Below are 55,747 nucleotides of genomic sequence, written 5' to 3'. Positions count from 1 at the left end.
CATTGCGGCGGCCGAGTGCGAGCCGATGGCGCTGGTGCCGACGCACCCGGTCGAACTGCCGTTGGCCAGCGCGGACGCGCTCGATCGCGCCGCCCGCATGATCTTGGAGGCCAAGCGTCCGCTGCTGATGTTCGGCGCGGCGGCGTCGCGTCCGCGTGTGACCCCAGATGTCGCCCAGTTCGTGCTGCGCACGCAAATACCCTATTTCACCACGCAGATGGGCAAGGGCACGGTGCCCGGCGGCACCGAACTCTACATGGGAACGGCGGCACTGTCGGAGCGCGACTATGTGCACGAGGCCATCGAACAGGCCGATCTGATCATCACCATCGGCCACGACACGGTGGAGAAACCGCCCTTCATCATGGGCGCCAACGGGCCGAAGGTCATCCATGTCGGCTATCACTCGGCCGATGTCGAGCAGGTCTATTTCCCGCAGGCCGAGATCGTTGGCGATCTTGGCCCGTCGCTGGCGCTGCTAGCGGACCGCATCGAGGGCAAGATCCCCAACGCGCAGGCCTTGCTGCCGCTCAGGGAAGGCATTCTGAGCCGCATCGCCGCGCGCGCCGCCGAAGACCGCTTCACGCCGCAGCGCATCGTGCATGATGTGCGCGCCGTGATGCCGGCGGACGGGATCCTCGCCCTCGACAACGGCATGTACAAGATCTGGTTCGCACGCAACTACCGCACGCGCATGGCAAACACGCTGCTGCTCGACAATGCGCTGGCCACGATGGGCGCCGGCCTGCCGTCGGCGATGATGGCATCACTGCTTTATCCCAGGCGCCGTGTCATGGCCATTTGCGGCGATGGCGGCTTCATGATGAACAGCCAGGAACTGGAGACCGCCGTCAGGCTGAAGCTCAGCCTGGTCATCCTGCTGCTGGAGGACCATGCCTATGGCATGATCCGCTGGAAGCAGGCGGTCGACGAATTCCCGGATTTCGGCATGACCTTCGGCAATCCCGATTTCGTCAAATACGCCGAGGCCTATGGCGCCAAGGGAACCAGGGTTACGGAGATCGCCGATTTGCGGCCGGCGCTGGAACGGGCCTTCACCGGCGGCGGCGTGCATCTCGTCGTCGTGCCCATCGACTATTCCGAAAACACCAGGGTGCTGGTCGACGAATTGCGCGAGCGGCTGCCGGCGCCGCGGACGCCCTGACGGCAGCGGTAAAGCCGCCGTCAGGGCCGCTTGAGTGTAAGATCCTACACCTTGCAGTAAGGCGTGACCGGCGTGATGGTGCCGAAATCCTTGGCGATCTCGTAGCCGATGCCGTCCGCCGCCGCCTTGCCGACATAGGAATGGCAGAGCGTGTGGTTGTTCGAGGCATCGACGCGGATCTTGCCTTGCGGGGCGTCGAACTCGATGGTCGGCAATGCCTTGAGCACATCGTCATCCCTGAGTGACCCGGCCTTCTCGGCGGCCAGCGCATAGAGATGCAGGCCGTTATAGCCGGCCTCGCCGATGCCGTTCACCATCTTCTCCTGGCCGAACTTTTCGCGGAAGCTTGCGATGAACTTCTTGTTGACCGGATTGTCGAGTGCCATCCAGTAAGGCTGCGGCGCATAGGTGCCGGCGGCGACGCCTGGCGGCAGCGCGTCCTTGTTGAAAACCTCGTCGAGCGGCGCGATCAGCGGCTGCTTGATGTCGAAAGAACGATACTGCTTGAGCTGCGTGACGGCATCGTTGCCAACCACCATCGACCAGACGACATCGGGCTTCAGCGACTTGATCTTCTGGAAGGCCGGGCCGAAATCCGTGGTGCCGAACGGATAGTAGTCGGCGCCGATGATCTTGCCGCCGGTCTTCTCGTAAGCTGCCGTGATCGCCTCCGTCATCTTCTGCGGCCAGGCATAGTCGGAAGCCATGATGTAGATCGTCTTGCCGAGATTCTCGGCCACCCATGGCATCATCGGGTCGACCTGCTGCATCGGGATCGGCCCGGTGGCGACGAAGTAGCGATTGCATTCGCCACCCTCGAAATTGGTCGGGTAGAAGAACAGCTTCTTGGCTTTGGAGGTCACCGACAGCGTCGCGCTGCGCTCGGGCGAGATGATCGTGCCCATGACGACATCCACCTTGTCCTCGTTGATGAGCTTGCGCGCCTTGTCGATCGAGCCCTTGGTCGTGGTCTGGTTGTCCTCGATGAACAGTTCGATCTGGCGGCCGCCAATGCCGTTGGCGGCGTTGAGTTCGGCGGCGGCGAGCTTGTAGCAATTGAGCAGCGTCTCGCCGAGGATCGCCTGCAGCCCGGTGATCGGGATCGACAGGCCGACCTTGACGGTGTCGGCGGCGCGCAGGATCGACGGCGCGCCGACCATGGCGAAGGCGGCGGCAGCGCCGCCGGATTTCAGGATCGTTCTTCTGCTTATCATTGTTATGTTCCCTTCCAGTCCGGGCGCGCCCCATGCACGCCTTACAAAGTCAGCAGGTCCAGGTGCGCTTCAGGCGCGCCTCATAGGGCCAGCAGGTCCTTCAGCAGGCTCTCGTCGGCGAACGCCGCCGGCGTGCCCTCGTGCACGATCCTGCCCTTTTCCATCACCAGGCAGCGGTCCGCCGCCTTGAGAACGAGATCGAGGTTCTGCTCGACCAGAACGATCGCGATGCCGCGCTCGCGGGCGATGCGCGGCACCAGTTCGGCGATCGACTGCACGATGTTCGGCTGAATGCCTTCCGAGGGCTCGTCGAGCAGCAGCACCGAAGGCAGGCCGCACAACGCGCGGCCGATCGCCAGCATCTGCTGTTGGCCACCCGACAGCGTGCCGGCGATTTGCGCCTCGCGTTCGCGCAGGATCGGAAAATAGCCGAAGATGTCGTCAGGAATGCCGCCGTCGCCACGGTCCCTGGCTGCGCGCGTGCCGACCTCCAAATTCTGCCGCACGGTCAGCTGGTTGAAGATGCCGCGGCCCTGCGGCACATGCGCTATGCCCGCCCACGCCCGGCGGAAGGCCGCCGCGTTGGTAAGGTCCTGATCGCCGAGAACCACGGCGCCGCCGCTCGCCTTCAGGCTGCCGGCGATGACGCGCAGCAGCGTCGTCTTGCCGGCGCCATTGCGGCCAAGCAGGCCGACGACTTCACCCGGTGCCACGCTGAGATCGATGCCGTTCAGCACAGGCAGCAGGCCGTAGCCGGCCGAGACCGCGAGTGTCCGCAGCATGGTCAGCGCCTCCCCAGATAGACATCGCGGACCATTTCGTCGGTCTCGATGTCGTGGAAAGGACCGCTGCGCAGCCGGCGTCCCTGGTGCAGCACCAGCGTCTCGCAATTCAGCGCCCGCACGAAGCGGATGTCGTGCTCGACCGCGACGATCGAGAACTCGCCCTTGAGCCGCAGCAGCATCTCGGCGGTAGCCAGCGTTTCCTGCGGCGTCATGCCGGCGGTCGGCTCGTCGAGCAGCAGCAGCCTTGGTTCGGTCGCCAGCGCCATGCCGATCTCCAGCCATTGCTTCTGGCCGTGCGCCAGTTCGCCGGCCAGCGTGGCCGCGCGGTTACCAAGCGCGACCAGGTCCAGCAGTTCACCGACTGGACGCACCGGTGACGAGGCGCCCCACCGTGCGACCTTGAGATTGTCCTCGACCGAGAGGCTCGGAAAGACCGACGGGATCTGGAATTTTCGGGCGATCCCGAGCCGGGCGATCCGGTGCAGCGGCAGGCCGGCGATGTCATGGCCGAGAAAGCGCACGCTGCCACTGGTCGGGCGAAGCGTGCCGGTCAAAAGGTTGAGGAAGGTGCTTTTGCCGGCGCCGTTCGGCCCGATGATGCAGCACAGCTCTCTGTCGCGCACCGTCAGGTTCAACGCTTCCAGCGCCTGCAGCCCGCCAAAGCGGATGCCGACATTCTCGGCCTGAAGCAGCACGTCGCTCATCGCGCCGGCCTCCGGCCGTTGAACAGGCTCTTCAGCCGCGCATAGATCGACAGGATGCCGTCCGGCAGCACGAAGACGATGACGACGAAGACGCAGCCGAGAAGCAGCGGCCACAGGCTCGGGTTGAAGCTGCTGATCGTCTGCTGCGCGCGCTGGATGGCGATGGCGCCCAGCACCGGACCAAGCAGCGTGCCGCGCCCGCCAACCGCCACCCAGACGATGACTTCCGTCGACAGCAGCAGCCCGGACAAATCGGGCGCCACCAGCCCGGCCATGCAGACATAGAGCGCGCCGGCAAGCCCGGCGATCGCAGCGGACAGGACGAAGGTGGCGAGCAGCCTCAGCGGCGCGTTGTGGCCAAGGGCGGCTGCCCGGACTTCATTGTCCTGGATGGCGGTGAGCACCATGCCCCAGCGGCCACGGCTGATCGACCACAGCGCCAGTACAACCACCGCGACGATCGCCGCAACGAAGATGTAGGAGGGCAGGTCCTGGCTGAGATCGACATGCAGCCCGCCGAGATCGAACGCGATCGGCGGGATGCCGATCAGCCCGCTGTCACCGCCGGTGACCGAGCTCCAGGAGACCGCGGCCTGCTGGCAGATGACGCCCATGGCGAGCGTCACGATGGTGAAGTAGCTGCCGCGGATGCCGCCGAAGAACAGGAAGTAGCCGATAATGGCGGCGACGAAGGCAGCACCCGCAATCGCGCCCAGGATGCCGAGCACGCTGCCCAAGGGGATGGCGTCGTTGAGGGTGGTGAGCGCCATGATGTAGCCGCCAATGCCGAAGAAGGCGGCATGGCCGAAACACAGAATGCCCGTGCGGCCCCAGAAGAAGTCGAGGCTCGCCGCGAACAGGCCGAAGATCAGCGCGTCGCGGATCACCGTCAGCTGGTAGCCGTCGGCGAAGAAAGGATAGACAATCGCGAGCGTCACGCAGACGGCGAAGATCACCAGCCAGTTGCGGTCGCGCGCGATCATCGCGACGCTCCGTTGAACAGGCCGTTGGGCCGCAGCCGCACGGCGACGATGGCCGCCAGCAGCACGATCGCCTGTGCCAGCGATGGCGAGATCTGGTAGTTGAGCACACTCGTCAGCCCGCCGACGAAAACACTTCCGGCAACGAGACCGCCGATCGAGCCGACGCCACCGACAATCACGACGAAGAAGGCGTTGGCGAGATAGTTCACTCCCATCTGCGGCAGCACGATCGCCAGCGGCGCGACCAGCCCGCCGGCGAGCCCGGCGATCGCCGCGCCGAAGGTGAAGGCGATGGCGTAGGTACGCCGCGTGTTGATGCCGACGCCTTCGGCCATTTCGCGGTTCTGGATGACGGTGCGGATGTCGAGGCCGAACGACGTCCGGCTGATGAGCAGCACGACACCGAGCAAGGTCAGCATGGCTATGGCGATCAGGATTAGCCGATAGGCGGGATAGACGGTGAAGAACAGGTCGAGCGTGCCCTCGATCGGCGGCGTAACCGGCTTGGCGCCGAGACCGAAGGTCAGTTCCAGCGCCTGCTGCAGGATCAGGCTGACGCCCCAGGTGGCGAGCACGGTCGAGACCGGCCGCGAATAGAGATGGCGGATGATGGCGAACTCCAGGATGCAGCCGACCACCGCGCCGGCGATCGGGGCAGCAAGCAGCCCCAGCCAGAACGAGCCGCCGACGCTCTGGACAAAATAGACCGCGAAGGCGCCGACGGTGACGAATTCGCCATGCGCCAGATTGGTCACGTTCATCAGGCCGAAGCTGATCGCCAGCCCGAGCCCGACCAGCATCAGGATGCTGATCAGCGTCAGTGCGTTGAGGAGCGTGGTGACGACAAAATCCATCGTGTCAGGCAGCACTTGCGAGGCGTTGGCGCAGCCCGGCGAGCAGGCCTTCGGCCGCATCGATCACCGCGGCCTGATGCGGCTGCAAGTCCTGCCCGGCCCATTCGTCGATATGGTCCGACAGCGGATCGACCACTTCGGTGCGGTGATTGGCGAGCGTTTCGATGACGGCATGGCCGCAGAACGGCACATAGCCCTCGGAATAGCCGCCTTCATGGGTCATCATCAGCCGTCCGTTGGAAGTCTCGGCCGCCAGCGCCACCATGCGCGCGGCGAGGCGCCGGAAGCACTCGCTGTTGAGCATCATGCGGCCGAGCGGATCGAAGCCCGACGCATCGAAGCCGGAGGCAACAATGACGAGATCCGGCTTGTAGGCGCGCAGCGCCGGAGCGACGACGCGGTCGAAGGTGGCTTCGTAGGCGCCGGTGCCGCTGCCGGCCGGCAGCGGTATGTTGATGTTGTAGCCTTCGCCTTCGCCCTTGCCATTGTCGGCCAGCGCGCCGCGCCCGGTCGGATAGAGATTGTCCTGGTGCAGGGAAATGGTCAGCACCGACGGATCGGAATAAAACACCGTCTCGGTGCCGTTGCCGTGATGCACGTCCCAGTCGACTATCGCCGCGCGGCTGAGCAGGCCTTCATGCTGCAACCGGCGCACGGCAACGCCGATGTTGGAGAACAGGCAGTTGCCCATTGCCTGGTCGGGCTCGGCATGATGCCCCGGCGGCCGCGCCAGCGCATAGGCGTTGTCGACACGGCCGGTCAGCACCGCGCGCATCGCGGCATAGGTGGTGCCGGCGGAGAGCAGGGCGATGTCGAAACTGTTGAGGCCGATCGGCGCCTGCGGGCCGGCGAAGCCGGAACCGCGTTCGCTGAGCATCCTGATGTCGTCGACATGGCGCTGCGTGTGCACGCGCAGCAGATCCTCGACCGTCACCGGCTCGGCAAGGATCGGCACTAGATGGCGCGCCAGGCCGCTGACCTGGATGAGGTTGTTCAGCCGACGCTTCGACCCCGGCGATTCCAGGTGCCGGCCGGGTTCCACGAAACGGCCGGGAGGCATCATGTCGGCGCTGGGGCCGGTGTCATGCCACATCAGCTGTTCGTGAAAAACGTAACCTGTCGCCATAAGCAGCGTCCTTTAAAGTCTGGACGACGCTAGCAGGCTAACGATGCCATGGCCCGACCCGAAAGAGGGGTTGTGCCTGGTATCTATGCCCCTCCTTTCGGAGGGGGACGGAGGTTTGCGGCCGCCAGCGCAGCACGCACGGCCTGGACGCGGTTCGAGACCGAGAGTTTGCCGAAAATGTTCTTCAAATGCCATTTCACCGTCGTTTCGCTGACCGACAGCGCGACCGCGATATCGCGGTTGGACATGCCTTCCGACAGGCAACGCAGCAGCTCGGATTCGCGCTGGGTGAGCTGTTCGTTCTCAGCCGCAGGTGCGGCCAACTTTCGTGTCGCCACGGGCATGGCCTGCGCGGCGTCAATGATGCGCGTCGCATAGGCCGACACCGACGGGTCGGTCTTTGCTTGCGCCGCCCGCAGCCGCATCAACGCTTCGACCACAGGCCTGCCTTCGTCGACGAAGGAGCGGATGAAGCCGGAAGGCTGGGCAAGGCGCAGCGCTTCGAGAAGATAACGGTCGGCCTCGCGCTGGTCATGGCCGGCGCTCTTGGCACGCAGGATCAACGCCAGTATGTGGCGGCGCATGCGCCCACTGCTTTTCGTCCGCTCCAGCAGCGCGTCGAAAAGCGCCGCGGCCGCCGCGTAGGATTTTTCTGCCGTCAGCAGCCTGCCTTCGGCGAAGAACTCGAATTCGTTGGCGACGGTGGGGGCGGCTTCCGCGCTTTCGCGGCGATGCTCGTCGAGCAGGGTGCGTGCCTCGGCGATGCGATTCTGGTCAATCAGCAGCCGGATGCGATCATGCACCAGCACCGAAGCGAGGCGGCGGTAGACGGAGCCACGCACGCGCTGGTAGACGCGTTCCAGCATGTCGAGTGCCGCGTCGCCGCGACCGGTCAACTGCAGGACGCGGGCATAGGTCGGCACGCTGGCCAGGGGATAGACGATGACCGCCGCACCCTCGATCAGCGGCCCGAGATTCTCGACCAGCGTCAGTGCCTCGCCGGATGCGTTGGTCTCGTAGGCGAGTTCGGCCAGCAGCGTTCCGGCCAGCGCCTCGGCATAGGAATTCGCGCCAATGCGCGTCCTGGCCTCGATGATCGTGTTGCGCAGCAATTTTTCGGCGGCGGGCAGACAGCCAGCCGAGCGTTCGATGACCGCCATGTAGCAATTTGCGATGGTGACGCCGAGCAGGCTGCCGCTTCGCTCATGCGCCTTGCGCGCCGCGTCCACCGCCGCCCGCGCCCCCTCGAGGTCGCCCAATGCGTAGAGATTGTAGCCGATGACATTGGCCGTCGCCCCTTCCATGAACCAGGCATCGGGCGCGATGATGCGCAGGGCGGCCAATGCGGTGTCGCGCGCGGCTTCGAACCGCTCCAGCGTGCTGTGGACGGCGGCATCGAGGACGGCGATTTCGGCCTCGATCGTGGTGCCGGTCAGCGTACCCGGATCCTTGCTGTCGGCCGGCCCGGTCTCAACCAGCTTGCGCGCATTGGCGAGCGTCTGCTGGGCGATCTCGGGCTGGCTGCTGTGCACCGCCAGCCACAGCACCACGAGCTGCAGGCGGATGCGCTGGTCGACCAGTTTCCTCGGCAGCAGCGCCAGCAATTGGCGCACGTAAAGCAACTGGCACTGGGCGATGAGCTCGAGCGCGTTGTTCTCGACGAACACCGCCGCGCGCGCGTGGTCGCCGGCGGCGAGCGCATGCCCGATCGCCTCGGTCAGCATCTTGCGTTCGCCGAACCATTCGGCGGCGGCCAGGTGCAGCGGTGCGATCATCTCCGGTTCGCGCCTCTCCATTTCGCGGCTGAGGAAGTCATGGAACAGATGATGATAGCGGAACCAGCGCCGCTCCTCATCGAGCGGCACCAGGAAAAGATTGCGGGTCTCGATCTCGGTGATATCGGCCTCGGCATCCGCCGCCCGCAGGACCGCCCGGCACGCTTCGGCGCTGAAGCGCTCGAAGATCGAACTGTGGAGCAGGAACTTCGCCAGGGCCGGCGGTAGCCCCAGGAAGACTTCGCCCATCAGGAAATCGGCGACGTTGCGGTTGGCGCCGGTGAAATTGCCGATGACGGTTTCCGGTGCATGCGCGGCGCTGAGCGACAGCGAGGCAAGTTGCAGGCCGGCGGCCCAACCCTCGGTCCGCGAGCACAGGGTCTCGACCGTGCCGCTGCTGACGCTGAGACCCAATTTGTCGTTGAAGAAGGCTTCGGCTTCGGACGAAGCAAAACGCAGGTCGTCCGGGCCGATTTCGAAAACGTCGCCAAGCACCCTGAGCTTGCCGAGCTGCAGGTCGGGCAGGTTGCGCGAACCGATGATGAAGGCGACGTTGGTGGGCGCCTGCCGCGTCAGGCGTTCCATGAACCGTTTGACCGCTGGCGCTTCGACGACATGGTAGTCGTCGAAGAACAGGGTGATTTCGGCGTCGCGCGCCGCAAAACCCGCCACCAGCGCCGCGAGCACCACATCGAGTTGCGGAATCGGGCTCGACTGGAAGGCGAGGTCGAGCTCGGCAGGATTCTGGACCAGGTGGCGCAGCGCCCCCACCAGATGCGACAGGAAGGCGCCTTCGTCATTGTCCGTCGCCTCGCAGGACAACCATGCCGTCAACCGGCCGTGGCGCGCGACCTCAGCCGCCCATTGCGCCATCGTCGTCGACTTGCCGAAGCCGGCGGGCGCGGCGAACAGCACGATGCGCGTGTCGACATGCCGCTCCAGCCTCGACAGGATGCTCTCGCGCCGCACCCACCGGCGATGGTGAGACGATGACAGGCCGGCGGGTTGCGAAGACGGTCTCATCTGGCGCCGGGCACCCATTCCGTTTCGATCAACGGGATTTGCGGGGCGGCATCGCGCGGCAAGGTTCCCTTGATCCGGGGATCGTCGGTGATTTCGAAGCCGGCCGCATAGGGCTCAAACCCGCAAGCCCGGTAGAAACCGATGACGCTGTGATGGTCGATGCTGCTGGTGTGCAGCCAGATGCGGCCGGGGCCGAGGCGCCATGCCTGGTCGAGCGCGCCGGCCATCAGCCGTTTGCCAAGGCCGCGGCCGGTCAAGCCGGGGAACAGGCCGAAATAGGTGATCTCGATCTCGTTGCCGTCGGCCATGCGGAATTCGACCATGCCGACATGGCCGCCGCTGTCATCATGGCCATAGTAGAGATGCTGGCGCGGATCGGCGAAATGCGCTGATATTTCGGCATCCGACATTTCGGCGGCGCGATCCCACAGCCAGGGAGCGCCGATCACGAGGAAGATCGCGCGGTAGGCGGCGCTGTCGGGCTTGGAGATCCGGGTCATGGCCAGGGGCTGGGCGAGACCTGGTACCGGCGCCCGCGCTTCCATCCATGTCACCGCATTGACGATCTTGCCGGCCGGCACGCGCCGGTAGCCTGACGTGAGATCGGTGATTTCATCCGGCAATGCGCCTTCGGTGACCTGCATCTGTCCTCGATCTTCGCCATGCAGCTTTACTGGCATGCAAGAAGGTGATGCCAACTCTGCGCCCGCCTGCCAAGAGATTCCCGGGTTGGGCCATAGTTTTGGCCCGACCTGTCTCCTTGCCTTTCCAGGAAATGGCATATGAGATATGATACACCATTCACGAGAAAGCGGAATATCATGCCTGAGCGAATTGCCGACGAAGCCATTTTGCGCGCGGTCGACGACGGCTTCGCGCGGCAAGTCGCGTTCCTGTCGGAACTCGTGCGCTTTCCCTCCCAGCGCGGCGAGGAGCACGCGGCGCAATCCTTCATGGCGGCCGCCTATGAGGCAGATGGCTATGCCGTCGACATGTGGCGTGTCGATGTCGACGCGATCCGCGACCTTCCGGGGTTTTCGCCGGTTGCGGTCTCCTATGACGATGCCTTCAATGTCGTCGCCACCCACACGCCGAGAAACGTCACCGGCCGTTCGCTGATCCTCAACGGCCATATCGATGTGGTGCCGACGGGGCCGCTCGACCGCTGGGTGCGCGACCCCTACGATCCGGCGATCGAGGATGGCTGGATGCATGGCCGCGGCGCCGGCGACATGAAGGCCGGCCTGTCGGCCTGTCTCTACGCGCTCGCCGCCTTGCGCAGCCTCGGCTGCCAGCCGGCCGCCAATGTTTACCTCCAGTCTGTGGTCGAGGAGGAGTGCACCGGCAATGGCGCCCTCGCCTGCCTGCAACGCGGCTACCGCGCTGACGCCGCCTTCATTCCCGAGCCCTTGGAACCGCGCTTGATGCGGGCGCAGGTCGGGCCGATCTGGTTCAGGGTCGAGGTCGATGGCGATCCGCAGCACGCTTCCGGCGCTTTCTCGGCCGGCGCCAATGCCATCGAGAAGGCCTTTCTCATCATCCAGGCGCTGAAGCAGCTCGAAATCGTCTGGAATGCGCGCAAGGTCGATGACAAGCATTTCTGCGATCACCCGCATCCGATCCGCTTCAACCTCGGGAAGATCGAAGGCGGCGAATGGACATCTAGCGTGCCGGCGCGCTGTGTATTCGAGATGCGGGTCGCCACCTATCCCGGCCAGAAGCTCGAGGACGCCAGGGCCGAGCTCGAAGCCTGCATCGCCGATGCGGCCCGTGCCGATCCCTTCCTGGCCAATCGCCCGCCCAAGATGAGCTACAATGGCTTCATGGCCGATGGCTATGTGCTGGAAGGTGCCGACGAGATGGAAGCCGTGCTGCGCCGCAGCCATACAGCCGTCTGGGGCGAGCCGCTGCAGGAGCACGTCACTTCGGCGACGACGGATGCGCGCTTCTTCGGCCTCTATGCCGACACGCCGGCGATCGTCTACGGCCCGATCTGCCGCATGCCGCATGGCTATGACGAGGCCGTTGATCTGGATTCGGTGCGCAAGGTCACCCAGACCATTGCGCTGTTCATCGCCGACTGGTGCGGTCTCGAGCCGATCGATCCGGAGGTAAGCTCATGAATGCGGCCGTGCCAGACGGCTTTGGCGAAACGCTGGCCGAGGATGCGCCTGACGTTTCGATTGCCGACGCGCTTGCCATCTTGCGCCGGCACTACGGCCTCGCCGGCAGTGCGCGTCCGTTGCCCGGCGAGCGCGACCACAATTTCCACATCCATACCGACGGCGAGGGCGAGTTCGTCCTCAAGATTTCCCATCCGGCGGAGGAGGCCGGCTTCACCGATTTCCAGAACAAGGCTCTCGACCACATCCTGGGGGTCGACCCGACCTTGCCGGTCCCTTCGGTGCGCAAGAGCCTCGAGGGCGAAGCGCAGTTCACGGTCAGCGTCGGCGGGTCGGCGCCGCGCATCATCCGGCTGGTCACCTATCTGCCCGGCCAGTTGCTGTCGCGCTGCCCCGCGTCGGCGGCGCAGGATCGCAATCTCGGCATTTTCCTCGCCCGGCTTGGCCGGGCTCTGCGCGGCTTCTTCCATCGGGCCGCCGGCAGCGACCTGCTCTGGGACATCCGCAAGGTCGCCAAGACGCGGCCGATGCTGGCGTTTATCGCCGACGCCGGCCACCGCGCCATGGTCGAGCGCGTCATCGATGCCTTCGAGGCGCGTGCGGCGCCGGTCATTCCGAGCCTGCGCGCCCAGATCGTCCACAACGACATGAACTCCTACAATGTGGTGATGGATGCCTCGCGGCCGGAGGTGGTGAGCGGCATCCTCGATTTCGGCGACATGATCCACTCGCCGCTGATCTGCGATCTCGCCATCGGCGCCGTCTACCGCTGGCCGGCTGAAGGTCATCCGCTGGCGCCGGCCGCGCGCTTCGTCGCCGGCTATCAATCCGTGCAGCCGCTCGAGGCTGAAGAAATCGGCATCCTTTTCGATCTGGTCCGTGCCCGCCTTGCGCTCATTGCCAACATCGCCAGTTGGCAGGCGGAACGGTTTCCGGCCAAGCGCGCCTATGTGCTGCGCCTCATCGCCGAGGTCTGGACCTCGCTCGAACGGCTCGATGGGCTGTCATCGGATGAGGCCCGCCGTTATTTTCTCGACCATTCCAATCCGGAGTAGATGCCCGTGTCCCAGTCCTCACCCACGAACGTCCTTGACGACGCCGACGCTTCGGCAGGCGATCGCGCTCTGCTCGAACGCCGCGCCAGGCTGCTTGGGCCGACCTATCGCGCCTTCTACCGCAACCCGATCCATCTGGTGCGCGGCAGCGGCGTCTGGCTCTACGATGCGAGAGGCCGCAAATTCCTCGACGCCTACAACAATGTCGCCTCGGTCGGGCACTGCCATCCCCGCGTCGTCGAGGCACTGTCGGACAGGCCGCCACGCTCAACACCCATACCCGCTACTTGAGCGAGATCATCCTCGATTACGCGGAAAAACTGCTCGGCACGGTTCCGGCCCATCTGGGCCATGCCATGTTCACCTGCACCGGCAGCGAGGCCAACGACCTCGCCATCCGCATCGCGCAGCATTCGAGCGGTGGCACCGGCGTCATCATCACCGATTTCGCCTATCACGGCGCCACGATCGCCACCGCGCAGCTGTCGCCGGCGGCGGTCGGCGCGAAGGGCGTGCCCCTGCACCACCGGACCGTGGCGGCGCCGGACACGTTCCGCGACCACGGCCGCGCCGCGAAGGACTTCGCCAAGAATGTCGCGGCCGCCATCGATGACATGCGTGCGCAGAATATCCGTCCGGCGGCGCTGCTGCTCGACTCGGCCTTTTCCAGCGACGGCATTTTCTTCCCCGACGCGGCGGTCATGCGCGAGGCGGCGGATCACGTCAGGAAGGCCGGCGGCATCGTCATCGCCGATGAGGTCCAGTCCGGTTTCGGCCGCCTTGGCCAGGGCATGTGGGGTTTTGCCAATTATGGCCTCGAGCCCGACATCGTCACCATGGGCAAGCCGATCGGCGACGGCCATCCGATGGGCGCGATGCTGGTGCGGCCGCGGCTTGTCTCATCCTTCGGCTCCAATACCGGTTATTTCAACACCTTCGGCGGCAATCCAGTCGCGGCCGCCGTCGGCCTCGCGGTTCTGGACGTGATCGAAGGCGAGGGACTGATCGAGAACGCGCGCAATGTCGGGGCCTATACGGCTGACCTGCTGCGCGCTCTGCAGGGCCGTCACGGCATGGTCGGTGACGTCAGGCACAACGGTCTCTATTTCGGCGTCGAGCTGACGGCGGATGGCGACGCGGCGCTGGCCGCCAGCAAGACATCTTCTGTCGTCGAAGCCATGCGCGAGGATGGCGTGCTGATCTCGTCCTGCGGTCCGCGCGGCAATGTGCTGAAGATCAGGCCGCCTCTGCCCTTTGCCAGGGACAATGCCGAGCAGCTGGCCGAGACGCTCGACCGCGCTTTGTCGAATTGGTGATCTGGACCGCGCATGCTGAAGCTCGAACATCAAACCCTCAACGACCGCGCCTATGGCGCGCTCAAGCAGGAATTGATTTCAGGCGGTTTCAGCCCGGGCCAGACGCTGGTCATCCGCAAGCTTGCCGAGACCTTCGGCATCTCGACGACGCCGATCCGCGAGGCGCTGCAAAGACTGGTCGCCGAGCGGCTGCTCGAAATGCAGAACAACCGCTCTGTTATCGTGCCCTTGCTGTCGGCCCCGGCCTTCGAGGAATTGACCCATATCCGCATCGCCGTCGAGGGGTTGGCGGGTGAGATGGCCGCCACGCGGATGAGCGATAGCGGGCTGGTCGAGATACAGGCGACGCTCGCCGGCATGCAGCGCGCCATCGAGGCCGGCGACGCCAGCGCCTATCTCGCGCTGAACGAGGCGTTTCACTTCGCCATCTACCAGCATGCCGGCGCGCCGATCCTGTTGAACATGATCCGCGACCTCTGGGGCCGGGTCGGGCCTTATCTCAAGCTTCTGATGCAGGCCGAGCGATATATTCCGCAGTCGAACGACGCGCATCTCAGGATTGTTGCTGCGTTGGAGCAGCGCGATGGCCCTGCTGTCCGGGTCTCCCTTGAACAGGACATCGCCCTGGCGGCCGCGGTTCTCTCTGAAAATCTTCGCACGACGGCCTGATCGGACGGCGGCTGGAGCGGCCTACGCTGTCTCGTCCAGCCGGTCGCGCAGCATGCTCCAGCCGAGCAGCGCGTTGGGCGCGTGCCGCAGCAGCGCGTGGAAGGGGATCGGCGCCGGCGGCGCGAATGGCAGAGGCAAGTCGCGCGCTTCGGTCCCGGCGGCCCAGTCGGCCAGCGCCTTGCCCATCGCCGTCGTCATGGCGATACCGCGACCGTTGCAGGCGCGGCCGGCGATCAGCCCTGGCCCTAGGTCCAGGAGGTGCGGCAGGAAATCCGGTTCGACGGCAGCCATTCCCGACCAGCCACAAGCAAGCGGCGGCAGGTCCGGCAGGTCGAGATGCCTGGCCAGCCGCCGCCAGATTGTCCGCGGCACACGTGTGTCGGCGCCGGCGCTCAGAATATGCATGCCGCCGCTGATCAGCCGGTTGTCGGCATCGAAGCGGAAGGTGAAGAGATTGCGCCTGGTGTCGCCGACGCCTTGCCCGCCAGGAAGCAGACGCGTCCGCACCTTGCGCGGCAAAGGCTCGGTCGCGATCTGGAAAATCTTCAGCGGAAAATAGCTACGTTGCAGCAGCGGATTGAGCGACCCGCCATAGGCGTTGGTGGCGATCAGCACCTTGCCGGCACGCACCGAGCCCGATGGCGTTTTCAGCGACCAGCTATCGGCCATGCGATCGACCGAGGTGACCGGCGTGTGCTCGAAGATCTTGGCGCCAACCTTCTGCGCCGCATTGGCCAGTCCGTTCGCATAGGCGACCGGATTGAGCACGCCACCCGAACGGTCCATCCAGCCGCCGACATAGCCGCGCGCGCCCGTCAGGGCCTCGACGTCCTGACGATCCAATGTGACCGCAGGCCGGTCGCGCCGTGCCCATTGCCCGGCGCGCGATTTGACCTTCTCGAACGCTGCAGGCGAATGTGCCGGCTGGATCCATCCGTTCTGCACCGCGTCGCAGTCAAAACCGTGTCGTTTGATCAGGCTGAAGACCAGGTCCGAACTGCCGGCGGCAAAGTCGATCAGGCGTTCACCGCGCTCGGGGCCGAGATGCGCAAGGATGCTGTCCGGGTCCATCTTGGCGAAGTTCGGCACGACAAAACCGGCATTCCGGCCGGTCGCGCCCCAGGCGATGATTTCGGCTTCGAGGACGGCGACCGAGATGCCTTTTTCGGCGGCGTGCAGCGCGGCCGACAGGCCGGAAAATCCACCGCCGACTATGGCCAGATCGACATCCAGCCCGCCTTGCAGCGCCGGCAGTTCCCGGCGACTGGGGCTGACGGCGTGCCACAGTGAAACGTCATGCGCTTCCTGCCCGATCGCAGCGGTCATGAGCCGAAACTGCTCTTGATCGCCGCCGCTTTTGCTCGCTTCCCGAAGCGCGGGCGACGCGGCCTGTCGCCGAACAGCCCGTTCGGCCGGATCAGCAGGATGACGCAGAGCATGACGCCGATGGCGACGATCTGCAGTGAGGCCGCACGCGCCTGCTGCTCGGGCGCAAACAGCGCACTGGTCAATGTACCCGACCCCGCCCATATCCCCCAGACCAGAATGCTGCCAATGACAGCGCCGAGATTGCTGCCGGAACCGCCGACGATCAGCATCACCCAGACCTGGAAGGTCAGGATCGGCAAATAATTGTCCGGCGCGATGAAGCCGGTGAAATGCGCCTGCAAAGCGCCGGCAAGGGCCATGATCGCGCCGCCGACGGCAAAGGCCTGGACGCGGTAGAAGCGCGCGCTCTTGCCCAGCGAGATCGCCGCCCGCTCATCCTCACGCAAGGCCTTCAGCACGCGTCCCCAGGGGCTGCGCGACAGATGCTCCAGGGCGAGATAGGCGATGAGCGTGACCGCGCAGACGACGGCGAGGTTGGACAGGTTGAACAGCAGCGGCGTCTCGGCGAGGCTGCCGAACGGGCGCGGGATGAAGCCGATGCCGAACGGCCCGCCCGTCAGCTTCTGCGCATTGAGCGCGACCAGTTGCACGACGACGGCGACGCCGAAAGTGGTGATCGCCAGATAGTCGGACCTGAGCCGCAGTGTCGCCATGCCGGTCAGGGCAGCGGCAATGCCGCCGACGACCATGGCGCCAAGCCAGCCGACAAGGATCGGCAGGCCGAAGCCGCCCAACCGCGCGGCATCATCCGGTGTGGTCAGCAAAGCCGAGGTGTAGGCGCCGATGGCGACGAAACCGGCGAGGCCGACATTGAACAGGCCGGTCAACCCCCACTGCAGATTGAGCCCCAGCGTGACCAGCGAAAAGATCAGCGCGGTGGTCAGGAAGAAGGCGCCGTAACCGATGATATCGATCATCTTTCCCGAACTCCGAAAAGGCCGATCGGCCGCACGAACAAGACAGCCATCAGGATGATGAAGGACACGGCGGCGCGCCATTCGGCACCGATCAGCTGCACTGCGGCGGCCTCGGCGAGCCCGATGATCAGCCCGCCGAGCACCGCGCCCGGAATGCTGCCGATGCCGCCGAGGATTGCGGCGGCGAACATCGGCAGCAGCATGTCGAAGCCCATGAACGGACGGATCTGCACCAGAATGCCGATCATCACGCCGGCGACGCAGGCAAGCGCTCCGCCGATGACCCAGGTGACGCGCACGACGCTGGCGACGTCGATGCCGACGATGCGGGCCAGCGCCGCGTTCTGGCTCAGTGCCTGCATGGCGCGGCCGGTCTGCGTGCGCGTCATCAAAAGATGCACACCGAGCACCAGCACGGCGGTCAGCAGCAGAAGCGCGATCTGGTCGGGGGTTATGCGTATGCCGAAGCCGACCGGCATGGCGATCTGGATCGCCCGGCTGAAATAGGTCGGCCGCGAGGTGAAGGTGAATTCGAGCAGGCTCCTCAGCGCCATCGAGGCGCCGAAGCTCGCCATCACCACGATGATGGCCTGGCCCTGCGAGCGCAGCCGCGAAAACAGCACCTTGTCGAGCAGCAGCGCCAGCAAGGCGGTAAAGGCCATGCCGACGACCAGGGCAACCAGGAGCGGCCAGCCGAAGGACAGCGGCGCGATGGGTGCCATCTTGCCAAAGGTGGCGCCAATGGCGCTGACGACGGCGAGCGTCGCATAGGTGCCCCAGGCCATGAAGTCGCCATGGGCAAAATTGGAGAAGCGCAGGATCGAATAGGTCAGCGTCACGCCGATGGCGCCGAGCCCGATCATCGAGCCGGTCAGCAATCCGTCGACGACAAATTGCAGGCTCATGCCGCGCCTCCCTTGCCGGCACGAGCAGGGCGCTGGCCGAGATAGAGTTCGGCGACGACCGGGTCGTTCCACAGCTCGGAAGCGACGCCCTCGTGCCGGTCCTTGCCCTCGACCAGCACATAGGCGCGGTCGCCGATGGCCAGTGCTGCCTTGGCATTTTGTTCGACCAGCAGGATGGTGACGCCGGATTTGCGGATGCCGGCCAGCATCTCGAACACCATCGACACGAATTTCGGCGACAGGCCGGCCGACGGCTCGTCGAGAACCAGCACCTTGGGATGCACGATCAGGGCGCGGGCGACCGCAAGCATTTGACGCTGTCCGCCCGACAGATTGCCCGCGGCGGTGCGGCGCTGGCGCACGAGATCCGGGAAGGCGGCATACATCTCGTCGATACGCGCAGGGATTTCACGTCGCTCGAGGATGCCGCAGGCGACTTTCAGATTGTCCTCGACCGACATCAGCGGAAAGATATTCTCGGTCTGCGGCACGAAGGCCAGGCCAAGCCGCACCATGGTATGGGCGGGCGCGGCCGTGATGTCCTTGCCGTCCAAAAACACCGTGCCGGCGGTGATCGGGACGAGGCCGGCGATCGCCTTGATGAAGCTGGATTTGCCGGCGCCGTTGGGGCCGAGGACGACGACGATCTCGCCCTTTCCGACAGTGATCGAGGCGCCGCGCACGATCGGCAAGCCAGGCTCATAGCCGGCTTCGAGATCGTGGACATCGAGGACGGTCTCGCTCATGCCGTGCCTCCGAGATAGGCTTCGATGACACGCGGGTCGCGGGCGACCTGTTCCGCGGGGCCTTCGCTCAGCAACTGGCCGCTCGCCATGACCAGCACGCGGTGGCAGAGCCGCGTCACCATGTCGATGTTGTGTTCGATCAAAAGGAAGGTGATGCCGCGCGCATTGATGTCGCGGATGCGGTCGATGATGACTTCCAGCAGCGTCGCGTTGACGCCGGCTGCCGGCTCGTCGAGCAGGATGATCGCCGGGTCGGCCATCATGACACGAGCAAGTTCGAGCAGCTTGCGCTGGCCGCCGGACAGCACGCGCGCCGGCTCATGCGCCAGATGGGTGAGGGTCACCAGCTCCAACAGGTCGAGCGCCTTTGCCCTGGCCACCTTTTCCTGTGCCGCCACCCGCCATGGCGTGACGAAGTTTGCGAGTAATTTCTCGCCGGCCTGACCTTGTGCCGCCAGCATGATGTTTTCGATCAGCGTCAGATTGGGCAGCGGGCGGGGGATCTGGAAGGTGCGGCCAAGGCCACGGCCGATGCGCAGATGCGCGGCTTCGCCCGAGACGCTCGCGCCGTTGATAAGGATGTCGCCGCTGGAAGGCAGGATACTGCCGGCCAGCAGGTCGAACATGGTCGTCTTGCCGGCGCCGTTCGGCCCGATCAGGCCAAGGATTTCGCCTGCCTTGACCTCAAACGAGACGTCGTTGACGGCGACGAGGCCGCCGAACCGCCTGACGACATGCCTTGCCGTCAGAACCGGCGCACGGGTGTCCTTCCCCTGCCGTTCGCTTGCCTCGCTCATCAAACCCTCTGGCCGAAGACGATCATCGCCGTCTCCTGATTTTTGATTTGTGATCACACTTGCTTTGATCACGCTATTCGGCTTTAATTTCATCCGCAAGCCGAAAAACGGGGCAAAAGCCGGGATGCAGAAGGCTGCCATCGAGCGAACCAACGAAACAATCGCAGCCCAGCTTACGCCGGTCGGCCGCGAGACCGTGCAGGATCGCGTCTATTCCGAATTGCGCCGCGCTTTGATCGGCGGCCTGTTCGAGCCGAACCAAGTACTGACCATCCGCGGCCTTGCCGATGCGCTGGTCACCTCGACCATGCCGGTGCGCGAAGCGCTCGGCCGGCTGATCACGGAAAAGGCGCTGGAGGCGCTGCCCAACCGCTCGGTGCGCGTGCCGCCGATCACGCTGGAGCGTATCGACGACCTTTTGCGCGCCCGTTCACTTATCGAAGGCGAGGCGATCGCGCTTGCCGCCACGCGCATGAACCCGCGCCAGATCGCTTCGATTGAAGCCATGCTCGGCGAGTGGGACGAGATGCGGGCCCTGAAGCACAAGAAGGATATCGACCGCGAAGCGACGCTCAACCAGAGCTTCCATTTCGAGATCTACCGCTGCTGCGGCTCGGCCGTGCTGATCCCGATGATCGAAAGCCTGTGGCTGCAATCGGGCCCCTGCATCCGCGTCGCCATCTATGCCTTTTCCGACGCCGGTGAGGTCGACACCGCGCACTATCACCGCCGCATCGTCGCGGCGCTCGCCAAGCAGGATGCGCAAGCGGCGCGCGAGGCGCTGGTGGCCGATATCAGCCGGCCCTTTGCCTTCCTGCGCGACAAGCTTCAATCCGCCGCCGCGAGAGGCCAGACATGAACAAGCCGGCCATCAGGATCACCGAACCGCGCTCGCAGCTTTCCGTGACGGCGCTGCTGCGGCCCGAAAAGGCGCCGGAAAACGCCGCCTTTCTCCAGGCGTACCTCGCCACGCCACGTGTCGTCCCCGGCATCCATGCGATGTGGACGGGACCGGAAATCTCCTGCCCGATTCCATCAGATGATCTCGATGGCCAGCCCTATGCCAGGCCCTTGCCGGCGGAGAACGCGACGCTGACGCCGCAGCCCGGAGACATCGTGCTGTCCTACGTGCCGCCGCGCATGTGGGGCGGCAACCCCAATGCCATTTTCGACATCGGCCTCTACTACGGACAGGGCGCGCGGCTTCTGTTCCCGATCGGCTGGCTGGCCGGCAGCGTGGTGGCGCAGCTACGCGCCGAAGAGCGCGACCAATTCGCCGCCTCATGTGGCGTCATCCGCCGCAACGGCGCCTGCGACGTCACCTTCAGCCTGGTGGAGGCCTGACATGGCCGACGACAGTTTCGAGCTCTTCGACCTTCGCGTCGAGGCGGTCATCCCGCAGGGCAAGCCGATCTATTGCGGCGCCAAGGCGGGTGATTATTTTGAACTCAAGGGCGAAATGCTGTCGATGCCGGCAGGGCAGGGTTTCTCGATCTATTCGCTCGCCGCCGTGCTGCCGCTGCTGGCGGCAAAGCAGCGCCCGACCGATGCCAAAGACTGGATGACATCGGACGCCGAGATCGCCTGTCCCGATCCCAATTGCGCCAGCCGGCTACGAATCATCAGGACCGGCAAACGGCGGTTCAGCCATGCCGAGACGACGGCCGTGCCGCTGCCGAAGGAGAATGACAAGGGATGACCGCCAAGACTTTCGAACTCGGCCCCGGCTACACCATCTCGCGTGTCATTCGCGGCGGCTGGCAGCTTGCCGGCGGCCATGGCGCCATCGACCGACAACAGGCGGTGACCGACCTGATCGCCACCTTCGATGCTGGCATTTGGACCTATGATTGCGCCGATATCTACACCGGCGTCGAGGAACTGATCGGCGCCGCGCGCCTGCGGCTGGCCAGCGAGCGCGGCCTCGACGTTGCCGCAAGAATGAAGGTGCATACCAAGCTGGTGCCCGACCTGGAACGGCTGGCAACGATCAGCCGCGACTATATCAGGGGCATCGTCGAGCAGTCGCTGCGCAGGCTGAAGACCGAGCGGCTCGATCTCGTCCAGTTTCACTGGTGGGACTATGACCAGCCTCGCTATGTCGAGGCGATGGGCTGGCTCGACGAGCTTCGGCGCGAGGGCAAGGTGCGCAATCTCGGCACCACCAATTTCGACACGCCTCGGCTGGCCGAAATCCTCGCCGCCGGCATTCCGCTGGTCAGCCAGCAACTGCAATATTCGGTGCTCGATCAGCGGCCTGCGCACAATCTCGCAGCGCTTGCGAAGACAAACGGCGTCAGCTTCCTCTGCTATGGTTCGGTAGCCGGCGGCTTCCTCAGTGACAAATGGCTTGGGGTCGCCGAACCCAGCACGCCGCTCGAAAACCGCTCGCTGGTCAAATACAAGCTGATCATCGACGATTTCGGCGGCTGGGACCTGTTCCAGCAGCTGCTCCAGGCATTGAAGGCCGTCGGCGACCGGCACGGCGTCGACATCGCCACCATCGCCAGCGCCTGGGTGCTGGATCAGCCGCGAGTCGCCGCCGTCATCGTCGGCGCCCGCAATCAGGCGCATGCGCTCGCCAATGCTGGCATCATGGACGTCCCGCTCGACGCCGATGACCGGGCGAAGATCGCGGCTGTGATCGCGCAGGGCCAAGGTCCCCTTGGCGATGTCTACGCGCTGGAGCGCGACCGTCACGGCCGCCACGGCTCGATCATGCACTACAATTTGAACGCAGGCCGCACATGAGCGCCAGCAACTCGACGCTGTTTTCGCGGGCCAGCGCCGAGGTCGTCGGCCTGCATCGCTTCTTCGTTGAATGGTTCGTCGCCGCGCGTGCGAACACGGTGGATTTCTCGCGCTTCGAAGACGTCATGGGCGAAGGCCTGACCATGATCGCACCGAGCGGCGAGATCCTCGACCGTGACGCTGTGATTGATCATGTCCGCTCAAGCCGCGCCACGTGCGACGACGGGTTTGCCATTTCGATCGAGGATATCAGGCCCGGTTGGCAAACCGAGGACTCCATCGTCGTCCTTTACGTCGAGGCGCAGTTGCGCGGCGGCAAGCACAGCCGCCGCCAGTCGAGCGCTGTCTTCACCCCCAGTTCATCGGCGCCCAACGGCGTCGAATGGCGACACCTGCATGAAACCTGGCTGCAGGTGCCGGAAAGCTGAACAGGCTCCAGAGATCAATTAGTGTCGAGTAACGAAAGGGGAACAACAATGAGAAAGACGATACTCCAACTCACCACCGCGCTTGCTCTCGTCACGATGGCGGGCGCAGCGCAGGCCGCCGATTGCAAGATCACCGTCGGCCTCGTCATGGAACTGACCGGTCCGGCCGGCGAATACGGCCAGGCCGGCGCCAAGTCGGTCGAAATGGCTTTTCGCGACATCAACGAAGCCGGCGGCGTGCGCGGCTGCGATCTGGTGACCGATACGCGCGACAGCCAGAGCCAGGGCAACATCGCCGTCGACGCCGCGACCCAGCTGGTCCAGGTCAAGAAGGTGCCAGTCATCATCGGCGGCATCATCTCGTCGGTGTCGATCCCGATCCTGACCTCTGTCACAGCACCTGCCAAGATCGTCCAGGTCTCGCCGGCGTCCTCCTCGCCGACGCTGACCGCGCTTGGCCGCGACGGCAAGACCAACGGCATCTTCTTCCGCACCATCACGTCCGATGCGCTGCAAGGTGTGGCTGCCGCCAAATACGCCATAGACAAGGGCTTCAAGAAGCTTTCGATCATCCACGTCAACAACGATTTCGGCGTCAACATGGTGGCCGAATTCTCGCGCGCCTACAAAGCGCTCGGCGGCACCATCGTCTCCGACACGCCCTACAACGAGAAGCAGTCGAGCTATGCCTCGGAAGTCACGGCAGCGATGGCCGGCGAGCCGGACGGCCTCTATCTGGTCAGCACGCCGGTCGACGGCGCCACCGTTGCCCGCACCTGGATTTCGCAAGGCGGCGTGCAGAAATTCCTGCTCAATGACGGCATGAACAGCCCTGATTTCATTGAATCGGTTGGCGCCGATTATCTGAAGGACGCCTACGGCACGTCGTCGGGAACCAGCCCGACCGCATCGACCGAGTACTTCACCAAGAACTACAAGGCATTCTCCGGCATCGAACCCTCCAACCCGGCGGCCGATCGTTCCTATGATGCCGGGGCCATTGTCGGGCTGGCTATCGCCATTGCCGGCTCGGAGGATCCGGCCAAGATCAAGGATGCCATGTACAAGGCGGTCGATCCGGCCGGCACGCCGATCTTCGCCGGCAAGGAGGAGTTCGCCAAGGCGCTCGGCCTGATCAAGGACGGCAAGCCGATCCGCTACGAAGGCGTCATCGGTCCGGTCGCCTTCGACAAATTCGGCGACATCACCGGCCCGTTCCGGCTGTGGAAGATCATCGACGGCAAGGTGACCACCGACGGCGAAATGACCACCGACGACGTCAACGCGCTGCAGGCCAAGCTTCAGTAAGCAGACATAGTGCTGCCGGCATCGATCGCGTCTTACGGTGATTGATGCCGGCGTCGCTCAGGGCAGGCGATATCGCTTGCACGGCAGGCGATCCCGAATAGGATCGGCCGGCTGCAGTTGAAGGATGGCAAGCGTGTCGGACGGAAATACTCATCGGCCCATCCGGTCGCGGGACGCAGACGACGCGCTTCGCCACGCCGGCGCCTGAGTCCGATGTCACCTGAAACGCAACGGCTTCTCTCCGCCCTTGGCGATCGGCTGGGCGCGGGCGGCGTGCTTGCCGGCGCCGATGTCGACCAGCGCTATCGCGACGATCCCGACGGCAAGCTTGGCGTGCTGCCCGAAGTCGTGCTGCGTCCGCGCGATACCGTCGGTGTCGCGGCAGCGCTCGCTGGCTGCAACGCTCTCGGCCAGCCGGTCGTCGTCCAGGGCGGGCGCACCGGGCTGGCTGGCGGCACCCGCGTCCAGCCCGGCGAGATCGTGCTGTCGCTGGAACGCATGAGTGGCCTCGCCGCGCCGGACGCTCAAGCCGCCAGCATCGTCGCCGAAGCGGGCGCGACGCTGCAGGCGGTGCAGGAGGCGGCCGACGGCGCCGGGCTGATGTTCGGCGTCGATATCGGCGCGCGCGGCTCGGCGACGGTCGGCGGCAACATCGCCACCAATGCCGGCGGCATCCGCGTGCTGCGTTATGGCATGTACCGGGCGCAGGTGCTCGGGCTGGAGGCCGTGCTGGCCGATGGCAGCGTGCTGTCCTCGCTCAAGGGCCTGCCCAAGGACAATTCCGGCTATGACCTCGGCCAGTTCTTCATCGGCGCGGAAGGGACGCTCGGTGTCGTCACCCGCGCCGCGCTCCGGCTGCACCCCAAGCCGGCCTCCGAGGTGAACGCCTTCTGCGCGCTCGCTTCGCTCGATGCGGCGATCGCCTTGCTCGGGCTGCTGCGGCAAAGGCTCGGCCCGTTATTGTCTGCCTATGAGGTGAATTTCGCACCGCTCTATGACGTCATGGCTGCCAGCATGGCCATGCCGGCGCCGTTGCCTGTGGGCTCCCCGGTCTATGTGTTGGCCGAAATCCAGGGCAGCGAGCCCGAGCGCGACGGCGAGCGCTTCGCCGAGGTCCTGATGCAGGCGGTCGAGGACGGCGTGGTCGACGATGTCGTCGTCTCGCAGTCGCCGCGCGAATTCCGGGCGCTCTGGGACGTGCGGGAGGACGCCAATCGCGTGCTGTTTTCGATCAAAGGCCTGATCGGCGTCGACATCAGCATGCCGCTGGCGCGCATGGGCGCGTTCCTGCAAGAAGCCGACGCGGCCATCCATGCCGTCGATCCCAGCGCCGACATCTATGTCTTCGGTCATCTCGGCGACGGCAATCTGCATTACCAGGTGCTGACGGCGGATCCGGCGGCCGCCTACGGCATCGTCTATCGCGGTGTGGCGGCGGCGGGAGGTGGCGTTTCGGCCGAACATGGCATCGGCCTCGACAAGAAACAGTGGCTGCATCTGGTGCGCAGCGACGCCGAAATCGCCACGATGCGGCGGCTGAAGACGGCGCTCGACCCGAAGAACATCCTCAATCGGGGGCGTGTCTTCGACCTCGATCCAACTGCCGTTCCCCGATGACAAGCATCGCCCTGTAAGCCAGCGCTCAGCTCCGTTCCGTCGCCATCTGCCTGGGGATCAGGAAACGGGCGGCGAGCACGCAGAGCAGCACGGTGAACATCAGGATCAGCGCCACCAGTGCATTGATGTCGGGTGAGAAGCCAAGCCGCATCATCGCCCACAGCCTGACCGGCAACGTGCTCTGCGTGCCGGTGACCAGGATGGTGATCATGGTTTCGTCGAACGACAGCGCGAAGGCCAGGATGGCGCCGCCGACCATGGCGCTCGACAGGTTCGGCAGGATGATGCGCCAGAAGGTCTGCCAGCCGGTGGCGCCGAGATCGTAGGACGCTTCGACCAGCGTGCGGCTCATCGACTGCAGCCGCATCAGCACGGTGCGATAGACGATCGCCAGCACGAAGACCGTATGGCCGATGACGACCGTCAGCAGCGAACGTTCGAGGCCGATCTCGCGGAAGAAGATCAGCAGCGCCAGGCCGCTGATGATCGGCGGCATCAGGAACGGCAGGAAGATGATGAACTGCAGGATCGCGCGCCCCGAGCGACGGCCGTGATAATAGAGTGCCAGCAACGTTCCGCTGACCACCGCGAGCACGACGGTGCACAGGCCGACGATCAGCGTGGTGCGCAAGGCAGCCAGGATGTCGTGATTCCCGGCCAGAGCCCGGTAGGTCGAGAGGGTGGGTGACGACCAGTCGACATCGCCGTGCGAGATGGCGAAGAACGACGACACGATCGGCACCAATAGCGGGCTGTAGAGCAGCATCGCGACCAGCGTTGTGATCGCGGCCAAGAAGATGGTGGAGGGGCGGGGCAGGGCGTTCATACCGACGTCCCCCGTCTGCGCCCGAACCGTTCGCCGATGAGGATTGCGCAGATCACCACGATCGCCAGCGCTACCGACAGTGCGGCGCCGAACGGCCAGTTATAGGCCGTGCCGAACTGGCTGTAGAGGATGCGGCCGAAAGTGAAGCCGCTGATCCCGCCGACCATCTGCGGCGTCAGGAAATCGCCGATCGCCAGCACGAAGACGAAGCTCGCCGCCGAGGCGACGCCGGGCAGGCTGAGCGGCAGGGTGATGCGCAGGAACGTCTGCAAGCTGCTCGCGCCAAGATCGTCGGAAGCACGCAGCAAGGTCTGCGGTATCCGCTCCAGCGACAGGAAGATAGGCAAGATTGCGAAGGGGATCAAAAGCAGGCTCAGCGTCAACAGGATGGCGTTCATGTTGAACACGAAAAGCGTCGACGGCTGCTGCAGGATGCCGATTGCCACCAGCGCCTTGTTGAGGAAGCCGTTGAGGCCGAGGATGCTGCGGATCGCGTAGATCTTGATGACGTAGCTCATCAGCAGCGGCACCAGAAGCAGCATCAGCAGGGCATAGCGCCACCGCCCACTCAGCGTCGTCAGGAAATAGGCAGCGGGATAGGCGAGCAGGATGCAGATGACGGCCACCGACACGCACAGCACGATGGTGTTCCAGAACACCGGCAGGAAGATCGGGTCGGTAAAGAACCTGACATAGTTGCCGAGCGTCGGCGCGTAGACGATCGTGCCCTGGTCGACGCTGAAGAAACTGTAGACCAGGAAGATCGCCAGCGGCACCAGGACGAAGATCACCGGCAGAGCGAAAGCCAGCACGGTCACCAGCAGCGACAAACGCCTTTCCTCGGGCTGTGTCGTGACGGCCGCGCTCATGCCAGCACCAGATGGCCTTCATGCGGCGCAAACGAAAGCGAAACCGTCTCGCCGGATCTCAGCGCGCTGCCGTCGATCCGGCTTGGGGTTCGCAGCCGCAGCCGCTGCGCGGCAGTGTCCGCGCCCGCTGTGATCGTGGCGACGGTGGACGATCCGGCAAAGGCCAGATCGGCGATGGTGCCGGAAAAGCGGTTGTCGGCGTCCGTGGCGTCGGCGAGATGCAAGGCCTCGGGTCGGAACGCCGCGAAGGCGCTCGCGCCGTCTGGTGCGGCCTTCAGATGCGGCTGGTCGCTGATCGAACAGATCAGCCACCCAAGTGCGGTCTCGATCGGCCGCTGCTCGCCCTGGACGGGGCCGAGCTTTCCGGCCACCAGATTGTTCTCGCCGAAGAAGCGCGCCACGAACTCGCAATTCGGCTTGTAGTAAAGCTCGTGCGGCGTGCCGAGCTGGCGGATATGGCCGGCCTGCATGACGCAGATCCGGTCGGCCATGCCGATCGCTTCTTCCTGGTCATGCGTGACGAAAAGGAAGGTGGTCTTGATCTCGCGCTGGATGGATTTCAGGAACTCCTGCATCTGCCGGCGCAGTTCGAGGTCGAGCGCGGCGAGCGGCTCGTCAAGCAGGATCAGGCGCGGCTGGCAGATCAGCGCTCGGGCGAGCGCGACGCGCTGGCGCTGGCCGCCGGAAAGCTGTGCCGGAAAGCGGTCGGCGAAACGTCCGAGTTGCACGAGATCGAGGGCTTCCGCGACACGGCGTGCAATCTCCTTGCGCTGGAGATGGCGCACCGAGAGACCATAGCCCACATTGCCAGAAACGGTCATATGCGGAAACAGCGCATAGTCCTGGAACACGGTGTTGAACGGTCGCTTGTTGATCGGCATGCGGCTGATGTCCTGGCCGTCGAGGCGGATCTCGCCCGCGGTCAGCGGCTCCAGCCCGCCGATCAGCCGCAGGACCGTGGTCTTGCCCGAGCCCGACGGTCCAAGAACGGTCAGGAACTCGCCATCCCGGATAGACAGGTCGATGTCGTGCAGCACGGGAACCGTGCCGTAGGATTTCGAGACGGACCGCAGCGTCAGCAGGTCGGTGTTCTGGTTCATGGTACAGTCTCGCATACGCTGCGGCGGTCCGGAACGTCCGGACCGCCGGGTCATTCTGGATCGGGCCGCGGAAAGGATCAGGGCGTCGCCTTGATCTCGTTCCACATGTCCGACCGCTTCAGAGGGTCCTCGACATTGTTCAGCCAGACCAGCTTGTCGTTGCTGCCGGCGCTGCTTGACTCGACCACGGTGTTGCCGAAACCGGTGCGCTCGGAAAGCTCGCCGCTGACCTTCTTCGTCAGCATGAAGTCGATCCACTTCTCGGCCGCCGCATTGTCGCGCACACCCTTGGAGATCACCCAATTGTCGAGCCAGGCCAGAGCGCCTTCACTCGGATTGACGTAGGCGACATGGGCGCCGATCTTCTGCAGCGCCTTGACCTGCTGCTGGCCGTAATTGGCCCAGATCAGGGCAACGTCATTGTTCTGGTAGATCTGCTGCGCCTCGTCGGCGGTGGTGTAGAAACTCAGCACATTGCGCTTGAGCTCGACCAGCTTGGCCTTGACCGCCGCCATCTGCTCCGCGTCGAGGTTGAACGGATCCTTGTAACCGAACGTCAGCGCGGTGAACGAGAAATTGTGCTCGCCATTGTCGTAGGCCAGGACCTTGCCCTTGTAGGCCGGATCCCACAGCACCGACATCGAGGTCGGTGCCGGCTTGACCTTGTCGGTGTCGTAGATCAGCCCGATGGAATCGAAGCAGAACGGGATGCCGAACACCTTGCCGTCCTTGGTGTCGCCGCTGACCTGGGACAGATCGCGAAAGCGCGGCAGCACCTCCTTCTGGTTGGGCAGCTTGGTGATGTCGATCGGAGACACCAGCTCCGCCTTGATGTAGCGCTGCAGCTGGGCGGTGTTGACGGCAAAGACGTCGAAATCCTGGCCTTCGCTGCCCTTGATCTTGGCCCAGATCTCGTCATCGCTGCCGATGAAGACGACGTCGACGCCGATGCCGGTTGCCGCGGTGAAATCCTTCACCCAGTCCGGGTCGGCATAGCCGTCCCAGGCCAACACCCGAAGGTTCGCGGCCAAGGCCGCCGATGTCATCAGGCCGATGCCGAGCCCGATTGTCGCTAGTTTTAGAAACGCTTTCTTCAGTCCCATTTTTAATCTCCCATTGTCGTTCTGGTGGACCGTAATTTCCGGGCCTCTGCCGTCACAGCTGGGTGACGGTGACCAGTCCCTCGTCCGGCACCGACACCATCCGGTTGCGCAGTGGCTTGCCGAATGCCTGTGCCTGGATTTCATACTCGTCGCCGGAAGCCGTCTTAATGCCGGAGGCGTAGCTCATCACCGCCGCGCCGAAGAAATAGGCGTGCAGGTCGCCGGCCCTTCGGTGCATCGGGTAGCGGAAATGGAAGTGCTCGAGATTGGCGATCGAGTGCGACATGTGCGCCTCGCCCGACAGGAACTCCTGTTCCCAGATGACAGTGCCGTCGCGCAGGATGCGGGAATGGCCCCGGACTTCTTCGGGCAGGTCGCCGATCAGCAGCTCGGGCCCGATCGAACAGGAGCGAAGCTTCGAATGCGCGAGGTACAGGTAGTTCTCGCCCTCCGTCACGTGGTCGGAATATTCGTTTCCGAGCGCATAGCCGATGCGATAGGGATGGCCGTCCGGCCCATTGAGATAAAGCCCGACGATCTCGGCTTCCTCCGCGCCGGCTTTCGCGAATGCCGGCATCGGCAGCGGCGCGCCGGGCGGCACAACGCAGGTGCCGACGCCCTTGAAGAACCACTCGGGCTGGATGCCGATCTTGCCGGCGCCAGGCTTGCCGCCCTCCAGCCCCATGCGGAAGATTTTCAAGGAATCGGATTCCTCGGCACCGTCGCCATGGGTCAGAACATGCATCTGGTTGCGCGCGGCGGCACTACCGGTATGAGTCAGGCCGGTTCCGGTTACCAGGAAGCGCGCCGGTTCCGGATGATCGACGGGAGCCAGCACGCGGCCATCGCGCAACAGCTCGTCGTAGTCGATCGTTGCAGCGCTCGTGCGCTTCTCGACCAGCGACGCGACGGACATGTCCTCGGCGATCGCCGCTTCGGCAAGCTCCAGCACGCTGCCGGTCTTGTCGAGCGGGTGCAGGTGATTGCCGTCTTCGGAGACGCGGCCGACCCGCCTGCTGCCATCCGGCATTCTGTACTGAACAAGACGCATGAAATACCCTTCTTCCCTTGGAGCCGTGTCGGTCACACCCAGCCCGCATCGACGATGAACTGCTGGCTCGTGCACATGCGGCTGTCGTCGGCGGCGAGGAACAGCGCCATGCGCGCGATGTCGGCGGGCTGCAGCCGGTCGGGCAGGCACTGCCTTTCGGCGATCTGGCGTTCACCGGCCGGATTGAGCCACAGGCGCATCTGGCGCTCGGTCATCACCCAGCCCGGCACCATGCAGTTGACGCGGATGCGCTCGGGGCCGAGTTCGCGGGCCAGCGCCCGCGTCATGCCGTAGACGGCGGCTTTCGCGGTGACATAGGCCGGACAATCGGGATCGCCGACCATCCAGGTGATGGAGCCGAAATTGATGATCGAGCCACCCCCCTGCGCGCTCATCTGCGGTCGCACCGCCTGCGCGGCGAAGAACTGGTGGCGCAGGTTGACCGCCATGCGGTCGTCCCAATAGGCCACCGTCACGTCCTTGGTCTGATGGCGGTCATCGTTGCCGGCATTGTTGCACAGCGCCTGGATCGGGCCATTGTGCCGCATCGCCTGCGCGGTTGCCGCCTGCAACTGCTCGACATCGCGCAGATCGCACGGAATAAACAGCGGCGCTGGGTGTCCTTCGGCCGCGACCGCCTCGACCAGATGCCTGGAAGGCTCCTCCGCCAGATCGACGAAGGCGACGCGGCTGCCTTGCGCGCAGAAATGGCGCACCAGGCTTTCGCCGATGCCGCTGCCGCCGCCGGTTATGAAGACGCTGCGGCCCTTGAGGCTTGGGTAGATGGCGTAGCCGATTTCATCCGTCATGGCGCGCCTCTCTAATGGGAATGCCGGGGGATGCCGGCATCGCGCCGGCCGACGAGAAAGTCGAAGTCGCAGCCCTTGTCGGCCTGCAGCACGCGCTCGACATAGAGGCTCTGATAGCCGCCTTCAGGCGGCTCCGGCGGCTTCCAGTCGCGGCGGCGGATCGCTAGCTCCTCGTCCGATACCAGCAGTTCAAGCCGGCGGCCGGCGACATCGAGCTCGATGAGATCGCCGTCGCGCACCAAGGCCAGCGCGCCACCGGCCGCGGCCTCCGGCGCGACATGCAGCACCACCGTGCCGTAGGCCGTGCCGCTCATGCGTGCATCCGAGATGCGCACCATGTCGGAGACGCCCTGCCTGAGCAGCTTCGCCGGCAGCGGCATGTTGGCGACCTCGGCCATGCCGGGATAGCCGCGCGGCCCGCAATTCTTCAGCACCATCACCGAGGAGGCGTCGATATCCAGCTCCGGATCGTCGATGCGGGCGTAGTAATGCTCGATGTTCTCGAACACGACCGCCTTGCCGCGATGCTGCATCAGTTCCGGCGTTGCCGCCGACGGCTTGATGACCGCGCCATTGGGCGCCAGATTGCCGCGCAGGATCGAGATGCCGCCTTGCTCGGTCAACGGTTCGCTCAGCGGCCGGATAACCTCGCGGTTGTAGTTGGGCGCGCCGTCGATCAACGCGCCGATCGTCTTGTCGCTGACGGTCATGACGTCGCGATGAAGAAGCCCCACTTCATCAAGCGACGCCATGACCGCAGCCAGCCCCCCGGCATAGTAGAAATCTTCCATAAGGAACCGGCCCGACGGCATCAGGTCGACAATGGTTGGAACGTCGCGGCCAAGGCGGTCCCAGTCTTCGAGGCTGAGATCGACACCGATCCGGTTGGCGATGGCGATCAGATGCAGCACCGCATTGGTCGAGCCGCCGATCGCGCCATTGACGCGAATGGCGTTCTCGAACGCTTGCTTCGTGAGAATGTCCGAAATCTTCACGTCCCTGCGGACCAGATCGACGATCTGGCGTCCGGCCATCTGCGCGAGCACGCCACGGCGCGAATCCACGGCCGGGATCGCGGCGTTGTCCGGCATGCCGATGCCGAGTGCTTCCACCATGCTGGCCATGGTCGAGGCCGTGCCCATGGTCATGCAACTGCCGGCCGACCGGCTCTGGCCCTGTTCTGCGGCGAGGAAGTCGGCGACCGGCATGCGGCCGGCCTTCACTTCCTCGGCGAATTTCCAGACATGGGTACCCGAGCCGATATCCTGCCCACGGAACTTGCCGTTGAGCATCGGCCCGCCGGAAACGGTGATGGTCGGCAGATTGCACGAGGCGGCCCCCATCAAGAGCGCCGGGGTGGTCTTGTCGCAGCCCACCAGCAGGATGACGCCGTCGATGGGGTTACCGCGAATGGATTCCTCGACATCCATGCTGACCAGATTGCGAAACAGCATGGCTGTGGGACGCATGTTGCTTTCGCCCAGCGACATGACAGGGAACTCGAGCGGCAGACCGCCGGCCTCGTAGACGCCGCGTTTGACGTGATCGGCCAGCGCCCGCAGATGCGCATTGCACGGCGTCAGCTCCGACCATGTGTTGCAGATGCCGATCACCGGGCGGCCGTCGAAGGCGTCGGCCGGGATGCCCTGATTCTTCATCCAGCTGCGGTGCATGAAGGCGTTCTTGCCTTCACCGCCGAACCAGGCTTCGGACCGCAGTTTGCGTTTGGTGTCGGTCACGATTGCTGGCCCCGATCCTGGCGGCGTCTGTTGCGGTTCTCGACGCTGCGGCGCACGTCGTCCTCGGCATTGTCGATGAGAACCAGCAGTGCCTTCTGCGCGCCGGCGGCGTCGCCGGCGGCGATCTTCTCGGCCACCTCGCGATGCAGCGGCAAGGAATGGCGTTGGCCTTCCGGATTGTCATTGGAGAGGCGAAAGCTCATCACCAGCGCGGTTTCGACCAGTGCCGCCAGCGAGCCGATCAGCTCATTGCCGGTCATGCGCAGGATGGTCTGGTGGAACACCAGATCGGGCTTGGCGAAGCGGTCGCCATCGTCGCTCGCCGCTTCCATTTCGGCGAGTGCCGCCTGGATCTCGGCGATCTGTGCCGGCGTGGCGCGCTGGGCGGCAAGTGCTGCCGACATCGGTTCGATGGCGCGGCGCAGTTCGAACAGCGCCCGCACATCGTCGGCGCTGACACCGCCGGTGTAGCGCCATGACAGCACGTCCGGATCAAGGAAATTCCAGTCGGAGCGTGGGCGCACTCGCGTGCCGGTCTTCGGCCGCGATTCGACCAGCCCCTTGCCCGCCAGAACCTTGATCGCCTCGCGCAGCACCGTGCGGCTGACCCCCAGCATCTCGCTGGAATCGTCGGCATTGGGCAGCGCCTCGCCGGGCAGGAAGTCGCCCTGCACGATGCGCAGGCCGATCTGCTCGACGACGGTCGCGTGCAATGCGGTGGAGCCGCTGGAAACCGCCATGGCAACCCGCGACGTCCGTGCCGTGCTAAAAGATTTCTTATTCTTCATACTATTCATATGATATGTCTTATCGCCATGGCGATTGGAGTCAAGGGACGGGGGAGCGCCGATGACAAAGAATTTCGCTGCGGTTGCCCCGCAGCGCACGGAACTGGTCTCGATCAGCGATGGCATCGCGACGGTCGACATTGCTCCGGCCGCCGGCGGTGCGCTGGCGTCGTATCGATGGTGGCAAGATGGCGCCGCTGTGGATTGGCTGCGCCCGGCCGATCCAGCGGCGATCAGTAGTCGCGATGCCGGCGCCATGGCCTGCTTCCCGCTCGTTCCCAATTCCAATCGCATAAGGGGCGGCCGGTTCGAGTTCGCGGGACGCACCATCCGGCTTCCGACGACCGCCGACGATCCTCATCGTGAGCATGGTCATGGCTGGCGCCGGCCCTGGGTGGTCGTCAGGCATGAAGCCGGCACGATCGTCCTGCGCTATCGCCACGCCGCCGATTCCTGGCCGTGGAGCCATGAAGCCGAGCAAGAGATAACGCTGGCTGACGGCAGGCTTTGCGTGACCATCAAGGTACGCAACCTGTCGGACGCACCGATGCCGTTTGGCTTCGGCCTCCATCCCTATTTCCCGTCGACGCCGTGGGCGCATGTCCAGGCGCCGGTGTCAGGCATGTGGGAGACGGACACGGAGGTCCTGCCCGTCCGGCATGTCCTGCCGCCGGCAGGAGCCGACCCGTCCATCGGTTTCGACGTATCGGAAGTGGACTTCGACACGGTTTTCACCGGATGGGCGCGCCGCGCCCGGATCTCCTGGCCCGAACACGGACGGCGACTGGACATCGAGGCCGAGGCGCCGCTCGATTTCCTTGTTCTCTACACGCCGCCCGGCGAGCCGTTCTTTTGCGCCGAGCCGGTCAGCAACATCACCGATGCCTTCAACCGCACGGGCGGCGGCATCGACACTGGCTGCATCGTACTGGCGCCCGGTCTGATGCGATCCGCCAGCGTTCGCCTCACGCCGTCCCTGGCCGTTTGGTCCGTATTGCCGACAGCGAGACGAGGCCGGCTCAGAACGGATAGTGCTGGCCGGGGTCCTCGATCGTCACCCAGCGCAAATCGGTGAATTCGGCGATCGAGGCCTTGCCGCCGAAGCGGCCATAGCCCGAGCCCTTGACGCCGCCGAACGGCATCTGCGCCTCGTCGCCGACGGTCGGCCCGTTAATGTGGCAGATGCCCGCCTCGATGCGCGCGGCGACCGCCATGGCACGCTTGATGTCGCGGCTGAACACCGCCGACGACAGGCCGTATTCCGTGTCGTTGGCGACATGCACCGCCTCGTCCTCGCCCTTCACCCGGATCACCGGCTTGACCGGCCCGAAGGACTCTTCGGCATAGACGCGCATGGCAGGCGTCACATGGTCGAGCAGCGTTGCCTCGACAACGGTACCAGCACGCTTGCCGCCGGCGGCAAGCTTGGCGCCCTTGGCGACGGCATCGGCGACAAGCTCCTCCATCTTGTCGGCCGCCTGGCTGCTGATCAGCGAGCCCAGCACGACATGGCCACGCGGATCGCCGGCCGGCAGGCTCGACGCGCGGGCGGCCAGCTTGGAAACGAATTCGTCGGCGATCCTCTCATCGACGATCAGCCGCTCGGTCGACATGCAGATCTGGCCCTGATGCATGAAGGCGCCGAAGGTCGCCGCATTGACCGCTGCGTCGATGTCGGCGTCGTCAAGAACCAGCAGCGGCGCCTTGCCGCCGAGTTCGAGCAGCGCCGGCTTCAGATGCCGCCCGGCAAGCTCGGCGATGATGCGCCCGACCTTGGTCGAGCCGGTGAAGTTGACGCGCTTGACCGAGGGATGCGCGACCAGCGCCTCGACGATCGCAGCGGCATCCTTGGGGTCGTTGGTGACGATATTGATGACGCCCTTGGGCAGGCCGGCCTCGACCAGCACCTGACCGATCAACCGGTGTGTGCCGGGGCACATTTCGGAGGCCTTCAGCACCACCGTGTTGCCGCAGGCGATCGGCATGGCGATGGCGCGGGTACCGAGGATGACCGGCGCATTCCACGGCGCGATGCCGAGGCACACGCCGGCGGGTTGGCGGATCGCCATGGCGATCGTGTCCGGCTTGTCGGAAGGGATGACCTCGCCCGAAATCTGCGTCGTCATCGCCGCCGCCTCGCGCAGCATGTTGGCCGCCAGCATCACGTTGAAACCGGCCCAGGGGCCGGTAGCGCCGGTCTCTTCCATCATCAATTTGGTGAATTCGCCGACCTTGGAGGCCATGACGTCGGCCGCCTTGGACAGCAAGGCGCGGCGCTCGCCCGGCCCGGTCTTCGACCACGTCGTAAAGGCAGCGGCCGCGGCTTCCACGGCAGCATTGGCGTCGGCAACGCTGGCAGCGGCAGCGCGCGTTGCCAGTTTGCCGGTGAACGGGTCCATGCGCTCGTAGGCGGCCGCGCCGGACGCATCCCTTTTGTCGCCGTCGATCAGAAGTCCGATATCCATGATTGTCTCCCTCGCTCCGTCTGGAGCTTCGCGGTTAGAAGCCGAGCACTTCGGCGTTGATCGATGCTTCGAGGCCGCCGTCGACCGGCACGTTGGCGCCGTTGACCCAGCGCGCGCCGTCCGAGCATAGGAACAGCACGACAGGCGCAATATCGCCCGATGTGCCGGCCCGTCCGACCCTGGCAATGTCGCTGTCGACGCGGGCATCGCCAAGCACGGTGCGGAACTGTTTCAGGATCGGCGTCTCGACCGGTCCCGGGCTCACTGCATTGACGCGGATGCCACGGCGTTTGAACAGATCCTGGTGCGCCGCGCGAAAGGTCCACAGCAGGAGCAGTTCCTTCGAGACGGGATAGCCTTCCTCGTTCCTGACCGCATGATCGGCGACCACCTTGGCGACATCCGGGAAACCCTCGATGCCGACCATCGAGGCCGCTCGGTTGAGATTGGCGCGCCAGCCGTAGCCGGCGATCGAGGCGACATTGACGATGGCGCCGCCTTCGCGAAGTCTGGGCGCGAGCCCTTCCGAAAGCGCCCGCAGCCCGAAGAAGTTGACGGCCAGCGTCGACACCGCGCCGGTGTTGCCGGAGAGGCCGGCGACATTGCAGAGCGCATCGATGCGCTGTGGCAGGCGCGCGACCAGCTCATCGACGCCGGCCTTCGACGAGATATCGGCCTTGACGAAACTGCCCACCGCTGCCGCCGGCTCGCGTACATCGACGCCGATCACGTCCGCGCCAAGCTGGCCGGCGAGTTCCGCCGTGCGAGCGCCGATGCCGGAGGCAACGCCGGTGATGAGGATCGTCTTGCCGAAAAGCATGGTCATGCCTTCTCCTGATCAAGTGTGGTTCGCTCCGGCGAGGGGGCGCTGCCGTCATCGGCCGGAGCATTTCCCGGAAGCCTGACGCGGTAGCCGACCGGGAGCAGGCGCAAGCCGAAGCGCCCCTCGATCGTCCCCCACAGGCCGCGCGGCAAGAACAGCGAGAACAGCACGGCGGTGGCGCCGAGGCCGACGAGGTACCAGACCCCGGTGCCGCCGAACCAGGTCTCGATGAGGAAGAACACCAGCGCGCCAAGGATGGCGCCCTCGAACGTTCCGATGCCGCCGACCAGCACCATGAAGATCATGTAGGCGGTCCATTGGACGTTGAAGTAGGTTTTCGGCTGGAAGGTGATGGAGGTCGCCAGCCACAGCGCACCGGCAACGCCGATGCCGAAGGCGGCAAGCACGAACAAAAGCCGCTTGGTGCCGGTGACGCGCACGCCGACCGAGGCGGCGGCATCCTCATTGTCGCGGATGGCGCGGATGGCGGCACCCGTGCTGCCGCGCAGCAGGCCGAACAGGATGCCGAGCAGGGCGGTCATCGAGGCCAGCGCCAGCCAGTAGATCGCCACCCGTCTGGTGCCGGCATCGTAGACGTTGAGCGAGATCAGCGACGTACCGGTTTCGCCTTGCACCAGCCGGTCGAGATTGACCAGGAGATGCGTCAGCGCCGCGATCACCCACATACCGATGGCGAACTCGCCATTCCTCAGCCGCAGCATGAACAACGACAGCGGCCAGGAGACAACGCCGACAACGATCGCCGATACGAAAAGCGAGGCGAAAGGGTTGAGGCCGGCATCGGCCAGCCGGATGGCGAAATAGGCGCCGAGCCCGAAGAACACCTGCTGGCCGACGGAAACCAGGCCGCCGAATCCGGCCAGTGCGTTCCACATCGCCGCCAGGATCACATAGATGAACAATGCCGTCATGCGGTCGACCGCGCCCGCCGAGAGGAACTGCGGCGCGATGGCGAGCAGCGCGATGATGACAGCGACCGCAATCGCCGCGATCCGCGACGTCGTCGTGCCGCGCTCGATGATCGGCGAGGACGAAACGGCGCTCATGACGCGCTCCGCGAAGGCAGGCGCAGCAGGCCGCGCAGGCCAAGGCCCGACGTGGACAGCCGCACGAACAGCACGACGAGGAACACGGCATGGCCGCCGATCAGAAAGCCTTGCGGATGCACTTGCGCGCCGACTGTCTGCGCAAGCGCCAGCACGATGCCGCCGACCAGCGTTCCCCACAGCGAACCGGCGCCGCCGATCACAGCGGCTTCGAAAGCGAACAGCAGTTGCGGCGCGCCGGCATAGGGATCGAAGGTGGCGCGCATGCCCAGAAAGGCGCCGGCAAGGCCGACCGTGACCATGGCGATGGAAGCGGCGATGGCATTGGCGCGACGCGCATCGACGCCGACCAGGCCTGCCGTATCGGGGTCTTCCGAGGTGGCGCGGATCGAGCGGCCAAGCCGGGTGCGGGTGAGGAACAGCTGCAGCCCGCCCAGCAGGATCACGGCGGTGGCGAACATGATTACGGCGAGCTTGCCGACATAGATGTTGCCTGGCCATTCCCAGGAATCATAGGACAGGCTGCCGATATAGGGCGCCAGCGAACGCGTGTCGGCGCCAAACTGCTCGAACAGCATGTTGTCGATGACGATCGCCAGCCCAAACGTGGTCAGGATCGGCAGCAGCGCACCGCCACGCGCGCTGCGTTCGAGCAGGAAACGCTGCAGCGCCCAGCCGATCGCCGCCATCAGCGGCAGCACGATCAGCAGGCCGACAAAGGGCGGGATATGGAACCGCGAGGCGAGCCACCACAGCGCAAAGGCCGCGAACACGGCAAGGCTGCCATGGGCGAGGTTGATGATGCGCATCACCGAGAACATGAAGGACAGGCCACAGGCGATCAGCGCGTAGTAGCCGCCGAGCAGGATGCCCTGGATGATCTGGTTGCTCATGCCGGAACGCTCCCGGGACTTTTCCGGTGCAGGCCGAAATAGGCTTTCGTCACCTCGTCGCGCGACACCGCCTTGCTCGGCCCTTCGAGCGCCACGCGCCCTTCGAGCATGCAGATCACCCTGTCGGAGACCGACAGCGCGCGGCTGAGGTCCTGCTCGACCAGGATGATCGTCGTGCCGGAAGCCATCAGCCCCTGAAGGGCCGCGTAGACACGGTCGACGATCAGCGGCGACAGGCCGAGCGAAACCTCGTCGAGCAAAAGCACTTCCGGGTTGCTCATCAGCGCCCGGCCGATCGCCGTCGCCTGCTGCTCGCCGCCTGAGAGATGGCCCGTCTTGGCATGGCGGCGCGGCTTCAGATTGGGAAACATGTCGAGCACCCTGTCGACGCTCCACTCGCCCGGCCGGCTGGCGGTTCTGCCGAGCAGAAGGTTCTCCTCGACCGTCATCTGCACGAAGAGTTTTCGCCCTTCCGGCACCAGCGCGATGCCCATGCCGACGCGCTTGTGCGACGGCACGTTGGTAAGATCGGCGCCGTCCAGCAGCACGCGGCCGGCCGCCGGCTGGTGCGCGCCGGCAATTGCCCTGAGCAGCGTCGTCTTGCCGGCGCCGTTGGCACCGACCAGCGCCAGCGTCTCGCCGCGTTCGATGCGGAAGCTGACGCCGCGCACCGCCTGCAGCAGGCCGTGGCGGACAACGAGATCCTCAACCGACAGCAGGCTCATTTCGGGCCTCCGCCGAGATAGGCGCGCACGACCTCCGGGTCGGCCATGACGGCTTGCGGCTCGCCGTCGGCGATGATCTTTCCTGCATCCATGCAGATCAGCCGTTCGGCCACTTGCAGCAGGATGTGGACGATGTGCTCGATCCAGACGATGCCGATCTTGCGGCGGCGCAATTCCTTGATCGTGCCGACGAGCTCACCGGCTTCGCCGTCGGTCAGGCCGCCGCCGATCTCGTCGAGCAGCAGCAGCGTCGGCCTTGCCGCCAGCGCGCGCGCCAGTTCCAGCCGCTTGCGGTCGAGCAGTCCGAGCGTCTCGGCGCGGCGGTTGGCAACACCGAGCATGCCGCACAGCTTCAGCGAGCCGAGCGCCTCCTCATAGGCTTCGTCCCGCCCGAGCCCGGCGCCGTGCGAGGCCGCGACGAAGACATTCTCGAAGGTGGTCATGCCGCTGAATGGTTTGGGCACCTGATGCGTGCGCACCAGCCCGAGCCGGCAACGCTGCGTCGCCGGACAGGACGTCACGTCATCGCCTTTGAACCTGACCGTGCCCGCACTCGGCGGAAAGGCGCCGGAAAGCACGCTGAGCAGCGTCGTCTTGCCGGCGCCGTTCGGGCCGACAATGCCGACCGCTTCGTCGGCCGCCATGGCGAAATCGACCGCATCCAGCACCACAAGCGCGCCGAAGCGCTTGTGGATGCCGGCAGCAGCGAGAACAGCCTGTTGTTGCGGATGGGTCACCACCTCGTCTGCGGTCCATCAGCCGTTGTAAGGCTGGAGCTTGGCTTCGACCGGCACTTTCGGATCGGTGGCGTTCTCGGTCACGACATAATCGAGCGGGAATTTGCTGCCTTCCTTGGCGGCCACCCACTGCGTGCCGATGATCGGGCCGGGCGAGACATTGGCGACAGGGCCGCTGGTGAAATCGACCTTGCCGATCATGGTCTCGGTCTTCAGCGTGCTCAGCGCCTTGGCCACCGCCGCCTTGTCCTTGGCGTCGGTGCTGGCCTTCAGCGCTTCGAAGCCGGCGTCCAGCAGCGACATCGAGGCGCCGAGCTGCTGCGTCCACTGCTTGCCGCTCGCTGCCTCGTAGCCGTCGGCGAGCTCGGTGCCCGAAACGCCGGTCAGCGGCGACTTGTAGGGGAAGGCCTTGTGCCAATAGGCGGCGCTCGAAATCTTCATGCCGAGGTCGCCGAGCGCCTCGATGTCGGACGGGAACAGGCCGGTCTTGGCGACCTGGGCGATCTTGATCTGCTTGATCAGCCCCTGCTGTGCCGCCTGGCGCCAGAAGGCGGCGAAGTCAGGCGGGATCGGGAAGGAGTTGAAGATCTCGACGCCTTCCTGCTTGAACAGCGCGATCTGCGAGGAATAGTCGGTGGTGCCGGTCTCGTAGGCGCCGGGGTCGACGATCGTAAAACCTTGCTTGGCCAGGAGCGGCGCCAGATTGGCGCGGATGGCGTTGCCGTCGGCGTCGTTGGGATACATGACGCCGACCTTCTTGTTGGTCTCGATCAGGTCCCATTGCGAGATGTAGGTCTTGAAGAACTCGCCGACGCCGAAGCCGAAATGATAGGTCCATTTGAACGGCGAGGGCGCGCCGGGCTTCGCGCCACGGCCGAAATACCAGGCCTCCCACGGCATGACGGTCGACAGGCAGGGTACCCCTGCGGCCTCGCAGGCATCGGCCACCGGGTTGATCACCTCGGGCGTCGACACCGCCAGCATCAGGTCGATGGCCTGGTTGTTGATCAGGTCCTTGGCGAGCTGGCCGGCGCGGGAGGGATCGGACTGCGTGTCCTGGTCGAGGATTTCAACGCTGTACTTCTTGCCGCCGATCTCAAGGCCGCCGGCCAGCGCCTTGCGGGCAAGGTCGAGCACATAGCCGTCCGTCTGGCCGAAGCCGGCCAGCGGCCCGGTGCGCGGGCTGACGAAGCCGACCTTGAGCGTTTCGCCCGCCTGGGCGAAAGCGCTCTTGCCGCCGAGCGCGAGCGCGGCGCCGCCGGCGATCGAGGTGGCGATGAACTGGCGTCGCGAAATGTCGCTAATGCTGGATTTGCTGCCGATAGAATGGGTCATGCGTTCCTCCCTCTGTGGCTCCTCCATCGGCACAGTGCACCAGCGTTTTGGTTCGGTAAAATGATATTTTGCGGTGTTTCATTAACCTCTGGGTTAGGAGATTTCCGGCAAAGACGGAGCGGTCCAAATGATCCGACGCCTCACTTGCCCGGCCTTGCCGCCTCGCGAATGGTCTGCAGCAGGATGGTGAAGGCCGGCGATGGCGCCGTATCGGTGCGCATCGTCAGGCCGACCGGTCCCTTGGTTTCCTCGGTGTCGACCGGCAGGGCGACGAAGGCGCCGCTGGTGATCTCGTTCGCAACCACGCCGGCCGAAATGATCCACACCGCATTGCTCTGCCGCATGAAGGAGCGGCCAAACGAATCCGAGACGGTTTCGATCTCGGTCGCCGGCGCGGTCATGCCGTTGGTGATGAACAGGCGATCGACGAAGGGGCGGATGACGGATTCCCGGGTCGGCATCAGCACCGGGAATTCATCGAGCCTGGCGAAGATATCCGCTCCCGGTTCGAGCAGCGGATGTCCGGCCCGCACCACGAACAGCACCTGTTCGGAATAGAGATGCTCGAAGAAGAAGCCGGTCATGTTTTCGGGCGCTGCCAGCCGACCGACGACAAGATCGAGCGCGCCGGTGCGCAATTGCTCAAGAAGCACCGCGTTTTCGCCGGTGACGATCTTGATCGCCGCGCCGGTATTTTCCCCAAGGAACAGGCTCATGGCCTTGGGCATGACCTTCGCCGACACGGTCGGCAGCGCGCCGATGCGGATCGGATGCCGGTTGATGGCGTCGTCCTGGCGAACCGAATCGACGCCGCGTTTCAACGCCGTGATCGCCGAACCGGCATGGCTGAGGAAGATCTCGCCAAGCCTTGTGACCCGGATACCGCGCCCGTCACGCTCGACAACGGCGACACCGAGCGCCTCTTCCAGCTCACGCAACGTCTTGGTCACCGCCGGGGCGCTGACATGCAGGAAATCGGCGGCGCGGGCAACGCTGCCCTGCCGCGCGACCTCCAGGAAGGCCTGCAGATGACGAAAGCGGATGCGGCTCTCGGCCATGGATTTGATAACCCCCGAGTTAATGAAATGGCGCAAAATATCATTTTACCGAACCAAATGCCTTGTGCAATGTGGAGGTGGAGGATCGAAATCGTGTCATTCGTCACCATCGGCGGCATCACGCTGCACCATCGCCACCTCAAGGCCACCGACAATGCGCGCGCGATCATATTCATCAATTCGCTCGGCACCGACTTCCGCATCTGGGACGATATTGTCTCGGCGCTCGATGGGGAAATGTCCTTGCTGGTCTATGACAAGCGCGGCCACGGGCTGTCCGACATCGGCGAGATCAAGTCGATCGACGATCATGTCGACGATCTCTCGGGGCTCATCGATCATTTCGGCTTGAAGAAGGTCGTGCTGTGCGGCCTTTCGGTCGGCGGCATGATCGCACAAGGGCTCTACGCCAGGCGCCCAGGCATCGTCGAGGCCATGATCCTGTGCGACACGGCCCACAAGATCGGCACCAATGAGAGCTGGAACACCCGCATCGCGGTCGTCGAACGCAAGGGCATCCAGGCCATTGCCGATGGCGTGCTCAAACTATGGTTCACTCCCGCCTTCCACACCGCGCGGGTGGCCGAACTGGACGGCTATTGGAACATGATGACCCGGCAGGCTGTCGCCGGTTACGTTGGGACTTGCGCAGCCATCCGCGCCGCCGATTTTACCGATGCAGCACGCCGCATCGCGGTACCGACGCTCTGCGTCGTCGGTGACCAGGACGGCTCGACGCCGCCCGCTCTCGTCCGGTCGCTGGCCGCTCTGATCCCCGGTTCGCGTTTCGAGATCATCCGCGACGCTGGACATATTCCCTGCGTCGAACAGCCTGAGGCGCTCACCGCGCTGATCCGCGATTTTGTCGCATCGTTTGCCCCTGGAGCAGAAAACCATGGATGAAGTCCCCGGCAACGCAGCCAGATATCGCACTGGCCTCGCGGTGCGGCGCGCGGTGCTCGGCGATCGGCATGTCGATCGGGCCGAGGTCGCCGCCACCGATTTCGATCAACCCTTCCAGGAACTGATCACCGAGGCAGCCTGGGGGACTGTGTGGGCCCGGCCGGGCCTCAGCAAACGCGAGCGCTCGATCGTCACGCTGGCGCTGCTGGCGGCACTCGGCCATGATGAGGAGGTCGCCCTGCATGTGCGCGCCACCGCCAACACCGGTGCGACGCGCGACGATATCTGCGAGGCGTTCCTGCATGTCGCCATCTATGCCGGTGTGCCGGCCGCCAACCGTGCCTTCAGAATAGCCAAGGACGTGTTTTCGGAAATGGACGGAGCCGACAATGCCCGCTGAGTCCGGCTCGAACCGGAAGCCCGAGACCGGCGCCTTCTTCCAGCGCGACCGGACATGGCATCCTCCGGCGCTGACGCCGGGCTATAAGAGTTCGGTGCTGCGCTCGCCGCAAAAGGCGCTTTTGTCCTTCGACAACACGCTGTCGGAAATAGCCGGACCGGTCTTCGGCCACGCCATGCTGGGTGAGCTCGACAACGACCTGATCCATAATTTCGCCAGGCCGGGCGAGAGCGCCATCGGCGAACGCATCATCGTCCATGGGCGTGTGCTCGATGAGCGAGGTGTTGGCGTTCCCGACGTGCTGATCGAATTCTGGCAGGCCAATGCCGGCGGCCGCTACCGCCACAAGAAGGACGGCTATCTGGCGCCGCTCGACCCGAATTTCGGTGGCTGCGGCCGCACCATTACAGCCGAGGATGGTGGCTATGCCTTCCGCACCGTCAAGCCCGGGCCCTATCCCTGGCCGAATGGTCCCAATGACTGGCGCCCGGCGCACATCCATTTCTCGGTTTTCGGCCACGGCTTCGCGCAGCGGCTGATCACGCAGATGTATTTCCAGGGTGACCCGCTGATCTGGAAGTGCCCGATCGTGCGCGGCATCGCCGACAAGGCGGCCATCGAGGCGCTCACGGCGATCCTCGACACGCAGGCGACCATTCCGATGGATGCGCTCGCCTACAAGTTCGACATCGTGCTGCGCGGCCGCCGCTCGTCGTTGTTCGAAAACCGGCTGGAGGGCAATTGATGGCCCAGTCGCTCGACCGGCTGAAGGAGAGCGCTTCGCAGACAGCCGGGCCTTACGTCCATATCGGGCTGACGCCGAACTTCTGCGGCATCAGTGGCGTCTATGCGACCGATCTTGGCTCGACCATGGTCAACGACAAGACCAAGGGCGAGCGCATCGGTCTCAAAATCCGGGTGCTCGACGGCACCGGCACGCCGCTCAAGGACGCCCTGATCGAGATCTGGCAGGCGGATGCGGACGGACTCTACAATTCGCCGACCGAGATGCGCGGCGCGGCCGATCCGAACTTCTTCGGCTGGGGCCGCTGCCCGACCGACATGGAAACCGGCATCTGTGCATTCGAGACGATCAAGCCCGGCCGCGTGCCGTTCCGGGATGGAAGGCTGATGGCGCCGCACGTCACACTGTGGATCGTCGCGCGCGGCATCAATCTCGGCCTGCACACACGGCTCTATTTTTCCGACGAGGAAAAGGCCAATGGCGAGGATCCGATCCTGGCGCGCATCGAGCACCGCGTCCGCGTGCCGACTTTGATCGCCGGGCGCCAGGGCGACATTTACGTCTTCGATGTCCATCTCCAGGGGGAGAAGGAAACGGTCTTCTTCGACAGTTGATGGTCAGGAGAAGCAAGACATGACCGTATCGCCCTTTGACCATCCGCTGCTCTCGGCTCTCCTCGGTGATGAGGAAGCATCGCGGCATTTTTCCGTGGAGGCGGAAATCGAGGCAGCGCTGGCGTTCGAGCGTGCGCTGGCGGAAGCGGAGGCCCGAAACGGGATCATCGGCAGGGATGCCGCGGCAGCGATTGTGACGGCGCTTGGCACGTTCCGGCCGGACACCGCCTTGCTCAGGGCGGGTGTCGCCAAGGACGGCGTCATGGTGCCGGAACTGGTGCGCCAGATCAGGGTGGCGGTCGGTGAACCGCATGGTGACATGGTGCATTTCGGTGCGACCAGCCAGGACGTCATCGACACGAGCCTGGTGCTTCGGCTGAAAGCGATCGTCGAGCATATCGGCCTGCTGCTGACCGAAACCGTTTTGCGCCTCACCTCGCTTGAGCAGCGCTTTGGCGGCAGGGCACTGGCCGGCATGACCCGCATGCAGCCGGCGATCCCGGTCAAGGTGGCGGATCGCGTCATGGCGTGGCGGGCGCCGCTGCAAAGGCATCAGGAGAGGCTGTCGGAACAATCCACTCGCCTGCTGGTGGTACAATTCGGCGGCGCCGCCGGCACGCTGGAAAAGCTCGGCGACAAGGGGCCGGCGGTGCGCGCCGCGCTTGCCGCAAAACTCGGCCTTGCCGATGCAGCGCAATGGCAGAGCCAGCGCGACACGCTCGCCGACTTCGCCGGCTGGCTGTCGCTGCTGACCGGCAGCCTTGGGAAGTTCGGCCAGGACATCGCGCTGATGGCGCAGGGCGGAATCGACATCACGCTCTCCGGCGGCGGCGGCTCGTCGGCCATGCCGCACAAGCAGAACCCGGTGAAGGCCGAGGCGCTGGTGGCGCTGGCCCGCTTCAACGCCATGCAGCTTTCCGGCATGCATCAGGCACTGGTGCATGAACAGGAGCGCTCGGGCGCGGCCTGGATGCTGGAATGGCTGTTGCTGCCACAGATGGTCGTCGCCAGCGCCGCGTCGTTGCGGCTCGCCGCCGAACTGGCCGGACAGATCGAAAGCCTCGGTCACTGATGCGCACGCAGGTCGCCATTATCGGCTCGGGACCCTCCGGCCTGCTGCTTGGCCAGCTTCTGGCCGGCATCGGCGTCGAGACGGTCATTCTCGAACGCTCGAGCCGCGAGCATGTGCTTGGCCGCGTGCGGGCAGGGGTGCTCGAACAAGGCACGGTGGAACTGCTGGAAGAGGCTGGTGTTGCCGCGAGGCTGCATGCCGAAGGCCTGCCGCATTCTGGCATTTCGCTGGCTTTTGACGGGCGCCTGCACCGCATCGATCTCGCCGCACTCACCGGCGGCAAGCATGTCACCGTCTATGGCCAGACCGAAGTGACGCATGATTTGATGGACAAGCGCGAGGCGGCCGGGCTGACCACGGTCTACGAGGCGGCCAACGTTGCGCTGCATGGTTTCGATGGCGCCGCACCGTTCGTCACCTATGACAAGGACGGCGTCTCTCATCGCATCGATTGCGATTTCATCGCCGGCTGCGATGGCTATCACGGCGTCAGCCGCAAATCGGCGCCGGAGCGCGCGCTGAAAACCTTCGAGCGGCAGTATCCGTTCGGCTGGCTCGGCGTGCTCGCCGAAGTGCCGCCGGCCGATCACGAACTGGTCTACGCCAATCACGAGCGGGGTTTTGCGCTGTGCTCGATGCGCTCGACGCATCGCAGCCGCTACTATGTGCAATGCCCACAGGACGACCATGTCGAGGCCTGGTCCGACGACCGTTTCTGGGACGAGTTGCGCCGCCGCTTGCCGGAACGGACGGCGGCAAGCGTCACCACCGGGCCATCCTTCGAAAAGTCGATTGCGCCGCTGCGCTCCTTCGTCGCCGAGCCGATGCGCTTTGGCCGGCTGTTCCTGGTAGGCGATGCCGCCCACATCGTGCCGCCGACCGGTGCCAAGGGTCTCAACCTCGCCGCCAGCGATGTACGCTATCTCTTCGCCGGCCTGCGCGAGTTCTACGTTGGAAAGTCGCAAGCTGGTATTGAGGCCTATTCGCAAAAGGCGCTGGCGCGGGTGTGGAAGGCTGTGCGCTTTTCCTGGTGGATGACGACCATGCTGCACCGCTTCCCCGATACAGGCGATTTCGGTCAGCGCATCCAGGAAGCCGAACTCGACTATCTCGTGCACTCGCGGGCCGCGTCGACCGCGCTCGCCGAGAACTATGTCGGCCTGCCCTGGTGAAGGCTCTTTCTTTGACGCAATCCGGACGGAAAACCGCTCAACGCTTTTCCTGGAATTACTTTATCCCTTGATGGCCGAGCCGACGATGGAATCAACGAAGAAGCGCTGCAGCAGGACGAACAGGATGAGCGGCGGCAGCACGGCCAGTGTCGCGCCGGCCATCACCAGGCCGGTATTCACCGCGCCACGATTGTAGCTCAAGAGCCGGCTCAGGCTGATGACGATCGGGTAGGCGTCGGCATTGCCCTGCAGCACGGTCAGCGGCCAGAGATAGCTGTTCCAATGGTAGACGAAGGCGAACAGGGCGAGTGCGGCGATCGCCGGCGCGACGCTGGGCGCCACGATCTTGAACAGGATCAGCAACTCCGAAGCGCCGTCCATGCGCGCGGCGTCGATGAGGTCGTCCGGCACGCCGGCGATGAACTGGCGCATCAGGAAGATGCCGAAGGCATTGGCCAGATTGGGCACGATGATGCCGGCCAGGCTGGCATTGAGCCCGATCGAGCCGACGAGGCGATAGAGCGGGATCAACGTCACGATCGGCGGCAGGAACATGGTGGCGATCAGCAGCGAAAACAGCAGCGATTTGGCGGGGAAGTGGTATTTGGCGAAGGCATAGCCGGCCATCATGCTGGTGCTCAGGATGCCGGCGGTGGTGATCGTGGCGATGACCAGGGAGTTCCACATCGAGCGGCCGACATTGACCACGCCGGAAACTTTTTCATAGGCGTCGAGGCTCGGTGTGTGCGGTATCCACACCGGCGGCACCTGCATGCTCTCGGCCGGGGTTTTCAGGCTCGACAGCACCATCCACACCAGCGGGAAGGCCGAGGCGACGGCGACCAGCAGCATCAGCGTCGCCAGCAGCGCCTTGCGGCCGGACGGGCGCTTGCGTGACAGCCGGCTCGACGATCCCCCGCTCATTCCTGATCCTTCCGGTTGGCGAGGGCAAACAGCGCGCAGACCACGACGATCAGCGACAGCATCAGCATGACCGCCATCGCCGAACCCAGTCCGCCTTGCGCGCGTTCGATGCCGACGCGGCGGATGTGGTAGGTGAGCACATTGGTCGAGCCGACCGGCCCACCCTGCGTGATCAGCGCCACCGGCTCGAACACCTGCACGGCGTTGATGATGGCGATGACGGCGCTGAACAAAAGCGTGCGCCGCATCAGCGGCAGTGTGATGAAGCGGAACTGCTCCAAGCGATTGGCGCCGTCGAGCTTGGCCGCCTCGTAGAGGCTGCCCGGGATCTGTGTGAGGCCAGCGATCGCCAGCACGGTGAAATAGCCCATCTGCTGCCAGACATTGAGCAAGACGATCGAGACCAGCGCCGAGCGCGGCGACGACAGAAAGGGCTGCGGGCCGATGCCGATGAGGCCGAGCATCTGGTTGAGCGGCCCCTCGCTCGGCGAATAGAGCTTCGACCAGACCAGCGCCACCGCGATCATCGGCACCATGTAGGTGGAAAACAGCACCGTCCTTAGCGCCGTGCCGCCGGCGACGTCATGCTGGTAAACCATCAGGCCGAAGGCCACCGACAGCGGCAGGATGAGGATGACGGAGAGCGCGGTGTAGATGGCGGTGTTGGTGAGCGCGCCCTTGAAGTCACGCCCGACCGAGGAGGCCCCAAAGATCTCGCGGAAATTGTCGAGGCCGATGAAGCTGGCGCTGGAAAACGGCGTCTGCGTCGACCAGTCCTGAAAGGACAGCCAGACGGTGAGCAGCATCGGCAACAGGATGAAGATGCCGATCAGCGTCACGGCGGGCGCAAGCATGATGCCCGCCGAGGCACGGTACCTCTGGATCATTATTTGGCGGCGCGCTCCAGGATCGAGGTGGCGTCAGCCTGTGCCGTCGCCTGCGCATCCTTGGCCGAGACCTGGCCATACTGCAACGCCTCGAGCGTCTGCTGCAGGGATTCCGAGAATTCCTGTCCGCCCGGCACCACCGGGAACGGCTTGGCATCGGTCAGCACGCTGACATAGCCGGAGAGGAATTCCGAGCCGAGCTTGTCCTTGTGCGCCTCGATGTCGGACAGGCGCGAGGGCAGGATGCCCATCGACATCAGGATGTCGGACATCGCCGAGGCGCCGTTCTTGCCGGATTTCGGATTGTTCAGCCAGGCCAGGAATTCCCACGCCGCCTTTTGCTCGGCCGCGCCGGCATTGGCGTTGACCACGGTCATCCAGGAATAGGAGATCGAATGCGGCTTGTCGCCGCTCGGGCCGACCGGGATCGGCGCGGTGGCGATGTCCGCGAATTTATCGCCCATGCCGGTCTTCAGCGCGCTCTCCCACCAATTGGCCATGATGATCATGCCGGTCTTGCCGGAGACGAAATTGTCGAGGAACGGACCCGTGGTGTTGGCATCCGCCGTCGCCATCGCCGGCACGCTGGCGCTCGACTTGATCAGGTCCTCATAGAGCTGGAAGGTCTGTGCCGCCTGCGGGCTGTCCAGCGCCGGCTTGCCGTCCTTGACCAGCTCGCCGCCGTTGGAAACGAGCAGCGAAGCGAAGGGATGGACGACGCCGGCCGCCCAGCTGTTGATCATACCGAAACCTTGCTGGCCGGCCTCCTTGTTGGTCAGCTTCTTCGCCGCATCCTTGAACTCGTCCCAGGTTTTGGGTGGTGCCGCGATACCCGCCTGCTTGAACAGCGCCTTGTTGTAGTTCAGCGCATAGACGTCGATCTCGTTGGGAATGCCATAGAGCTTGCCGCCGACAGAGGCAGCGCTGGTGACGCCCGCCGGCCACGCGCCCTTGACCTCGCTGGCCACCGCGTCGGGCGCGGGCGCAACCAGCTTGTCGCGGGCGAGTTCCGGCAGCCACAGATCGTAGATGCCGCCGATCGTCGGCCCGTCCGAGCCGCCGCCTTGCGAGCGCAGCGTGGTCAGGAGATCACCGAAGGGCACGGCGCGCACGGTGACGCTGACGTCCGGATTGGCCTTGGCATAATCCTTGGCCGCAGCCTCCAGCAGCGCAACCGTCTCCGGCGACCAGTGCGTCAAATAGGAGATGTTGACTGATTGCGCCCATGCCGTGGCAGGCAGGATGGCCAGGCCCGCGGCCAGCGCCAGTTTCGAAGTCCAGGCAAACGACATTCCTCATCCTCCTATCGATCACCATGACGTTATGACAACTTTAGGCGGTGGCGCAAGAGCCTGTCGGCGAAAAAGCTTTGTATTGACCGGTTTCAGATTCTTCCGCCTTGTCGGTTACGATAGTTTTATCGTTTGAAAACAAAATGTTGATGGCATCTGGTTGCCAGTTTTTCCTCGCTGGAGCCCATCCAGGAGGTGTGCCAGACCTCTTGCGAACGCTGCTATGTCGTTATAATGACTTTGCTGGAGCCAATGACTCTTTCGCGGCGTCGCAGCGCCTCGGGACGCCAAGGACAGAAAACAATGGGAGACTGGCAATGAGCATGCTTTCACTTCACCGGCGCGCCGCCCTTGGCCTGATCGGCGGCCTTGCCGCTGCTTGCGCCGGCGTCCTCATTACCTTGCCGGCGAGGGCCGACAGCACGGTGACACTGTGGAGCTGGCGCACCGAGGACGAGGCCGCGATGCGCCGCATCTTCGACGCCTTCGAGGCCAAGAACCCCGGCATCAAGGTCGACATCCAGTTCACGCCGGACGCCGATTACCAGAACCGGCTGAGCACCGCCCTGCGCGGCGGCCGCGGGCCCGACATCGCCCAGCTCAAGGCCTACGGTGAATTGCAGCCCTTCGTCGACGCCGGCTATCTCGACGCGCTCGACGACAGCGTGCCCGAATTGAAGAACATGGCGGACGCCGCGCTGGGCGGCGCGCGCGGCCGCACCGACGGCAAGCTCTATGGCGTGCCCTATTCGGTGCCGATGATGGGCGTCTTCTATAACCAGGATATCTTCGCCGCCCAGGGCATCGAAATCCCCAAGACCTACAAGGATTTCGTCGCCGCCTGCGAGAAGCTTAAGGCCGCAGGCATCACGCCGATCGCCACCGGCGGCGCCAACGGCTCGGCCTGGGAGCTTGAGATCGGCGTCGGCGTCATCGGCCCGACCGTCTACGGCCCGGGCTTCTACGACGAGATGATGACCGGCAAGGCGACCTTCGAGGATCCGCGCTATGTCGCGGCGCTGAAGCGCTTCGCCGAGCTGAAGCCTTATTTTCCTGATGGCTTCGCCGGCATCGACTACACCACCGCCACGCAACAGTTCATTGGCGGCAAGGCGGCGATGTTCCTCGGCGGCTCGTTCGAGAACGGCAGCTTCAAGGCGCAGAACCCGAAGCTGAAATTCTCGATCTTCCCGTTCCCGGCCGACGATGCCGGGGCAAAGCTCTACACCTCAGCCTTCTCCGACGGCTCCTATGGTCTGGTCTCGGAGAGTCAAAACAAGGAGGCCGCGACCAAAGTGCTGGGCTTCATGGCTTCGGCCGAATTCGCGCAGATGTTCGCCGACGAGCTCGGCTGGCCGCCGGCCCGCACCGATGTCACGGTGAAGGATCCGGTGCTGGCCGAGATGATGGCGATGTCGAAGAACTCGACGCCCTATCTGACGCTGGTCGGCTTTCGCTGGCAGTCGCCGACGGCCTCTTCGGTGCTGCAGTCGGAGATCATCGACATGGTCGAGGGCAACATCGCGCCGGAGAAACTGGCGGCCGACATGCAGGCCGCCGTCGCCACCTGGTTCAAGCCGAAACAGTAAGGAGCCGGCCCGTCGCATCGCGGCCGGCCTCTCGTCCGGACACAAACAGCGCATGACCACCCTTCGCCGCACAAGCAGCCTGAAGCGCACGCAGCAGCGCATGGCCGTGCTGTTCATCCTGCCGGCGCTGGCGGTCTATGCCCTGTTCGTCCTCTATCCCCTGGCGATGTCGCTATGGGGTAGCTTCTTTGTCTGGAAGGGGCTGCGCATGGTGGAATTCGCCGGCCTGTCGAATTTCTCGCGGCTGTTTGTTTTCCCCAGCGGCGCGCGTCTCTACGGCGCGCTCTGGCACAACACCGCCTGGTTCTTCGGCATCATGGCCTTCCAGAACGGCATCGGGCTTTTGTTTGCCTGGCTGCTGTTCCTGCGCGACAAAGGGACCGCCTTCTTTCAGTCGGTCTTTTTCTTCCCGGCGGTGCTGAGCCCGGTCATCGTCGGCGCGCTCTGGCGGCTGCTTTTGGCGCCGGGCGGTGTCGTCGAATGGGCGCTGAACGGGCTCGGCCTGCACCAGGGCAGTCTCACCGTGCTCGGCAACAGCCATACGGCGCTTGGCATGCTGATCGCCGTCGACGCCTGGAACTGGATGGGCCTGCCGGTGCTGATCTACACGGCGGGTCTGCGGCAGATTTCCGGCCAGATTTTCGAGGCGGCGAAGCTCGACGGCGCCGGCAATGCGCGCATGCTGTTCTCGATCGCGCTGCCGCTGTTGATGCCGGCGCTCGGCACGCTGACGACGCTGTCCTTCATCAACACCTTCAACCAGTTCGACATCGTCTATGTCATGCAGGGTGTGCAGGGCAATCCGAGCTATTCGACCGACACGCTGGTGACCTACTTCTACCGGCTCGCCTTCGGCGCGGAGGGGGCTGTCGGTATAACCGATATCGGTCTCGCTTTGGCGCTGGGCACCATGCTGTTCCTCATCCTCAGCCTCGGCACGCTGATGATGCTCCGCTTCTTCGACCGCCGCACGGTGCAGCTATGAACGCGCTGGCGATTTCAGGCAGGCCGGTGCTCTCGCGGCAGCTGGCGCGGCTGCCGGGTTGGACGGTGCTCGCCGTGTGGACGGCGGCCGTGCTGTTGCCGCTCTACATTCTCGTCGTCTCCTGCTTCAAGACCACGGCCGAGATCTACGGCAACCGGCTTGGCCTGCCGCGGAGCTGGGCTCTCGACAATTTCGTCAACGCCTGGACGCGCGCCGATCTGGGCCATAATTTCATCAACAGCCTGATCGTCACCGGCGCTGCGGTGGTGCTCACCATCGTCGTCTCGGCCATGGCCGCCTATCCGCTGAGCCGCTACCGGCTCGGCTGGAACGCCGTCATGCTCGGCCTGTTCCTGTCCGGCATCATGCTGCCGATCCGGCTGGCCTCGGTCGAGCTGTTCACGCTCATGCGCAATCTCGGCCTCCTGGATTCGCTGACCGGATTGATCCTGGTCTATTCGGCGATCCGCATTCCCTTCGCCGTCTTCATCTTCGCCAATTTCATGCGCGTCTTACCCTCCGAACTCGACGAGGCGGCGCGCATGGATGGTGCGGGCGAAGTCCGCATCCTGTTCCAGATCATCCTGCCGATGGTGAAGCCGGCGGTGTCGATCGTCGCCATCTTCACGGCAATCGCCGTGTGGAACGATTTCTTCTTCCCGCTGATCTTCATCTTCGACAATCGCTACAAGACCGTGCCGCTGGCGATCAGCGTCTTCGTCGGCCAGTTCCGCACCGATTGGGGCCTGGTGTTCGCCTCGCTGGCGATCTCCATGGCGCCCATCCTGATCATGTATTGTCTGCTCGCCCGCCAGATTCGCGAAGGCGTCGGCGCCGGGGGAGGGATGAAATGATCGAGGACAGGATCTACGCCGCACACTCCATCCTGGTGATCGGCGCGCATGCCTTCGATGCCGAGGTGATCGCCGGGCCGCTGGCGGCGGCCGCCGTCAAGCGCGGGGCCGCGGTAACCTTCCTGCATCTGACCATGGGCGAACAGGGGCACCCCTGCCTTATCCCCGAGCATTATTGCGTGCAGAAGGAAGAGGAAGCGGGCAGGGCGGCCGCGCGTCTTGGCGTCACCTCGCGCAGTCTTGGCCTGCGCGATGCCTTCTTGCCTTCCAACGACGAGACGGCGCTAGGAGTGTGCGACGTCATTCGCGAGCTGAGGCCCGAAATCGTCATCACCCATTGGCACGGCAGCTGGCACAAGGACCATCGCGCCGCCGCGCATCTGACGCAGACCGGCATCTTCTTCGCGGCCCTGCCGACCATTGCCAGCGATCATGCGGCGCACACGCCGCAATTGCTCCTGTTCGGCGAGAACTGGGAGGACGATGACGGTTTCCGCCCCGAGCATCTCGTCGATGTCAGCGACGGCTTCGAGGCCTGGAACGAGGCGGTCAAGGAATACGAACTGGCGCGCGGCCTGAGCAGCTTCCCCTATGTCGACTACTACAGCGCGCTCTACCGGCTGCGTGGCTGCCTGCGCGGCACGCGCTATGCCCAGGCTTTCGCGACGGCGTCGCATTCCTGGAATGCCGGCAGCGGCCTGTTCTCGCCACCGTTCGGCAAAGGGTCGAGCCGATGACGCGGGTTCTGGCCATCGATCTCGGCGGCACCAATCTGCGGGCCGCGATCTCGACCGGCGACATCGCCGCACTGAAGGTGCTGAGCCGTGAGCCGGCACCGGCAAGCCTCGATGCTTTTGTCGCTCGCATTAACGCGCTGCGCGCGGAAGCCGGCCCGGTCGAGGCGCTTGGCATCGCCGTGCCGGGGCTGGTCGAGGGCTCGGCCTGCCGCTGGATTCCGAACCTGCGGTTCCTCGACGGCGTCGATCTCCAGACCCTCTTTCCAGACCTGCGCATCGCGCTTGGCAATGACGCGCAGATCGCGTTGCTGGCGGAAGCCGTCGAAGGCAGCGCGAAAGGCATGTCGGACGCGATCCTGCTGGCCATCGGCACCGGCATCGGTTCGGCAGTGCTGGCCAATGGCCGCATCGTTGCCGGCGCGCATGGCGGCGCCTGCTCGTTCGGCTGGGCCTGCGCCGACATCAAGGACGATGGCGCGGAACGCAGCGGCTGGCTGGAGCGTGTCGCTTCCGGCCGGGCGCTCGATGCGCTTGC

Annotated in this window: 55 protein-coding genes and 1 pseudogene (2 of these 56 running past the window's edge); 24 read left to right on the top strand and 32 right to left on the bottom strand. The window is 64.9% G+C overall.

Annotated features, from left to right (window positions below; genetic code table 11):
- Nucleotides 1-1,165, top strand: partial view of an acetolactate synthase large subunit gene (locus CK227_RS01890; protein WP_095771260.1) — the 3' portion only. 482 nt of this gene lie to the left of the window's left edge; 1,165 of the gene's 1,647 nt are visible here — the last part of the coding sequence; its start codon lies beyond the left edge, outside the window; it ends in the stop codon at nt 1,163-1,165.
- Nucleotides 1,166-1,209: 44 nt separating this feature from the next.
- On the opposite strand, the gene CK227_RS01885 is transcribed toward CK227_RS01890, so the two are convergent.
- From CK227_RS01885 to CK227_RS01850, 8 genes are all read right to left on the bottom strand, one after another.
- On the bottom strand, nt 1,210-2,379 hold the full coding sequence (locus CK227_RS01885) for a substrate-binding protein (protein WP_095771259.1): 1,170 nt from the start codon (nt 2,377-2,379) through the stop codon (nt 1,210-1,212).
- 80 nt (nt 2,380-2,459) lie between these two features.
- Nucleotides 2,460-3,161: an ABC transporter ATP-binding protein gene (locus CK227_RS01880; protein WP_095771258.1), complete on the bottom strand. Its 702-nt coding sequence runs from the start codon at nt 3,159-3,161 to the stop codon at nt 2,460-2,462.
- A gap of 2 nt (nt 3,162-3,163) precedes the next feature.
- Nucleotides 3,164-3,868: an ATP-binding cassette domain-containing protein gene (locus CK227_RS01875; RefSeq protein WP_095771257.1), complete on the bottom strand. Its 705-nt coding sequence runs from the start codon at nt 3,866-3,868 to the stop codon at nt 3,164-3,166.
- The gene (locus CK227_RS01870; RefSeq protein ID WP_095771256.1) at nt 3,865-4,851 is read right to left on the bottom strand and encodes a branched-chain amino acid ABC transporter permease; all 987 of its coding nucleotides are present in this window, start codon (nt 4,849-4,851) and stop codon (nt 3,865-3,867) included. Before CK227_RS01870 ends, CK227_RS01875 begins: the two co-directional genes overlap by 4 nt.
- Nucleotides 4,848-5,765 (bottom strand): urea ABC transporter permease subunit UrtB, encoded by a 918-nt coding sequence (gene urtB, locus CK227_RS01865; RefSeq protein WP_245318041.1) that lies wholly within the window; start codon nt 5,763-5,765, stop codon nt 4,848-4,850. The genes CK227_RS01870 and urtB overlap by 4 nt, the downstream gene beginning before the upstream one ends.
- Nucleotides 5,710-6,831, bottom strand: a complete 1,122-nt coding sequence (locus tag CK227_RS01860; RefSeq protein WP_095771255.1) for a class II histone deacetylase — start codon at nt 6,829-6,831, stop codon at nt 5,710-5,712. The genes urtB and CK227_RS01860 overlap by 56 nt, the downstream gene beginning before the upstream one ends.
- A gap of 83 nt (nt 6,832-6,914) precedes the next feature.
- Entirely contained in the window at nt 6,915-9,629 is a 2,715-nt protein-coding gene (locus tag CK227_RS01855; protein ID WP_095771456.1) for a LuxR C-terminal-related transcriptional regulator, read from the bottom strand.
- Nucleotides 9,626-10,273, bottom strand: coding sequence for a GNAT family N-acetyltransferase (locus tag CK227_RS01850; protein WP_095771254.1), 648 nt, complete (start codon nt 10,271-10,273; stop codon nt 9,626-9,628). The genes CK227_RS01855 and CK227_RS01850 overlap by 4 nt, the downstream gene beginning before the upstream one ends.
- A 177-nt stretch (nt 10,274-10,450) precedes the next feature.
- On the opposite strand from CK227_RS01850, the gene CK227_RS01845 reads away from it, so the two are divergent.
- The 4 genes and pseudogenes from CK227_RS01845 (at nt 10,451) to CK227_RS01830 (ending at nt 14,792) form a co-directional block, all read left to right on the top strand.
- Nucleotides 10,451-11,752 carry an ArgE/DapE family deacylase gene (locus CK227_RS01845; RefSeq protein ID WP_179296360.1) on the top strand — a complete coding sequence of 434 codons (1,302 nt, stop codon included), beginning with the start codon at nt 10,451-10,453 and terminating at the stop codon, nt 11,750-11,752.
- Nucleotides 11,749-12,807, top strand: coding sequence for a phosphotransferase (locus tag CK227_RS01840; RefSeq protein ID WP_095771253.1), 1,059 nt, complete (start codon nt 11,749-11,751; stop codon nt 12,805-12,807). Before CK227_RS01845 ends, CK227_RS01840 begins: the two co-directional genes overlap by 4 nt.
- A pseudogene (locus CK227_RS01835) lies at nt 12,808-14,123 on the top strand (aspartate aminotransferase family protein).
- A gap of 12 nt (nt 14,124-14,135) precedes the next feature.
- On the top strand, nt 14,136-14,792 hold the full coding sequence (locus tag CK227_RS01830) for a GntR family transcriptional regulator (RefSeq protein WP_095771252.1): 657 nt from the start codon (nt 14,136-14,138) through the stop codon (nt 14,790-14,792).
- Between the two features lie 21 nt (nt 14,793-14,813).
- On the opposite strand, the gene CK227_RS01825 is transcribed toward CK227_RS01830, so the two are convergent.
- The 5 genes from CK227_RS01825 to CK227_RS01805 are packed head-to-tail and all read right to left on the bottom strand — an operon-like array spanning nt 14,814 to nt 19,546.
- A complete protein-coding gene (locus CK227_RS01825) occupies nt 14,814-16,118 on the bottom strand; it encodes an FAD-dependent oxidoreductase (protein ID WP_095771251.1) in 1,305 nt (434 codons plus the stop codon).
- A complete protein-coding gene (locus tag CK227_RS01820; RefSeq protein ID WP_179296358.1) occupies nt 16,115-17,098 on the bottom strand; it encodes a branched-chain amino acid ABC transporter permease in 984 nt (327 codons plus the stop codon). Before CK227_RS01820 ends, CK227_RS01825 begins: the two co-directional genes overlap by 4 nt.
- Complete coding sequence (locus CK227_RS01815) at nt 17,095-18,003, bottom strand: branched-chain amino acid ABC transporter permease (protein WP_095771250.1); 909 nt, start codon at nt 18,001-18,003, stop codon at nt 17,095-17,097. The genes CK227_RS01820 and CK227_RS01815 overlap by 4 nt, the downstream gene beginning before the upstream one ends.
- Nucleotides 18,000-18,749 (bottom strand): ABC transporter ATP-binding protein, encoded by a 750-nt coding sequence (locus tag CK227_RS01810; protein ID WP_095771249.1) that lies wholly within the window; start codon nt 18,747-18,749, stop codon nt 18,000-18,002. The genes CK227_RS01815 and CK227_RS01810 overlap by 4 nt, the downstream gene beginning before the upstream one ends.
- Nucleotides 18,746-19,546 (bottom strand): ABC transporter ATP-binding protein, encoded by an 801-nt coding sequence (locus CK227_RS01805; RefSeq protein ID WP_095771248.1) that lies wholly within the window; start codon nt 19,544-19,546, stop codon nt 18,746-18,748. The genes CK227_RS01810 and CK227_RS01805 overlap by 4 nt, the downstream gene beginning before the upstream one ends.
- A gap of 124 nt (nt 19,547-19,670) precedes the next feature.
- On the opposite strand from CK227_RS01805, the gene CK227_RS01800 reads away from it, so the two are divergent.
- The 7 genes from CK227_RS01800 to CK227_RS01770 all read left to right on the top strand — a co-directional run bounded on the left by CK227_RS01800 (nt 19,671) and on the right by CK227_RS01770 (nt 25,650).
- Nucleotides 19,671-20,405, top strand: a complete 735-nt coding sequence (locus CK227_RS01800; RefSeq protein WP_095771452.1) for a GntR family transcriptional regulator — start codon at nt 19,671-19,673, stop codon at nt 20,403-20,405.
- The gene (locus CK227_RS01795; RefSeq protein ID WP_095771247.1) at nt 20,402-20,890 is read left to right on the top strand and encodes a DUF3830 family protein; all 489 of its coding nucleotides are present in this window, start codon (nt 20,402-20,404) and stop codon (nt 20,888-20,890) included. Before CK227_RS01800 ends, CK227_RS01795 begins: the two co-directional genes overlap by 4 nt.
- A gap of 1 nt (nt 20,891) precedes the next feature.
- Nucleotides 20,892-21,245, top strand: a complete 354-nt coding sequence (locus CK227_RS01790) for a TIGR04076 family protein (protein WP_095771246.1) — start codon at nt 20,892-20,894, stop codon at nt 21,243-21,245.
- Entirely contained in the window at nt 21,242-22,297 is a 1,056-nt protein-coding gene (locus CK227_RS01785; protein WP_095771245.1) for an aldo/keto reductase, read from the top strand. Before CK227_RS01790 ends, CK227_RS01785 begins: the two co-directional genes overlap by 4 nt.
- Complete coding sequence (locus CK227_RS01780) at nt 22,294-22,725, top strand: DUF4440 domain-containing protein (RefSeq protein WP_095771244.1); 432 nt, start codon at nt 22,294-22,296, stop codon at nt 22,723-22,725. The genes CK227_RS01785 and CK227_RS01780 overlap by 4 nt, the downstream gene beginning before the upstream one ends.
- A 48-nt stretch (nt 22,726-22,773) precedes the next feature.
- Entirely contained in the window at nt 22,774-24,033 is a 1,260-nt protein-coding gene (locus tag CK227_RS01775; RefSeq protein ID WP_095771243.1) for an ABC transporter substrate-binding protein, read from the top strand.
- Nucleotides 24,034-24,246: 213 nt separating this feature from the next.
- On the top strand, nt 24,247-25,650 hold the full coding sequence (locus CK227_RS01770) for an FAD-binding oxidoreductase (RefSeq protein WP_095771242.1): 1,404 nt from the start codon (nt 24,247-24,249) through the stop codon (nt 25,648-25,650).
- Nucleotides 25,651-25,675: 25 nt separating this feature from the next.
- Here CK227_RS01770 and CK227_RS01765 read toward each other — a convergent pair whose 3' ends face one another.
- The 8 genes from CK227_RS01765 to CK227_RS01730 form a co-directional block, all read right to left on the bottom strand.
- Nucleotides 25,676-26,476 carry an ABC transporter permease gene (locus tag CK227_RS01765; RefSeq protein ID WP_095771241.1) on the bottom strand — a complete coding sequence of 267 codons (801 nt, stop codon included), beginning with the start codon at nt 26,474-26,476 and terminating at the stop codon, nt 25,676-25,678.
- Nucleotides 26,473-27,345: an ABC transporter permease gene (locus CK227_RS01760; protein WP_095771240.1), complete on the bottom strand. Its 873-nt coding sequence runs from the start codon at nt 27,343-27,345 to the stop codon at nt 26,473-26,475. Before CK227_RS01760 ends, CK227_RS01765 begins: the two co-directional genes overlap by 4 nt.
- Entirely contained in the window at nt 27,342-28,445 is a 1,104-nt protein-coding gene (locus CK227_RS01755) for an ABC transporter ATP-binding protein (protein WP_095771239.1), read from the bottom strand. The genes CK227_RS01760 and CK227_RS01755 overlap by 4 nt, the downstream gene beginning before the upstream one ends.
- A gap of 77 nt (nt 28,446-28,522) precedes the next feature.
- Nucleotides 28,523-29,548, bottom strand: coding sequence for an ABC transporter substrate-binding protein (locus CK227_RS01750; RefSeq protein WP_095771238.1), 1,026 nt, complete (start codon nt 29,546-29,548; stop codon nt 28,523-28,525).
- A gap of 52 nt (nt 29,549-29,600) precedes the next feature.
- The gene (gene araD1, locus CK227_RS01745) at nt 29,601-30,599 is read right to left on the bottom strand and encodes an AraD1 family protein (protein WP_095771237.1); all 999 of its coding nucleotides are present in this window, start codon (nt 30,597-30,599) and stop codon (nt 29,601-29,603) included.
- A 32-nt stretch (nt 30,600-30,631) separates the two neighbouring features.
- The gene (locus CK227_RS01740; protein WP_095771236.1) at nt 30,632-31,408 is read right to left on the bottom strand and encodes an SDR family oxidoreductase; all 777 of its coding nucleotides are present in this window, start codon (nt 31,406-31,408) and stop codon (nt 30,632-30,634) included.
- A gap of 11 nt (nt 31,409-31,419) precedes the next feature.
- Nucleotides 31,420-33,147 (bottom strand): IlvD/Edd family dehydratase, encoded by a 1,728-nt coding sequence (locus CK227_RS01735; RefSeq protein WP_095786758.1) that lies wholly within the window; start codon nt 33,145-33,147, stop codon nt 31,420-31,422.
- Nucleotides 33,144-33,887 (bottom strand): FadR/GntR family transcriptional regulator, encoded by a 744-nt coding sequence (locus tag CK227_RS01730; RefSeq protein WP_095771235.1) that lies wholly within the window; start codon nt 33,885-33,887, stop codon nt 33,144-33,146. The genes CK227_RS01735 and CK227_RS01730 overlap by 4 nt, the downstream gene beginning before the upstream one ends.
- A gap of 109 nt (nt 33,888-33,996) precedes the next feature.
- Between CK227_RS01730 and CK227_RS01725 the strand changes: the two genes are divergently transcribed.
- Nucleotides 33,997-35,010 (top strand): aldose 1-epimerase, encoded by a 1,014-nt coding sequence (locus tag CK227_RS01725; RefSeq protein WP_245318040.1) that lies wholly within the window; start codon nt 33,997-33,999, stop codon nt 35,008-35,010.
- Here CK227_RS01725 and CK227_RS01720 read toward each other — a convergent pair.
- The 8 genes from CK227_RS01720 to pcaQ form a co-directional block, all read right to left on the bottom strand.
- On the bottom strand, nt 34,955-36,400 hold the full coding sequence (locus CK227_RS01720) for an aldehyde dehydrogenase (RefSeq protein WP_095771234.1): 1,446 nt from the start codon (nt 36,398-36,400) through the stop codon (nt 34,955-34,957). The two genes, CK227_RS01725 and CK227_RS01720, sit on opposite strands and share 56 nt — an antisense overlap.
- A gap of 34 nt (nt 36,401-36,434) precedes the next feature.
- Nucleotides 36,435-37,220, bottom strand: coding sequence for a coniferyl-alcohol dehydrogenase (locus CK227_RS01715; protein ID WP_095771451.1), 786 nt, complete (start codon nt 37,218-37,220; stop codon nt 36,435-36,437).
- Nucleotides 37,221-37,222: 2 nt separating this feature from the next.
- Nucleotides 37,223-38,290, bottom strand: a complete 1,068-nt coding sequence (locus CK227_RS01710; RefSeq protein WP_095771233.1) for a branched-chain amino acid ABC transporter permease — start codon at nt 38,288-38,290, stop codon at nt 37,223-37,225.
- The gene (locus CK227_RS01705) at nt 38,287-39,183 is read right to left on the bottom strand and encodes a branched-chain amino acid ABC transporter permease (protein WP_095771232.1); all 897 of its coding nucleotides are present in this window, start codon (nt 39,181-39,183) and stop codon (nt 38,287-38,289) included. Before CK227_RS01705 ends, CK227_RS01710 begins: the two co-directional genes overlap by 4 nt.
- Nucleotides 39,180-39,908 (bottom strand): ABC transporter ATP-binding protein, encoded by a 729-nt coding sequence (locus CK227_RS01700; RefSeq protein WP_095771231.1) that lies wholly within the window; start codon nt 39,906-39,908, stop codon nt 39,180-39,182. Before CK227_RS01700 ends, CK227_RS01705 begins: the two co-directional genes overlap by 4 nt.
- Nucleotides 39,905-40,648, bottom strand: coding sequence for an ABC transporter ATP-binding protein (locus tag CK227_RS01695; RefSeq protein ID WP_095771230.1), 744 nt, complete (start codon nt 40,646-40,648; stop codon nt 39,905-39,907). Before CK227_RS01695 ends, CK227_RS01700 begins: the two co-directional genes overlap by 4 nt.
- A gap of 15 nt (nt 40,649-40,663) precedes the next feature.
- The gene (locus CK227_RS01690) at nt 40,664-41,980 is read right to left on the bottom strand and encodes an ABC transporter substrate-binding protein (protein ID WP_095771450.1); all 1,317 of its coding nucleotides are present in this window, start codon (nt 41,978-41,980) and stop codon (nt 40,664-40,666) included.
- A gap of 140 nt (nt 41,981-42,120) precedes the next feature.
- A complete protein-coding gene (gene pcaQ / locus CK227_RS01685; RefSeq protein WP_095771229.1) occupies nt 42,121-43,038 on the bottom strand; it encodes a pca operon transcription factor PcaQ in 918 nt (305 codons plus the stop codon).
- Nucleotides 43,039-43,107: 69 nt separating this feature from the next.
- On the opposite strand from pcaQ, the gene pcaD reads away from it, so the two are divergent.
- The 6 genes from pcaD to pobA are packed head-to-tail and all read left to right on the top strand — an operon-like array spanning nt 43,108 to nt 47,944.
- On the top strand, nt 43,108-43,941 hold the full coding sequence (gene pcaD, locus CK227_RS01680) for a 3-oxoadipate enol-lactonase (RefSeq protein WP_179295780.1): 834 nt from the start codon (nt 43,108-43,110) through the stop codon (nt 43,939-43,941).
- Entirely contained in the window at nt 43,934-44,341 is a 408-nt protein-coding gene (pcaC, locus tag CK227_RS01675; RefSeq protein WP_095771228.1) for a 4-carboxymuconolactone decarboxylase, read from the top strand. Before pcaD ends, pcaC begins: the two co-directional genes overlap by 8 nt.
- Nucleotides 44,331-45,086 carry a protocatechuate 3,4-dioxygenase subunit beta gene (pcaH, locus tag CK227_RS01670; RefSeq protein ID WP_095771227.1) on the top strand — a complete coding sequence of 252 codons (756 nt, stop codon included), beginning with the start codon at nt 44,331-44,333 and terminating at the stop codon, nt 45,084-45,086. The genes pcaC and pcaH overlap by 11 nt, the downstream gene beginning before the upstream one ends.
- Complete coding sequence (gene pcaG, locus CK227_RS01665) at nt 45,086-45,700, top strand: protocatechuate 3,4-dioxygenase subunit alpha (RefSeq protein WP_095771226.1); 615 nt, start codon at nt 45,086-45,088, stop codon at nt 45,698-45,700. The genes pcaH and pcaG overlap by 1 nt, the downstream gene beginning before the upstream one ends.
- 19 nt (nt 45,701-45,719) lie before the next feature.
- Complete coding sequence (locus tag CK227_RS01660) at nt 45,720-46,772, top strand: 3-carboxy-cis,cis-muconate cycloisomerase (protein WP_095771225.1); 1,053 nt, start codon at nt 45,720-45,722, stop codon at nt 46,770-46,772.
- On the top strand, nt 46,772-47,944 hold the full coding sequence (gene pobA / locus CK227_RS01655) for a 4-hydroxybenzoate 3-monooxygenase (RefSeq protein WP_095771224.1): 1,173 nt from the start codon (nt 46,772-46,774) through the stop codon (nt 47,942-47,944). The genes CK227_RS01660 and pobA overlap by 1 nt, the downstream gene beginning before the upstream one ends.
- 60 nt (nt 47,945-48,004) lie before the next feature.
- Here the strand turns inward: pobA and CK227_RS01650 are convergent, their stop codons facing one another.
- The 3 genes from CK227_RS01650 to CK227_RS01640 are packed head-to-tail and all read right to left on the bottom strand — an operon-like array spanning nt 48,005 to nt 51,047.
- Nucleotides 48,005-48,868, bottom strand: a complete 864-nt coding sequence (locus CK227_RS01650; protein WP_095771223.1) for a carbohydrate ABC transporter permease — start codon at nt 48,866-48,868, stop codon at nt 48,005-48,007.
- Nucleotides 48,865-49,755 (bottom strand): sugar ABC transporter permease, encoded by an 891-nt coding sequence (locus CK227_RS01645; RefSeq protein ID WP_095771222.1) that lies wholly within the window; start codon nt 49,753-49,755, stop codon nt 48,865-48,867. The genes CK227_RS01650 and CK227_RS01645 overlap by 4 nt, the downstream gene beginning before the upstream one ends.
- A complete protein-coding gene (locus CK227_RS01640; protein ID WP_095771221.1) occupies nt 49,755-51,047 on the bottom strand; it encodes an extracellular solute-binding protein in 1,293 nt (430 codons plus the stop codon). The genes CK227_RS01645 and CK227_RS01640 overlap by 1 nt, the downstream gene beginning before the upstream one ends.
- A gap of 317 nt (nt 51,048-51,364) precedes the next feature.
- On the opposite strand from CK227_RS01640, the gene CK227_RS01635 reads away from it, so the two are divergent.
- The 5 genes in view from CK227_RS01635 to CK227_RS01615 are tightly spaced (at most 52 nt apart) and all read left to right on the top strand, a layout consistent with a single transcriptional unit that may run on beyond the window.
- The gene (locus CK227_RS01635; protein ID WP_095771220.1) at nt 51,365-52,636 is read left to right on the top strand and encodes an extracellular solute-binding protein; all 1,272 of its coding nucleotides are present in this window, start codon (nt 51,365-51,367) and stop codon (nt 52,634-52,636) included.
- Nucleotides 52,637-52,688: 52 nt separating this feature from the next.
- Nucleotides 52,689-53,621: a sugar ABC transporter permease gene (locus tag CK227_RS01630; RefSeq protein WP_095771219.1), complete on the top strand. Its 933-nt coding sequence runs from the start codon at nt 52,689-52,691 to the stop codon at nt 53,619-53,621.
- Nucleotides 53,618-54,475 (top strand): carbohydrate ABC transporter permease, encoded by an 858-nt coding sequence (locus CK227_RS01625; protein WP_095771218.1) that lies wholly within the window; start codon nt 53,618-53,620, stop codon nt 54,473-54,475. Before CK227_RS01630 ends, CK227_RS01625 begins: the two co-directional genes overlap by 4 nt.
- Nucleotides 54,472-55,212: a PIG-L family deacetylase gene (locus CK227_RS01620; protein WP_095771217.1), complete on the top strand. Its 741-nt coding sequence runs from the start codon at nt 54,472-54,474 to the stop codon at nt 55,210-55,212. The genes CK227_RS01625 and CK227_RS01620 overlap by 4 nt, the downstream gene beginning before the upstream one ends.
- A protein-coding gene (locus CK227_RS01615) for an ROK family protein (RefSeq protein WP_095771216.1) crosses the window boundary here: on the top strand, nt 55,209-55,747 show its 5' portion. The gene runs 337 nt beyond the window's last position; only the first 539 of its 876 coding nucleotides appear in the window; the start codon lies at nt 55,209-55,211; its stop codon lies beyond the right edge, outside the window. Before CK227_RS01620 ends, CK227_RS01615 begins: the two co-directional genes overlap by 4 nt.

Source organism: Mesorhizobium sp. WSM4308 (assembly GCF_002294905.1).
Lineage (GTDB): Bacteria > Pseudomonadota > Alphaproteobacteria > Rhizobiales > Rhizobiaceae > Mesorhizobium.
Note: the sequence above shows the minus strand (reverse complement) of the source record. Positions and strands in the feature narration are given on the sequence as shown.

Coding starts and splice junctions, on each gene's coding strand:
- CK227_RS01795 (WP_095771247.1), top strand. CDS start 20,402: ATGAACAAGCCGGCCATCAGGATCACCGAACCGCGCTCGCAGCTTTCC.
- CK227_RS01635 (WP_095771220.1), top strand. CDS start 51,365: ATGAGCATGCTTTCACTTCACCGGCGCGCCGCCCTTGGCCTGATCGGC.
- CK227_RS01850 (WP_095771254.1), bottom strand. CDS start 10,273: ATGCAGGTCACCGAAGGCGCATTGCCGGATGAAATCACCGATCTCACG.
- CK227_RS01840 (WP_095771253.1), top strand. CDS start 11,749: ATGAATGCGGCCGTGCCAGACGGCTTTGGCGAAACGCTGGCCGAGGAT.
- CK227_RS01650 (WP_095771223.1), bottom strand. CDS start 48,868: ATGAGCGGGGGATCGTCGAGCCGGCTGTCACGCAAGCGCCCGTCCGGC.
- CK227_RS01885 (WP_095771259.1), bottom strand. CDS start 2,379: ATGATAAGCAGAAGAACGATCCTGAAATCCGGCGGCGCTGCCGCCGCC.
- CK227_RS01660 (WP_095771225.1), top strand. CDS start 45,720: ATGACCGTATCGCCCTTTGACCATCCGCTGCTCTCGGCTCTCCTCGGT.
- CK227_RS01815 (WP_095771250.1), bottom strand. CDS start 18,003: ATGAGCCTGCAATTTGTCGTCGACGGATTGCTGACCGGCTCGATGATC.
- CK227_RS01855 (WP_095771456.1), bottom strand. CDS start 9,629: ATGAGACCGTCTTCGCAACCCGCCGGCCTGTCATCGTCTCACCATCGC.
- pcaC (WP_095771228.1), top strand. CDS start 43,934: ATGGATGAAGTCCCCGGCAACGCAGCCAGATATCGCACTGGCCTCGCG.
- CK227_RS01730 (WP_095771235.1), bottom strand. CDS start 33,887: ATGGCGGTTTCCAGCGGCTCCACCGCATTGCACGCGACCGTCGTCGAG.
- CK227_RS01760 (WP_095771240.1), bottom strand. CDS start 27,345: ATGAGCGCGGCCGTCACGACACAGCCCGAGGAAAGGCGTTTGTCGCTG.
- CK227_RS01630 (WP_095771219.1), top strand. CDS start 52,689: ATGACCACCCTTCGCCGCACAAGCAGCCTGAAGCGCACGCAGCAGCGC.
- CK227_RS01805 (WP_095771248.1), bottom strand. CDS start 19,546: ATGAGCGAGGCAAGCGAACGGCAGGGGAAGGACACCCGTGCGCCGGTT.
- CK227_RS01800 (WP_095771452.1), top strand. CDS start 19,671: ATGCAGAAGGCTGCCATCGAGCGAACCAACGAAACAATCGCAGCCCAG.
- pobA (WP_095771224.1), top strand. CDS start 46,772: ATGCGCACGCAGGTCGCCATTATCGGCTCGGGACCCTCCGGCCTGCTG.
- CK227_RS01720 (WP_095771234.1), bottom strand. CDS start 36,400: ATGGATATCGGACTTCTGATCGACGGCGACAAAAGGGATGCGTCCGGC.
- CK227_RS01875 (WP_095771257.1), bottom strand. CDS start 3,868: ATGAGCGACGTGCTGCTTCAGGCCGAGAATGTCGGCATCCGCTTTGGC.
- CK227_RS01710 (WP_095771233.1), bottom strand. CDS start 38,290: ATGAGCGCCGTTTCGTCCTCGCCGATCATCGAGCGCGGCACGACGACG.
- pcaG (WP_095771226.1), top strand. CDS start 45,086: ATGGCCCAGTCGCTCGACCGGCTGAAGGAGAGCGCTTCGCAGACAGCC.
- CK227_RS01740 (WP_095771236.1), bottom strand. CDS start 31,408: ATGACGGATGAAATCGGCTACGCCATCTACCCAAGCCTCAAGGGCCGC.
- CK227_RS01845 (WP_179296360.1), top strand. CDS start 10,451: ATGCCTGAGCGAATTGCCGACGAAGCCATTTTGCGCGCGGTCGACGAC.
- urtB (WP_245318041.1), bottom strand. CDS start 5,765: ATGCGGCCGAAGGCCTGCTCGCCGGGCTGCGCCAACGCCTCGCAAGTG.
- CK227_RS01625 (WP_095771218.1), top strand. CDS start 53,618: ATGAACGCGCTGGCGATTTCAGGCAGGCCGGTGCTCTCGCGGCAGCTG.
- CK227_RS01705 (WP_095771232.1), bottom strand. CDS start 39,183: ATGAGCAACCAGATCATCCAGGGCATCCTGCTCGGCGGCTACTACGCG.
- CK227_RS01750 (WP_095771238.1), bottom strand. CDS start 29,548: ATGGGACTGAAGAAAGCGTTTCTAAAACTAGCGACAATCGGGCTCGGC.
- CK227_RS01755 (WP_095771239.1), bottom strand. CDS start 28,445: ATGAACCAGAACACCGACCTGCTGACGCTGCGGTCCGTCTCGAAATCC.
- CK227_RS01790 (WP_095771246.1), top strand. CDS start 20,892: ATGGCCGACGACAGTTTCGAGCTCTTCGACCTTCGCGTCGAGGCGGTC.
- araD1 (WP_095771237.1), bottom strand. CDS start 30,599: ATGCGTCTTGTTCAGTACAGAATGCCGGATGGCAGCAGGCGGGTCGGC.
- CK227_RS01880 (WP_095771258.1), bottom strand. CDS start 3,161: ATGCTGCGGACACTCGCGGTCTCGGCCGGCTACGGCCTGCTGCCTGTG.
- CK227_RS01645 (WP_095771222.1), bottom strand. CDS start 49,755: ATGATCCAGAGGTACCGTGCCTCGGCGGGCATCATGCTTGCGCCCGCC.
- CK227_RS01870 (WP_095771256.1), bottom strand. CDS start 4,851: ATGATCGCGCGCGACCGCAACTGGCTGGTGATCTTCGCCGTCTGCGTG.
- pcaH (WP_095771227.1), top strand. CDS start 44,331: ATGCCCGCTGAGTCCGGCTCGAACCGGAAGCCCGAGACCGGCGCCTTC.
- CK227_RS01780 (WP_095771244.1), top strand. CDS start 22,294: ATGAGCGCCAGCAACTCGACGCTGTTTTCGCGGGCCAGCGCCGAGGTC.
- CK227_RS01770 (WP_095771242.1), top strand. CDS start 24,247: ATGTCACCTGAAACGCAACGGCTTCTCTCCGCCCTTGGCGATCGGCTG.
- CK227_RS01690 (WP_095771450.1), bottom strand. CDS start 41,980: ATGACCCATTCTATCGGCAGCAAATCCAGCATTAGCGACATTTCGCGA.
- CK227_RS01715 (WP_095771451.1), bottom strand. CDS start 37,220: ATGCTTTTCGGCAAGACGATCCTCATCACCGGCGTTGCCTCCGGCATC.
- CK227_RS01820 (WP_179296358.1), bottom strand. CDS start 17,098: ATGATCGATATCATCGGTTACGGCGCCTTCTTCCTGACCACCGCGCTG.
- CK227_RS01810 (WP_095771249.1), bottom strand. CDS start 18,749: ATGAGCGAGACCGTCCTCGATGTCCACGATCTCGAAGCCGGCTATGAG.
- CK227_RS01765 (WP_095771241.1), bottom strand. CDS start 26,476: ATGAACGCCCTGCCCCGCCCCTCCACCATCTTCTTGGCCGCGATCACA.
- CK227_RS01775 (WP_095771243.1), top strand. CDS start 22,774: ATGAGAAAGACGATACTCCAACTCACCACCGCGCTTGCTCTCGTCACG.
- CK227_RS01725 (WP_245318040.1), top strand. CDS start 33,997: ATGACAAAGAATTTCGCTGCGGTTGCCCCGCAGCGCACGGAACTGGTC.
- CK227_RS01700 (WP_095771231.1), bottom strand. CDS start 39,908: ATGAGCCTGCTGTCGGTTGAGGATCTCGTTGTCCGCCACGGCCTGCTG.
- CK227_RS01785 (WP_095771245.1), top strand. CDS start 21,242: ATGACCGCCAAGACTTTCGAACTCGGCCCCGGCTACACCATCTCGCGT.
- CK227_RS01860 (WP_095771255.1), bottom strand. CDS start 6,831: ATGGCGACAGGTTACGTTTTTCACGAACAGCTGATGTGGCATGACACC.
- CK227_RS01825 (WP_095771251.1), bottom strand. CDS start 16,118: ATGACCGCTGCGATCGGGCAGGAAGCGCATGACGTTTCACTGTGGCAC.
- CK227_RS01640 (WP_095771221.1), bottom strand. CDS start 51,047: ATGTCGTTTGCCTGGACTTCGAAACTGGCGCTGGCCGCGGGCCTGGCC.
- CK227_RS01830 (WP_095771252.1), top strand. CDS start 14,136: ATGCTGAAGCTCGAACATCAAACCCTCAACGACCGCGCCTATGGCGCG.
- pcaQ (WP_095771229.1), bottom strand. CDS start 43,038: ATGGCCGAGAGCCGCATCCGCTTTCGTCATCTGCAGGCCTTCCTGGAG.
- pcaD (WP_179295780.1), top strand. CDS start 43,108: ATGTGGAGGTGGAGGATCGAAATCGTGTCATTCGTCACCATCGGCGGC.
- CK227_RS01620 (WP_095771217.1), top strand. CDS start 54,472: ATGATCGAGGACAGGATCTACGCCGCACACTCCATCCTGGTGATCGGC.